This is a genomic window from Phyllobacterium sp. YR620, from assembly GCF_900104165.1.
Taxonomy (GTDB): domain Bacteria; phylum Pseudomonadota; class Alphaproteobacteria; order Rhizobiales; family Rhizobiaceae; genus Phyllobacterium; species Phyllobacterium pellucidum.
Genome location: NZ_FNJP01000001.1, coordinates 57,672 through 114,707, shown reverse-complemented (window position 1 = coordinate 114,707; position 57,036 = coordinate 57,672). Strand labels below are relative to the sequence as shown.

The following is a 57,036-nucleotide window of genomic DNA, read 5'->3' as shown; positions in this document are numbered from 1 at the left end:
CCGCCGACGTGATCGAGGACGTGAGACGGCGCGACGCGGAACGTCTCGACCTTCAGGTGGCTGGAGGCATTCGCGCCGGCATCGACCTCATGAAGGGCAATGCCCCGGTTCCCGGCCCGCTGATCAAGCCGCGGCGCGCCGGTCAGGTAATCAACCCCGAGGTCGCCGGGGTGCAACCGCCGCAAAACGCCGACGCAAATTGAAGGGATCATCATCATGCCTGACACGGACGATGCGAAGATCACAGCCATTGTCGATTTCTGGCGCGAGGCCGGAGAGGAAAAATGGTGGACCAAGGATGAGGCATTCGATGAACTGTGCCGCGCGCAGTTTCTCGACGACCACTATGTCGCGGCGCGCCGCGAGTATGAACACTGGGTCGATACTCCCCACGGAGCTCTGGCACTGATGGTTTTGCTCGATCAGTTTCCCCGCAATTTCTTTCGCAATACCGGCCATATGTATGCTACGGACTCGCTGGCCCGCATGTATGCCCACCGCGCCCTCGAACAGGGTCACGACATCTCCATCGAAAACCCCTTGCGCGCCTTCTTCTATCTCCCCTTCATGCATTCCGAAGACCTCGACGATCAGAGGCGGTGTGTCGAACTTTGCAGCGGCGGCTCGCCTGCGAACGTCGAATACGCCCATGACCACTACGATATCATCCAGCGCTTCGGCCGCTTTCCGCATCGCAACGCCATTCTCGGCCGCACAATGACCGAGGAAGAACAGACCTTTCTCGATGCCGGCGGGTTTGCAGGGTAGCCAAAACACCCGGCTACCCCTTGAACTCGAACCTTGCGGCTGCCATTATAGGCCTATCTGGCACACGCAATTTTCACTTTGACAGCCAGTCAAACAGGGACTGACCGCGCATCGATGCCGGACGATCAATCTGAAGAGCCTCCAAGTCCGGACTTGCGAAGCATGCTGACTCTGCATGCGCAGCGTCAGCGACTACACTCCTATTGCGCTATTTATTCCGTTTTCCCCCACGCCCGCGGCTCCCGCTGTGGCATCGCGTTGTCACGCGTCGGCGCATCCGCCCGCCGCGCTGTACGCTGATTATTTTCTTCGAAAGGACCTGACGTTCCAATGGAATGGACCCTTGACTGGATTGCCGATCCCAATGCCTGGATAGGACTCCTGACCCTGATCGTGCTCGAGATCGTTCTCGGCATCGACAATCTCGTCTTCATTGCGATTCTTGCCGACAAGCTGCCTGCGCACCAGCGCAATCGCGCGCGCATTCTTGGCCTTTCGCTGGCGCTGATCATGCGCCTGCTGCTGCTTGCCTCGATTTCCTGGGTGGTGAAGCTCACGACCCCGCTGTTCAGCGTGGCAGGCTTCGGGTTCTCCGGGCGTGACATCATCCTCATTATCGGCGGCGTGTTCCTCCTGTTCAAGGGCACGATGGAACTGCACGAGCGCCTTGAAGGGCATCTTTCCGCCAAGGAAACGAATGCCGCCAACGCGGTCTTCTGGCAGGTCATCGCCCAGATCGTCGTTCTTGATGCTGTGTTCTCCCTCGATAGCGTCATCACCGCTGTCGGCATGGTGAAGTATCTCGAAGTCATGATGATCGCGGTCGTCATCGCCGTCGGCGTGATGATGCTGGCGGCAAAGCCGCTCATGAACTTCGTCAACCGCCATCCGACGGTCGTCATCCTCTGTCTCGGCTTCCTGATGATGATCGGCTTCAGCCTTATCGTCGAAGGCTTCGGCTTTCACATTCCGAAGGGCTATCTCTACGCGGCGATCGGCTTCTCGGTCCTCGTCGAAGCGGCCAACCAGCTGGGACGCCACAACCGTGAAAAACACGTCACCACGATGGATCTGCGCGACCGCACCGCCGGCGCGGTGCTGCGTCTTCTCGGCGGCGGACGCGGCGCCGAGGCGCCGCATTCCGATACGCTCGACGTCATTGCCGAGCACAGCGCCGCTAGCGACGTCTTCCATCCGGAAGAGAAGGAAATGATACGCGGCGTGCTCGACCTCGTTGAACGACCGGTGCGCTCGATCATGTCGCCACGCAATGAAGTCGAATGGCTCGATCTCGACGAGACCAACGAGGAACTCCTTGCCGAGATCCGCACCCTGTCCCACAGCCGCGTCGTACTGGCGCGCGGGCGCGTCGATGAATTTGTCGGCGTTGCGCTGACCAAAGATCTGCTGTTTGCCATACTCGACGGCGGCAAGATCGATTGGGAGAAGGTGACGCGCCAGCCGCTGATCTTCCACGAAAACGCCAATGTGCTGCGCGTCATGGAACAGTTGCGCGGCTCTTACGTGCAGATGGGCGTGGTGCTCGACGAGCATGGTTCGTTCGAGGGCATCGTCACGCCTACCGACGTTCTTGAGGCGATCGCCGGCGATTTCCCCGAGGAGGGCGAGGATAGTCCGGTCATCGAGCGGGCCGAGGACGGCAGCATGGTCGTTGACGGCTATATCGACATTCGCCGCCTTGGCGGCCTGATCGATCGCGACCTGGTCGACGATGGCGACCGCTACACGACGCTTGCGGGCTATATACTGTGGAATCTGGGTCACATTCCCGCAGCGGGCGAGAAACTCACCGTCGACGACCTCGAATTCGAGATCGTCGAGATGGAGGGACGCAACATCGGGAAGGTCCGCATTTCGCCGGCCCAGACCGCAGCCTTCATCTGACGCCAGCCGCGGTCCGGACGTTTTTCGGACCGCCCTTGCCATCAACTGCCGAGGATGGCCTTTTTGAACGTCTCGATATTGTGGTGCATCATGTCGATGTAGGTGCTTGCACCCTCATCCGGCTTTGACAAGGCATCCGAATAGAGCGTTCCACCAACCTTGAGCTTTGTTTCGCTGGCGATCTGCTCGATGAGGCGCGGATTGGTGATGTTCTCAACGAAAATCGCCGAGGCCTTGTCTTCCTTGATCTGCTTGATCAGGGCGACAATATCGGCGGCAGAGGCCTCCGAATCCGTCGATATGCCCTCAGGCGCGAGGAAGGTCAGACCATATTCATGCTGGAAATAGCCGAAGGCATCATGTGACGTGATGACCAGCCGCTTCGACTCCGGGATGGAGGCGATTGCCGCCTTGACATCGGTTTCGGTTGCGTCGAGCTTTGCCGTATAGGCGGTCGCGTTGCTTTTATAGGTATCGCAATTTGCAGTGTCGGCCGTGCAGAAGGCATCGACGATATTCTTCACATAAATCTTGGCATTGCTGATCGATTGAAACGCATGTGGATCGAACGCCTCATGTTCTTCGTGCTGCGTGCCGCTGGCCGCTTCATGATGGTGTTCGTCCTCGGCACTCTTGATCGGCTCGACGCCCTTGCTCAGCTCAATGATCGGCGCCTTTGTGGCGCTCGCTTCAACGAGACGCGGCAGAAAGCCTTCGAAATGCAGGCCATTCACCAGCACCACATCGGCGCTGGCCACCGCCGCGGCATCAGCGGGCTTCGGTTCATAGACATGCGCATCGCCATCCGGACCGACGAGGGTCGTCAGCTTGATCTTGTCGCCGCCGACATTCTTGGCGAAGTCCGAAATCACCGTGAAGCTGGAGACCACCTTGAGGGGATCGGCAAATGCGGCCGAGTATGCCCCGCTCAGTAATAGTATAACATTCACAGTTGCGGCAAGTTTGAAGGCTGTTTTCATGTGTTCCATTCCAGTTTTGCTAGGCGGTTCTGTGGCGGTGAGGACGCAGGCGGCTATTGATGACGCCACGTGTGCCGATGACGATCGAACTCAGATAGATCGCACCGGCCGATAGAATGATGGCGGGCCCCGAAGGCACGGCAAAATGATAGGAAATCAAAAGCCCGCCGGCGCATGAAATGCAGCCGATGACGATGGCAAGACCGCACATCGGTCCGACGCGCGAGGTCCAGAAGCGGGCAGCAGCGGCCGGCAGCATCATGAGGCCTACGGCGAGCAGAGTGCCGAGCGCCTGGAAGCCGCCGACGAGGTTGATGACAACCAGGGCGAGGAAAATGAAATGCACCGGAGTGCCAATACGGCTTACCGAGCGCAGGAAGAGCGGATCGAGACATTCGGCGACAAGGCCGCGCCAGAAAATGGCGAGCGTGACGACGCTGATGGCGGAGATTATCCCGATCAGGCTCAGCGCCTCATTGTTGAGTGCGAGCACCGTTCCAAAAAGCACATTCATCAAATCGACATTCGAGCCGCGCAACGAGACGATCAGGACCCCGAGCGCCAGTGAAATCAGATAGAAGGCCGCCATCGACGCGTCCTCCTTCTGGATGGTGAAGCGCGAGACGGCGCCGGCGCCGAGCGCGACGATGACGCCGGCCACAAGACCTCCAATCGTCATCGGCACGATTTGCAGCCCGTAAAGGAGAAAGCCGACCGCGGCGCCAGGCAGGATGGCATGCGCCATCGCATCGCCGGTGAGGCTCATGCGCCGCAACATCAGGAACACACCGACCGGGCAGGAACCGAGGGCCAGCGCGATCGAGCCAAGCAAGGCGCGCTGCATGAAGCTGTAGTCGGCGAACGGCGCGATAAAGAAATCATACATGATCGCGCTGCCCGTGATGATGGTGCTCGTGATCATGATGCGCGTGATGGTGATGACCGTCGTCGTGGTGGTGCGCCGCCAAATGGGCGTCGTCGTCCTCCCACCAGGGCGCACCCTCTTCCCAGGCCTCGTGAAATTGGCGCGCATGCAGGAGATTTTCCGGCCGCAGCGTCTCACGCGATGCGCCCCAGGCGATGGATTTTCGCGCAAGGAGTAGCGTCTCTGGAAAATGCTCTCGCACAAGGTCGAGATCATGGACGACGACCATAATTGTGCGATTCTCGCCGTGCCAACGCTTGATAAGATCGATCAGGTCGCTGACGGTTTTCGTGTCGATCGCATTGAACGGCTCATCGAGCAAGATGAGATCGGCATCCTGCAGCAGGACCCTGGCAAATAGCGCACGCTGCAACTGTCCGCCGGAGAGCGTATCGATCGGGCGCAGTTCGAAGCCTTCGAGGCCGACGCTCATCAGGGCCTTGGATACTCTTTCCTTGTCTTCAGCGGTGATGCGTCCAAGCAGTCCGCGCTTTGGCCAAAGGCCAAGCGAGACGAGATCGACGACACGCGCAGGGAATGTGCGGTCGAGTTCGGACTGCTGCGGCAGGTAGGCAATGCGCGTCCCCTTCTCGACCGTACAGGACCCCGACATCGGCTTTAAAACACCGACAATCCCCTTCATCAGTGTGGATTTGCCCGACCCGTTCAGGCCAACGACGGCCGTAAGCGAGCCGCGGCGAACGCTTCCATTCAAATGATGCACGGCCGGGTGCCGGTGATAGCCGAGCGTAAGGTCGCGAAAGGTCAGGCAGGGTACGGGCATTGTTTCTACTGCGTTCGCTGAAGGTGCCGCCAATGCGCGGGCTTTTCCAAATCGATATGTGATGTTATTACATTAGTCAACAATGGCGAATTTGAGAACCGCTGAAAATCGTGTATCCACTGGCACCAAGGCCCAAGACTGACTATCTGCTACTGATGATCAAGGAGCATTTTCGGCAATGACATCGACGCAAGAGCTGACCAAGAACCAGGCGCTGGTTTTCAATGCCCTGGCTCGCGCCGAGGGGCCTCTCAGCGCTTACACGATACTCGACCAGCTGCGCGGCGAGGGTTTCCGCGCCCCGCTCCAGGTCTATCGCGCCCTCGACAAATTGCTCGACTACGGCATGATCCACCGGCTCGAAAGCATCAATGCCTTCGTCGCCTGTTCGCATCCGCACAACCACAGCCACAGCCATGGCATGACCGCCTTTGCCATCTGCGAGAAATGCGGTCAGGTATCTGAATTTTCCGATGAAGTGATCACGGGACGCGTGCGCGAGTGGACAAGCGAAAACGGCTTCAGGCAGTCGAAAACCACGATTGAAATACGCGGCGTTTGCGCCAACTGCGCGGCGGCCTAATCGCCTTCTACAATCAGCGTTTGTAGGCCTTCAGCCAAATATCCACGCCGGATGTCACGGTCTTGCGGATAAGCGCGGGCGACGGAGGCGTCGCCATGCAGCCGAATATGCGCTTCTTGAAAAGGCCTGACATGAAAAGGTCAGCCAGCTGATAGGTTGCAAGCTCGGTGTCCTCGATGTCGAGGGTTCCGGCGGCGACATGCTTGTCGATCAGCGCCCGCATAAGCGCCTGGCCACGCCGCGGACCCCTTTCGTAGAAATCGCGGCTCATTGACGGCATGCGCTCGGCAACGCCGATGACGACACGCTGCGCGCGGATGACGACATCGGAGGTTACGACCGTCGCCAGAGCAGTGCCGAACTCGATCAGAGCGTCGCGCAAATCGCCTTCGCTTTCGAGCGCATGATAGATGTCGGCAAACAGCACTTCGCGATAGTGATTGCAGAGCTCCATGAAGAGCTCTTCCTTGCTGTCGAAGTAAACGTAGATCGTGCCCTTTGAAACGCCGGCCTCACGCGTGATGTCATTCATGCTGGCCGCATCAAATCCCATTTGCGAGAAAATGCGGTTTGCCCCCTCGAGGATCTGCTGACGCTTGGCCGGATCCTGGCCCGCTGCAAGGCGGCCCGGACGGTCCCCATCGGTCATGAACTCGGCATCCGAAAGGGGGTGCGCCTTCACGACGTATGGCTTGGTAGACGACATATGAAAGTATTTTCCTTATTTCCGATTCTTTTTCGAACCAGTCGGTTCGATCCACTTGATATGCGCCTCCATTTGCGCTATGTCAATGATCGAACCGATTGGTTCAATCACTTTTCAGAGTGAATTCCATAAGAAAGAGCCTTTCAATGCCAGCGTCCAAAGCAAAGAATGAAGCTGATATCCGTCAGTTTCCGGCCCCGGCTCCTGCCGCCAAGGTAGAGGCTCCGGCGAAGGTCGAAGCGCCGCAAGCCGACATTGCCGCGGCAGCGCCGGCAGTGCCGAAGAAGCGTTCGAAGAAGCGCTTGATCCTGCCGGTCGTGGTTGTCGCTGCCCTGTGCGCAGGCGCCTGGTACGGCCACGAGTGGTGGACGACGGGCCGATTCATGGTTTCAACTGACGACGCCTACGTTCAGGGCGATATCACTGCCATTGCCCCGAAGGTCATGGGCTATATCGACACGATCAATGTCGTTGCCAACCAGCGCGTTAAGGCGGGCGACCCGTTGATCACGCTTGACAATGGCGACTATACGATTGCCGAGAAGCAGGCCGAGGCGCAGATCGAAACGCAAAGACTTTCTCTCGACCGTATCAAGGCGCAGACGGAAGCCGCCAGGGCTTCGTTGCAGCAGGCCCAGGCTGGCAAGCTTGCTGCCCAGGCCGTGCTGACCAATGCGGAGAACTCTTCGGTTCGTGCCAAGCAGCTTCATGCAACGAGCTTTGCATCGCAGTCGCAGCTCGATGACGCGACGGCAGCTCTCGACCAGGCAAAGGCGAACATCGCTTCGTCCGATGCGCAGATTGCCACGGCAAACGCCAATATCGGCGTGCTCGACGCCCAGTATAAGGAAGCTGAAAGCGCGATCGCCTCGCTGCAACTCGCCAAGGACAAGGCCGCTCGCGACCTGGGCTTCACCATCATCCGCGCGCCAGTGGATGGCGTCGTCGGCAATCTTGCCGCCAAGAAGGGCGATCTCGTCAGCTCGGGTCAGCGCCTCGCGGCCCTCGTTCCGGTGAATGCGCTCTATATCGATGCGAACTACAAGGAAACGCAGCTCAAGGATATCGAAGTCGGGCAGAAGGTGCATGTACGTGTCGACGCGCTGTCGGGCGAGACCTTCGAAGGCACCGTTGCCTCCGTGGCGCCCGCATCGGGCGCCGTGTTCTCGCTGCTTCCGCCTGAAAACGCGACCGGCAACTTCACCAAGGTCGTCCAGCGCGTACCCGTCCGTATCGCCTTGCCCGCCGACGTGCTTGCCAGCGGCAAGCTCCAGGCTGGTTTGAGCGTTGTCGTCGACGTCGATACCCGCACGACGCCGAGCTCATAGCCGGATAGGCCGAGAATCATGTCAAAAGCCGCAGCCATCGGAGGGCCCGCAGCACCTGCGGTTCCTGACGAACATATCGATCCGAAGAAGGCGATCGCCTTCCTCGCCATGGTCTTTGGCATGTTCATGGCGATTCTCGACATTCAGATCGTCTCGGCCTCGCTGGCCGAAATCCAGGCCGGCCTCAGCGCCAGTTCCGATGAAATCTCCTGGGTGCAGACGTCCTACCTCATCGCCGAAGTCATCATGATTCCGCTGTCCGGGTTCCTCGGACGGCTGCTTTCGACACGTGTCCTCTTTTCGGCATCGGCCGCAGGCTTCACGCTCGCCAGCATTCTTTGTGCGACGGCGACGAACATCGACCAGATGATCATCTACCGCGCGATCCAGGGCTTTATCGGCGGCGGAATGATCCCCAGCGTTTTTGCTGCGGCCTTTACCATTTTCCCGCCTTCCAAGCGCTCGATCGTTTCGCCGATGATCGGTCTCGTCGCCACGCTCGCGCCGACAATCGGTCCGACAGTCGGCGGCTATTTGAGCAACGCTTTCTCCTGGCACTGGCTCTTCCTCGTCAACGTCATACCGGGCATTCTGGTCGCCGTCGCCACCTGGAACCTCATCGACTTCGACAAGGGCGATCGCTCGCTGCTCAGCAAGTTCGACTGGTGGGGGCTTGCCGGCATGGCAGCGTTCCTTGGTTCGCTCGAATACGTTCTGGAGGAAGGCCCGCGCAATGACTGGCTGCAGGACACGACAATCTTTTATTGCAGCATCGTGCTCGTGATCGGCGCCGTCACCTTCTTCTATCGCGCCTTTACCGCCGAACAGCCGATCGTCGACCTTTTCGCCTTCAAGAACCTGAACTTCGCGTTCGGGTCGGCATTCTCATTCGTCCTCGGTATCGGCCTCTATGGCTTGACCTATATTTATCCGGTCTATCTTGGCCGCATTCGCGGCTACGATGCGCTGATGATCGGCGAGGCGCTGTTTGTCAGCGGCCTTTCCATGTTCCTGACGGCACCGATTGCCGGCTTCCTTTCCGGCCGCATGGATCCGCGCATCATGATCATGATCGGCTTCCTTGGCTTTGCCGCCGGCACCTGGACCATGACGCATCTCACCGCCGACTGGGATTTCTACGAGCTTCTCATTCCACAGATCCTGCGTGGCTGCTCGCTGATGCTGTGCATGGTGCCGATCAACAATCTGGCGCTCGGCACATTGCCACCGTCGCGATTGAAGAATGCTTCGGGACTTTTCAACCTGACGCGTAATCTCGGCGGTGCGGTAGGGCTTGCGGTTATCAACACAATTCTCACGGACCGTGGAGCATTACACTATGCGCAGCTTTCGGAGAACGTTCGCTGGGGTAATCCTGAAGCGCAGGAACTCATCGACAGCATGACCAGGAAGTTTGCGGCCAACGGCCTCGACGGCCCGACAACGGCGCTGAGCAAGGTCTCGGGGATGGTGCATCAACAGGCCTCGCTCCTGTCGTTCATGGATGTTTTCTACATCCTGACGCTGCTCTTTGCCTCGCTTGCGGTTTTTGCCATTCTCATGCGCAAACCCGGCGCACCAGCGCCCGGGGGCGGCGGCGGCCACTGAACGGAATAACTATTTAGTCGGCGCATATTGCCTGCGGGTTCCCCTCGCCATTTCCGGGTCAGCTAAGCTACTCGAACTAATGCGTAAGATGTACCTTTCGTATTAATTGCTAAGCCACGAAAAAAGTGGTTCACTCCAGCGTACCCGCTCAGGGAGAAGACGTTCACCAGCTTGTCATCGGTCTGTCATCCAACTGACATGAGAGACCTTTATCGGGGAGCAGAACGTCCAAAAGAGCCAATGACGTATCGCAAAAGGGGTTTACCAAATGATCGATTATTCCAAACGATTGCTCGCGCTGTCGACGGCTGTGCTGTTCGCGGGTACGACGATTTCGTTCGCCGAAGCACCGGCCGAACTGGTCGCCGCGGCCAAGAAGGAAGGCACGTTGACGACGATCGCCTTGCCGCACGACTGGTGCGGATATGGTGACATCATCGCCGGCTTCAAAGCCAAGTACGGCCTCGAAGTCAACGAACTCAACCCGGATGCCGGTTCGAAGGACGAAGTCGAAGCCATCAAGGCGAACAAGGACAACAAGGGTCCGCAGGCTCCTGACGTCATCGACGTCGGTCTTTCGTTCGGCCCCGACGCCAAGAAAGACGGCCTGACGATGCCTTACAAGGTATCGACCTGGGATTCGATCCCGGCCGAACTGAAGGACGCCGACGGCCATTGGTTCGGCGACTATTATGGCGTCATGTCGCTGCAGGTAAACACCGATATCGTCAAGAACGTCCCGAAGGATTGGGCCGACCTGCTCAAGCCGGAATATGCCAACAGCGTTGCGCTGGCCGGTGATCCGCGCGCCTCGAACCAGGCGATCCTCGCCGTTTCGGCTGCCGGCGCGTCGACAGGCGCCAAGCCCGGCGCCGCAGGCGGCGAAGCCGGCCTGAAGTACTTTGCCGAACTCAACAAAGCTGGCAACTTCGTTCCGGTCATCGGCAAGTCCGGCACGCTCGCACAGGGTGCAACCCCGATCATCATCAGCTGGGACTACAATGCTCTCGCCGGCCGTGACACCCTCAAGGGCAACCCGCCGGTTGAAGTCGTCGTTCCGCCGTCCGGCGTTCTGGCCGGCGTTTACGTGCAGGCCATAAGCGCCTACGCACCGCACCCGAATGCTGCCAAGCTCTGGATGGAATACCTCTATTCCGACGAAGGCCAGATCGGCTACCTCAAGGGCTATTGCCACCCGGCCCGTTTCCAGGACCTGGTAAAGAACAACAAGGTCCCGAAGGAACTTCTCGACAAGCTTCCGCCAGCAGCAGCATACGAGAAGGCATTCTTCCCAACGCTCGATGAACAGGCTGCCGCCAAGGAAGTCATCACCAAGGGTTGGGACAAGGTCGTCGGCGCCAACGTCCAGTAAGCCGCATTCAGCGATCCCCGCGGAGCAATCCGCGGGGATTCCTGCATTGAGCAACGCGTTGTGCTAGGTTGCACACGCGGGCTTATCTGAAAGCGATTGTCGGCTCATCCTGTGCTGGTATCCTGCACCAGGAATTTGAACCCAAGAAGCGGTCTCGAACACTCCATGAGTGCAATCTCAGAACCAGGTCCTACACTTCCCGTCGCGGCGGCCGAGAAAAAGCGGCTTTCGCTCGATTGGCTCGGCGTCATGCCGTTCATGATCTTTGCCCTCCTGTTCCTGGTCTTGCCGACCGTCTTTCTCGTTGCAGGCGCATTCCAGGATCCGCAAGGCAAACTGACTTTTGCCAATATCGCCAACCTCTTCCAGCCGTCGATCCTCAACGCCTACTGGATCTCGATCAAGATTTCGCTGGCCTCTGCCCTACTTGGCGCGGGAATTGGCTTCGCCATCGCCGCCGCCGTCGTCCTGGGCGGTCTGCCTGCATGGATACGAGCACCGTTGATGACATTCTCCGGCGTCGCCTCGAATTTTGCCGGCGTTCCCCTCGCCTACGCCTTCCTGTTTACATTGGGGCGCACCGGGCTCGTTACCTATCTTTTGTTGAACGTCTTCGGCTTCAACCTCTACGCCCACGGCTTCAACCTGCTGAGCTTCTGGGGCCTGACGATAACGTATCTCTACTTCCAGATTCCGCTGATGGTCCTCATCATCACGCCGGCGCTTGACGGATTAAAGCGGGAATGGCGGGAAGCTGCGCTCATTCTCGGCGCGACGAAGAACCAGTATTGGCGAATGGTTGCCTTTCCGATTCTCTGGCCGGCATTGCTGGGCACGATCCTGCTGCTGTTTGCCAATTCGTTTGGAGCAATCGCCACCGCCTATGCGCTGACCGGGTCTTCGCTCAGTATCGTGCCTATCGTCCTTTATGCGCAGATCCGCGGCGACGTCCTGCAGGACCCGCAACTCGGCTACGCGCTCGCCTTCGGCATGATCGTCATCACCGGCATTTCCAACGGCGTCTATATCTGGATGCGTGCCCGCAGCGAACGGTGGCTCAAATGAAGACGAATCGCTTCTGGTCTTGGCTCGCGCTCGCCTTCGGCATCCTCTATTTCACATTGCCGCTGATCGGCCTTCTCGAGTTTTCGCTGCGGATGCGGCGCGGTACCTATTCGCTTGACGCCTACTGGGTCGTCTTGAGCGATCCGGGCTTTCAGGCAACCTTCGGTTATTCCGTGGTCATGGCCATCGCGACGATCATCGTCGGCGTAGTCCTGGTCGTTCCGACCGCCTATTGGGTACGGCTGCGACTACCGGGGTTGCGTCCGTTCATCGAGTTCATCACCCTGTTGCCGCTGGTCATTCCCGCAATCGTTATCGTCTTCGGCTATATTCGCCTTTATAATACCTCGTCGATCTTGCCTCTGACCGGATCTGCGATGGGAACCAACATCCTGCTTTGCCTCGGCTATACCACATTGGCGCTGCCCTATATGTACCGTGCTGTCGACACCGGCCTTGGCGCCATCGATATACGGACCATGACGGAAGCCGCCGAAAGTCTCGGCGCAAGCCGGATCACCATCATGTCGAGCATTATTCTGCCGAATGTGCTTGTCGCCGTGCTTTCGGGTGCATTCCTGACCTTCGCCATCGTCATCGGCGAGTTCACCATGGCGGCGCTGCTCAACCGGCCCGCATTCGGCCCGTTCCTGCAATTGCTCGGCGCCAACCGTGCCTATGAGCCGGCCGCTCTATCCGTGATTGCCTTCGCCATTACCTGGGTCTGTATGGGCCTCATCCAGGTCGTTACCCGCCTTAACAAATCTCTCGCTGCGACCCGGCGATAATCGGAAGAAACAACACCATGTCGTTCCTTACCATCAGCCATTTGAAAAAGAGCTTCGGAGCCACAACCGTCGTTCATGATTTCAATCTTAACGTCGAGAAAGGCGAATTCATTTCGTTCCTCGGGCCGAGTGGGTGCGGCAAGACGACGGTGCTGCGCATGGTTGCGGGCTTCGAAACGCCGTCTTTGGGCAGCATCAGCATCGGCGGCAAAGATGTCGTCAACTTGAAGCCGAACCAGCGCAATATCGGCATGGTCTTTCAGGCCTATGCTCTCTTTCCCAATATGACGGTTGCGCAGAATGTTGCCTTCGGTCTGAAGGTGGCAAAGAAGCCGCAGGCTGAAATCACTGCGACGGTGCAAGAGATGCTGTCCTTGATCAAACTCGATCACCTGGCCGAGCGCTTCCCCTATCAGCTTTCCGGCGGACAGCAGCAGCGCGTCGCGCTGGCGCGGGCGCTCGCGACGAAGCCGCAGGTGCTGTTGCTCGATGAACCGCTCTCGGCCCTCGATGCCAAGATCCGCGTCTCGCTGCGCGAGGAAATTCGCGCCATCCAGCGCAAGCTCGGCATCACCACCATCTTCGTGACGCACGACCAGGAAGAAGCGCTGTCTATATCCGATCGCATTGTCGTCATGTATGAGGGCCGTGCCGAGCAGGTCGGCGCTCCCTTCGAGATCTACAACCAGCCGGCATCACGCTTTGTCGCCTCGTTCGTCGGGACGCTGAATACGATCGACGCCGTGGTTCGCGACGCCAAGACCGGCATCATCACAGTTGACGGCAAGGATGTCGCCATCGGTCCGCGCCTCAACGGTCACCAGTCCGGCGACCGGATTTCGCTCGCGGTGCGCCCCGAGGCGGTCAGCCTTGGCGAAGCCACGGACAAACGCGAGACAACGCTCTACGGCAAGATCAACAGCGTGCACTTCCTCGGCTCGGTGATCCGTATCCGCGCATCGCTTGGCGAAAACGTCGTCTCGTTCGATACGTTCAACAATCCGAGCGCTCCGCCGCCGGAACCCGGCGAGAACGTCAAGGTCAGCCTCGCTGCAAAGGACCTCCTGGTCCTCGGGCACTAAGTCTTGAACTCAAGTGCCATGCAATCTCACGACTGGACGGGAGCGCCGTTTCCCGCGCCCCCTTGTTTAATCGCAGTATCTGCGGCTATCCCGCAATCGCTTCATCAAGCAGTTTCAGCGCCGCTTTCTTGGTGAGTTTCACTGGATTGCCACCGGCCGTCGGATCGACAATCGCCATATCCGCGATGTGTTCCTTCTGCTTCTTGCTCATGTCCAGATCCTTGATTAGGCCGGGCAGCGTGTGCGGGACTTTCAGTTCCTTACGCAGTTTCAACACCGCCTTGGCAAAGCCGTCGAAGCCCCCCTTGATGCCGATATAGTTCGCAAGGCGGCCAATTCGCTCCTCGACGGCGTCGCGGTTGAAGGCGAGCACATAGGGCATGAACACCGCATTGGTCATGCCGTGATGCGTATCGTAGATCGCGCCGATCGGATGCGACAACGAATGGATTGCGCCAAGCCCTTTCTGAAACGCCGTTGCACCCATGGCTGCTGCGCTCATCATGTGCGCACGCGCAGTCAAGTCCTTGCCGTCGGCAAAGGCCTTGGGGAGGTTTTCGAATACCAGCCGGATGCCTTCGACCGCGATGCCGTCGGCCATCGGGTGATAGCCCGGCGCGCAATAGGCTTCGAGGCAGTGGGCGAGCGCATCCATGCCCGTGCCTGCGGTGATGAATGCCGGCATGCCGACCGAAAGTTCGGGATCGGCAATCACAATCGCCGGCAGCATCTTCGGGTGGAAGATTACCTTTTTGGTGTGGCTTTCTTCATGGGTGATCACGCCGGCGCGGCCGACCTCAGACCCGGTTCCGGCCGTTGTCGGGACGGCAATGACCGGCGCGATCGCATCGCTATTTGCCCGCGTCCACCAGTCTCCGATGTCCTCGAAATCCCAGAGCGATCGTGTCTGCCCGGCCTGAAAGGCGATCAGCTTGCCGAGGTCGAGCGCCGAACCGCCACCAAAAGCGATGACGCCATCATGCTTGCCCTTTTTGAAGGCGGCGATACCCGCCGTCAGGTTCGATTCCACCGGATTGGGTTTCACATCCGAGAATACCCCATAGGGCACTTTGGCGTCGTCGAGGATTTTCAGCGTGCTCGCTACGACCGGCAGTCTGGCGAGCCCTGGATCGGTGACGAACAGCGGATTTTTGATCCCCGTCGCTTCCAGCACTTCCGGCAGTTCCTTGATGCGCCCCGCGCCGAAACGAACCGTCGTCGGATAATTCCACTTGGAAATGAGTTTGCTCATGTGATTTTTCTTTCGGATGGATGGGATCAGTATGTGAGATTACCCCCTCTGCCTGCCGGACATCTCCCCTGTCGGAAGATGGGCGGTAGCCCAGAGGAGGGTAGATCATGATCAAATGGCTTCGCGCAAATGATACGACTTCGGCCGGGTGAGATTGCCATAGCCGATCGCGGACATGGCACCGCCCTTGCCCGTCTCTTTGACCCCGGTCCAGACCAGCGCCGGATCGATATAGTCGCAGCGATTCATGAACACGGTGCCGGTTTCAATCCGATCGCCGATCTTGGCGGCGTGGTCGGTGTCGGTCGTCCACAGCGATGCCGTAAGGCCGTACTGGCTGTCGTTCATCAGCGCGAGCGCCTCCTCGTCATTGCGCACCTTCATGATGCCGACGATCGGGCCAAAACTCTCTTCTCGCATCACGCTCATCTGATGATCGACGCCCGTCAATACCTCTGGGGCGAGGTAGGGCGAACCTGCAATGTCCTTGGCGACACGCATGTTGACATGGGCCTTGGCGCCCTTACGCAGCGCCTCCGCCTTTTGCTCGCGCACAAGATCGGCAAAGCGCGTCTGCGCCATCGGTCCCATTGTCGTCTCTGCATCCAGCGGATTGCCGACCACATACTGCTTGGTCAGGTCGATGAAGCCGTCGATGAAGCGGTCATAGACGTTCTCATGCACATATATGCGCTCGATGCCGCAGCAGCATTGACCCGAATTGAAGAACGCGCCATCGACGAGGTTAGCGACGGCATGGTCGAGATTGACATCCGGCAACACGTAGGCCGGATCCTTGCCTCCAAGTTCAAGGCCAAGTGTCATGAACGTCCCCGCTGCCGCCTTCTCGATGGCACGACCACCCGCCACCGACCCGGTGAAATTCACATGGTCGATACGGCCGGAACCCAGCAGCTTTTCGGTCTGGGCGTGGCTGAGAACGATGTTCTGGAAGACACCCTTGGGTAGCCCCGCCCTCTCGAAAGCCTGCGCGAAGCGTTCTCCAACGAGCAGCGTCTGCGCCGCGTGCTTAAGGATCACGGCATTGCCGGCCATCAGCGCGGGAATGATCGTGTTGACTGCAGTGAGGTACGGATAGTTCCACGGCGCAATGACCATGACGACGCCGAGCGGCACATGCTTGATGTAGCGGCGAAAGCCCGGCCTGTCGTTTTCGACGACGGGCGCAAGCGCCTGCTCGGCGATGCGGACCATATAGCGGGTACGCTCCTCGACGCCGCCCTTTTCACCGCCATAGCGCACGGGACGGCCCATTTGCCAGGCGATCTCCGGCACGATCTCGTCATTCATGGCGAGCAGCGCGTCAAGCGCCGCAAGACAGAGCCGTCCGCGCTCTTCGATGCTCGTCTGCGCCCAATCCGTCTGCGCAAGTTTCGCTGCTTCCACCGCTGCATCCACGGCTTTGTCGGTAGCGATGGGGCGTTCCGCATAGACGGATCCGTCAATGGGGGTAATCAGTTTGACCGTGTCGGCCATGGGTTCAACCTCTAGTCTGGTTCTGGTGTTCCGTCTTCAATACCGTTCGAAGCCGCGATGCAACTCCCAGTCGGTCACGCGCCGATCATATTCGAACTGTTCCCAGCGCGCGGTGTGGACATAGTGCTCCACAACATCGTCGCCCAGCGCGGTTTTGAGCATCTTGGAACGGGCAAGCGTTTCGGTGGCGTCACGCAGCGTCTTCGGAATTTCCTTGAGACGAGCGCCGCCATAGGCGTCACCCTTGAAGGGCGCGGCAAGCTCCAGTTTCTCGTCGATTCCCGCCAGCCCCGAGGCAATCAGTCCGGCGAAAGCGAGGTATGGATTGAGATCCGCACCGCCGATGCGGCATTCGATGCGGATGCCCTTGGTGCCTTCGCCGCAAAGACGGAAACCCGCCGTGCGGTTGTCGAGGCTCCATACATTCTTCGTGGGCGCGAAGGTACCGGCCTGAAAGCGCTTATAAGAGTTGATGTAAGGCGCGAGAAAATAGGTGAAATCATCGGCATATTTCAATTGGCCGGCCACCCACTGACGCATCAGCGCTGACATCGTGTGTTCGGCGTTCTTGTCGTAGAAGAGCGGGGTCTTGCCGTCGGCGCTCCATAATGAATTGTGGACATGGCTCGAACTGCCGGCGAGAGAATAATCGTACTTTGCCATGAAAGTGATCGCCTTGCCCATCTGGGTGGCGATCTCCTTGCAGCCATTTTTCATGACGACGTGGCGGTCGGCCATTTCCAGCGCCTCGGCATAGCGCACATTTATCTCTTCCTGGCCCGGGCCCCACTCTCCCTTGGAATTCTCGACCGGTATGCCGGCGTCGAACAGGCCATTGCGGATGGCCCGCATGACCACATCTTCCTTGGTCGTCATCTGGATAATATAATCCTGGATATAGGGCGAAGCCGTTGCCATGCCCTTCCAGTTCTTGGCCCGCGCCGTCTCATAGGTCTCGTCGAAGAGATAGAATTCGAGTTCCGATGCAAAATAGGCGAGATAGCCACGATCCTTCAATCGCGCGAGTTGGCGCTTCAGGATGCTGCGCGGCGAATGCGGCAGGTCCTCGTGATGATGATGGTCGAGAATGTCGCAGAGAACGAGGGCGCATTTTTCGAGCCACGGGATATGGCGGATGGTCGAAAGATCGGGCTTGATGACGAAATCGCCATAGCCCTGCTGCCAGCTCGCGGCCTTGTAGCCTGGCACCGGCTCCATATCGATGTCGTTGGCCAGGAGATAGTTGCAGCCATGCGTTTCGTCATGCGCCGACTCGACGAAATAGGAAGCGTGGAACCGCTTGCCGACGAGGCGGCCCTGCATGTCGACGAAACAGGCCAGTACCGTATCGATCTCGCCATTGGTCACGTGGCGCTTTAGTTCGTCGAAACTCCAATGTCCGGGCATAGTCTTTCCTTGTACGAGATATATTCATCACGGGCAAAATAAGGGCGGCGACCAGTAAGCCAAGTCGCCGCCCTTGCGTGGGTCAGCTTCGTTCGCCGACGGCCTGCTCGGCTGCCTTGATCGCAGCCTGACGTGCGGCAATGATTTCGCCGAGTGGAGGACCCTGGAAACGACGCTTTTCGAAGGCGAACCAGACGATTGCCGTCAGGATGAAGAAGCCTACCGTGATGTAGAGCGCCCAGTCATTCGGCGGCTGAATGCCGATGATGAAGATCAGGATCATCGAAATAACCGACAGGATCGCGAACAGCGTGAAGATGCCGCGTCCCATGTTCCATGGTCCCATCTTGTCCCACTTCGGCGTTCCCCAGGCGAGGAGGCCGAGAACGATCGGAACGGTGAACGACAGGAACAGGAAGATGACCGTGCACGAAACGACGATCGTATAGGCCGAGGTACCGGCAACGGAGACGATCGACGAGCCCCAGACGAACAGAACCGAAAGCACTGCGGCCGTCCAGATAGCGGCAACCGGCGTGCGGTAGGTCGGGCTGACCTTGGCGAGTGCAGCGGAGCCCGGCAGGCCCCCGTCACGCGAGAATGCGAAGATCATGCGCGACGCCGATGTCACCGTGGCGAGACCGCAAAGCAGCTGCGCCAGGAAGACGACGATATAGACGAATTCCTTAAGGCCGGTGCCGACGCGCTGGTCGAAAGCCCAGAAGAAAACGTTCCAGCCCTGTGCTGCGGCCTCGTCCATGTTCGGGATCATCAACACGAAAGCGGCAAGGAACAGGTAGCCGAAGATCGCCGACCACACGACCGACATGACCATGGCGCGCGGCACGGAACTTGCGGCCTTCAGTGTTTCTTCGGATGTATGCGCGGAGGCATCGTAGCCGGTGATCGTATAGATCGGCAGCAAGAGGCCGAGTGCGAACACCCATGCGTTCGATACCGACGGCCAGACGTTGCCACCCGCTTCGCCGGAATAATTGTGGAACGAGAAGAGACGGCTGAAGTCCCAGGTCTCGGCGGAGAGAAGGCACACGACCGCAATAAGGATCGACCCGAAGAAGATCAGGTAGCCGGAGAAGTCGGTGAGTTTCGCCGTGAGCTTAATGCCGAGGTGGTTGATGAGCGCTTGGGCGCCGGTGATGATCACGAGAAAGATCATCTGCGTCGTCAGCGTGTTCTCAATGCCGAGCGCCGGGCCGAAGGCGCCGACGAAGAACGTCCAGGTGCCGACATTGATGGCGCCAAGAACGGTGATGAGACCAAGCAGATTGAGCCAGGCCGTTACCCAGCCGGTACCGCGATTGCCGAGGATCGAACCCCAATGGTAGAGCCCGCCCGCTGTCGGATAGGCGGAGCTGATCTGCGACATGGCGACGGCAAAGGTCAGCGAGACGAAGCAGCCCACCAGCCAGCCGATACCGATGCCGATGCCGCCCGCGCCCGACGTGGCCTGGGCCAGCGAGTTGATACCGCCGGAAAGAATGCAGATGATCGAAAAGGAGACGGCAAAGTTGGAAAAGCGGCTGAGCCGCCGCTCCAGTTCCTGGGCGTAGCCCATGCTGTGAAGGACCTTTATGTCCTCCGATTTATCTGTGTCAGTATAGTCCTGCTGTGTCATCACGTTCCCCTATTATTCTGGTAAGTTGCAACGTCAGATACTCGCGAGCGCTACTCCGTAGGTCTTGTCTATGCCGTCCCCGTTTTTGGTGAGCTCGCCGCTTGCGCAAGCGGCCGCTCCACAATCTCCCTAAGCAGCCTTGAGAGCGTTTCGCCCCAGGCCATTTCTTTTTGAGCGGTGGTGATGAGATCGTTGCGGATCTCGATCATCACTGCCGGAAACCCGAGAGCGGACGCGTGCCGCTCCAAAGTGTAATAGACGCGATCCGCCGGCGAATAGGGCTCGTTGACCCCGACGCAAAATTGCGTCAGCGCCTCAAGGCCGGCAATGAGCGGTGCGGCGATCCGGTCGTCGGCATCGTGGATGATGCCGATGTCCCAGGGCCGCGGAATGCCCCGGTAGACCGGCGTAAAGGAATGCACGGCGACATAGATCGGGTCGGGCAGACCCTTGGCGGCACGTGCACGCGCCAGATCCTCGATCGCTGAGTGATAGGGTCGATGCGAAATGCCAATTCGCCTTTGTTTCTCTTCCTCGCTCAATTCGGCATTGGCCGGAATTGCCGTTGATTCGCTCAGCGAAGGAATAAGATCGGGAGCATCCAGCGGGCGATTGCAATCGATGATCAGCCTAGACACGCAGGATTCGACCAGCGGCGCATCGAGAAGGCTGCTCATCACCATGCTTACGCCGATGGCGCCGGGATCCCAGGCAATATGCCGCTTCAGGTCGATCGGCTTGAGTCCAAGCGTGCCATAGCCTTCGGGAATGTGATTGGACGCGTGATCGCATAAAATGATGAACGGGCCGGCGCCATCCGCGTTAGACACGCGAACCACATCCTCGCTTTTTACCGTTGCCTGCGACATTCCCATTGCGGCTCTCTGGCAAGCTGTAATTTACGTTACATTTTGTATTTTTGTTTCCACTCGCGTATGATTTGATACACAACGATAAAATTTGTCAAATCCGAATTTACGTTCCAGCGGATATTGGCGGCGAAGATGGGGAAGCACCGATGCAGACCAGCATTTCCGAGCTGATCGCCGAAAGAATCGACAACATGTCGACCTCGGAGCGCAAGGCAGCACAGACCCTTGTCGCCAACTATCCGTTGATCGGACTGCGAACGGTCGCTGAATTTTCGACTCAGGCGGGCGTGAGTTCACCCACAATACTTCGATTTGTCTCGCGCCTTGGCTTCCAGAGCTACCCGGAATTCCAGGGCGCGCTCCAGGAGGAGCTTGCTGCGCAGTTGCAGTCGCCCTGGAACCGCGCGGCAACCATCCAGGCGAGCAATAACAGCGCCGAATTTCCGTTGATGGAAGCCGCGATCGACAATATCCGCGAAACGTTCCAGCATCTTTCCGTGCAGCAGCTCGGCGATGTCGTCGAGGCGATCAGCCGCGCACGCGCCCGCATCTACCTGCTTGGCGGGCGCTTTACCGATCCAATTGCCCGCTATATGGCCGCACACCTCAAAATAACGCGTCCGGGCGTAACGCATCTTACCGGCCAGGAAAGCCATTGGCGCGATCAGCTGATCGATATGGGCAAGAAGGACGTCCTCGTCATTTTCGACATTCGGCGCTATCAGGACAGCCTCATCCGCTTTGCCGAAAAGGCACAGGCTCGGGGCGTGGAAATCGTGCTGATCACCGACCAGTGGCTCTCGCCGATTGCGCGCTTTGCACGGCACGTGATCGCCGGCCGCACCGCGGTCCCATCGCCATGGGATTCGTCCGCGACGCTGTTTCTCGTCGCCGAGACCCTGATCGCCGAAGTGACGCGCAAGCTCGAAAAAAGCAGCGCCAACCGTATACGCGACATGGAGCAACTGCGCGACAAATGACAGGCGGGGCATTGCCCCCTCGCCCGATTGATATACAAATGCGGTTCCCGGCCAAGCAGGCCCGCCAGGCGCGTGCCTGCGCTGAAAAACATTATCGGATTGATCAAGGACAAATATCATGCAGCAAGCTGACATCGGATTGATCGGCCTTGGCGTCATGGGCGCCAACCTGGCGCTCAATATTGCCGAGAACGGTTATCGCGTCGCGGTCTTCAACCGGACGGTTGCAAAGACCCACCAGTTCTACGAGGACGCCGGCGACCTGAAGGACAAGATAGTTCCTTGCGAAACGCTCGAAGACCTTGCGAAGAACATCAGGGCGCCGCGTCCTATCATCCTGATGGTCAAGGCTGGCGAGGCCGTCGACGAGCAGACCGCTGCCCTTAAGCCGTTCCTCGCCAAGGACGACATCATCATCGACGCCGGCAATGCCAATTTCCATGACACGGTGCGCCGCCTGGCCGCGCTCGGCCCCAATGATCCGACCTTCGTCGGTATGGGTGTTTCTGGCGGCGAGGAAGGCGCGCGCCATGGTCCCTCGATCATGGTGGGCGGCACACCCGAATCCTATGCTCGCATCGAGCCGGTGCTCACGGCCATATCGGCGAAGTACAAGGGCGAGTCCTGCTCGGCGCTGCTCGGGCCCGATGGCGCCGGTCATTTCGTCAAGACCATCCATAACGGTATCGAATATGCCGATATGCAGATGATCGCCGAGGTCTACGGCATATTGCGCGACGGCCTTGGCCTTGCGCCGGATGCCATCGGCAGGATTTTCGAGAAATGGAACGAAGGCCCGCTCAACTCGTACCTCATCGAGATCACTGCCAAGGTTCTTGCGGCCACTGACAAAGATACCGGCAAGCCCGCAGTCGATGTCATCCTCGATAGCGCCGGCCAGAAGGGCACGGGCCGCTGGGCCGCCATCGAGGCGCAGATGCTGGGCATCCCGGCAACGGCGATCGAAGCGGCGGTCGCGGCGCGTTCGATCTCTTCGCTGGTCGGTGAGCGCAAGCTGGCCGCGGACGCCTATGGCGATCTGCTTGGCGGTAGAAAGCTCGTCCATGATGCCGAGTTTATCGACGCGCTTGAAGACGGACTGCTTGCCGGAAAGATTGCGGCCTATGCGCAGGGCTTCGAAGTCATGGCAGGCGCTTCGAAAGAGAATGGCTGGAACGTCCCGCTGGCGACAACTGCCCGTATCTGGCGCGCAGGATGCATCATCCGCTCGCAATTTCTTGACGAGATCGCTGCCGCCTTCGAAGGCAGCGAGGGCAAGAACCTGCTCCTGGCGCCTGCATTCGTCGAGCGCATGAAAACCGGGTCGGCATCCCTGCGCAAGGTGGTCGCGGAAGCGGCGCTCGCCGGTCTGCCGACACCTGCTTTGTCCGCCGCGCTCAATTATTTCGACGGTTACCGGCAGCAACGCGGCACGGCCAATGTCATTCAGGCGCAACGCGATTTCTTCGGGGCGCATGGCTTCAAGCGGCTCGATCAGGAAGGTGACTTCCACGGCCCCTGGTCGGACGTCGATTAATTTTTGGCGTCGTCGCGCCGCCATTGTCTACGGGACGGCGACAATCCATCAAGCGGAAGCCGGGTTTAAGCACGCCCGGTTCGGCGACATATAGCAGGCATGTAACGCAACAAGAGGGCCGGTAAATACCGCGCCGGAGTGACGGATCATGTCAGTCAGCAGCTATCATCAACGCATTCATAAAGCAGGGGAATCGGGCAAGCCGCTGTTTTTCGTTTTCCACGGCACCGGCGGCGACGAGAACCAGTTCTTCGATTTCGGCCGCGGGCTGCTTCCTGAAGCCGGCATCGTCTCGCCGCGCGGCGATGTCTCCGAACATGGCGCAGCCCGGTTCTTCCGCCGCACGGGCGAAGGCGTCTACGATATGGACGATCTCGCCCGGCGCACCACGGCTATTGCCGATTTCATCCGTGCTCACAAATCTGAAGCCCGGCCTTCGAAGCTCATTGGCCTTGGCTATTCCAATGGCGCCAATATTCTTGCCTCAGCCCTATTGTCGCAGCCCGATCTCTTCGATGCAGCGGTGCTGCTGCATCCGCTCATCCCGTGGCAACCGGCGCCGCAGCCGGCGCTCAAGGGCAAGCATGTGCTCATCACGGCCGGACAGCGCGACCCGATCTGTCCGCCCGCGCTGACGCAGGCGTTTGCGGATTACCTGACGGCGCAGGGCGTTGATGCCGAGCTCGTCTGGCATCCGGGCGGCCACGAGATTCAGCAGAGCGAAGTCACCGCCATCGAGCGTTTCGTTAGGGAATTTGCCTGACAATGCCTGGCCCCCTCTGATGGAGGGGGCTCTCGCGGCTACATCGAAAAGCGCAGGGAAACCGGCGCCGCCTGTGTTGCACGTGACGGCTTGCGACCGCGCGGCGACAAAAGGCCGTGTGCACCCGCAAGGTGGCCGGGCTTGAGTTCAAGCGCCAGGAACCGGCGGCGCTCGACTGGGCCGGGCATGGCAAGCAGCGCCGTCTTCTCGCCCTCAAAGCCGAAGCGCTCATAATATTCCGGATCGCCGACGAGGATGATCGCGCCGTGACCAAGGCGAGCGGCCTCGCTGATGCCATGGCGCATCAGGGCAACGCCGATGCCGTGACCCTTGAGTGCGGGTTCGACGGCGAGCGGTCCGAGCAGGAGCGCGCGCACCGGCTTGCCAGCTGCGTCATGACCCGCCTGAATATCCCACAGCCGTACCGAACCGAGCAGCATGCCGTCGTCGCCGCGTGCGACAAAGGCGAGGCCTTCGGAAGGCAGGCGCCCACGCCGCAACTTTTCGGAAGACTTGCGGCGACGTCCCTCGCCCATGGCGCGGTCGAGCAGCGCCTCGCGCGCCGCCTCGTCCTGCGCCGTCTCGTTGCGTATCGTATAGGCCTGTGCGCCTTGGACGTGCAGGTTCTGGTTGAAATCTACTGCGTTCATCTTCTTGACCAATCTTCAATCATGGGCGTCATCAAGGCCGGCAAATTGCCGGCCAAATCCCACGATCGGGCGATGCCCGATCAGATGACGTATGATCGGAGTGGTTCGAAGCCGTTGAAGGCAACCGCCGAGTAAGTCGTTGTGTAAGCGCCCGTTCCCTCGATCAGCACCTCGTCGCCAATGGTCAGCGAGATCGGCAGCGGATAGGGGTTCTTCTCGTACAGCACGTCGGCGCTATCGCAGGTCGGGCCGGCGAGAACGCAAGGCGCATTGTGATCGCCATCACGCGGCGTAGTGATCTGATAACGGATCGCTTCGTCCATAGTCTCGGCAAGACCGCCGAACTTGCCGATGTCGAGATAGACCCAGCGCACATTGTCGTTGTCCGCCTTCTTCGAGACGAGAACGACCTCGGCCTTGATGACGCCGGCATTGCCGACCATGCCGCGGCCGGGCTCGATGATCGTCTCGGGCAGGCGATTGCCAAAGTGACGGCTCAGCGCCTGGAAGATCGCCTGGCCGTAGGCCTGTGCGGTCGGCACGTCCTTGAGGTAACGGGTCGGGAAACCGCCGCCCATGTTGACCATCTTCAGCGTGATGCCTTCCTTGGCAAGCGCATCGAAAACCTGCTTTGCATCGCCAAGCGCACGATCCCAGGCGGAGAGATCCGTCTGCTGCGAGCCGACATGGAAAGAAACGCCATAGGAGTCGAGGCCGAGCTTCTGCGCAGCGCGCAGGACGTCGACAGCCATCGCCGGAACGCAGCCGAACTTGCGCGACAGCGGCCATTCGGCGCCGGCACCATCGGTCAGAACGCGGCAGAACACACGCGAACCTGGAGCAGCGCGGGCAACCTTTTCAACTTCCTCGACGCAATCGACGGCGAAGAGACGGATGCCGAGTTCGAAGGCACGTGCGATGTCGCGCTCCTTCTTGATCGTGTTGCCGAACGAAATGCGGTCCGCCGTTGCGCCGGCGTCCAGAGCCATTTCGACTTCGGCCACGGAAGCCGTATCGAAGCTCGAGCCAAGCGAGGCGAGCAGGCGCAGGATCTCAGGCGCGGGATTTGCCTTCACCGCATAGAAAATCTTCGACTCCGGCAGAGCCATTTCGAAATTGTGGAAATTTTCCCGAATGACTTCAAGATCGACGACGAGGCAGGGGCCGTTCGGGCGTCGGGTGTTGATGAAGTCGAGGATGCGCTGCGTAGCCATCTTGGGTCTCCAATCCGTAGCGGCACTTGCGGCCGCCTTGAGCAAGTCGCGGTTTCATGGGACGCGCCCGATGTACCGCAGGGACAAAGTGCATGAGTCGGTCGTGCGTGAGGCCAGCCTTTGGAGATGCTGAAACCACGAGACTTTTCATGCGGCGATGGACCGACGCTGAAACCAGCGTAAATCCGCTTTGTCTGCCTTGGCTTGGATGTACCCATCCGCACTACAGGCAATGAAGGTGTGCCTCTTCAGTAATCCCGGCTTATGGACAGCCGGAAGACACCAGAAAGGCCCGCACCGTCGTTGCTTCAAGATGTCCTCAGTTCAGCAGTAGGCCGCTAAACTGACTGGAGGGGTTAGTTCCAGGTACCATACCGTTTCTTCACCATTATGAAGATCGGCGGACACCCACAGGCACGTGCGACTTTGGGCAAGCGCCATATAAGGTGAAAGATGTGTCCAATCAATGAAAATTCTGCGGCAAGGCCAATTTTTTTATTCGTTGAACAACGTGACGGAAATGGCCTAGAATCACTGAACGATGCACACTATTCCGCCCCTGAATGCCCTGCTCGACGTTCCGTTACCCGCGCTTGCTTCGGGTCGCGGGCCTCTGACCGGCGAGACGCTCGCCGTAAAGGACATTTTTGATGTGGCCGGGATGGTAACGGGCGGTGGCAACCCGCAAAAAGCGGCCGAATCACCCCCTGCCATGCACACGGCGCCAGCCATCCAGATGTTGCTCGACAACGGGGCGAAACTCGCGGGAAAATCCCAGACGGACGAATTCGCCTTCTCGCTGCTTGGCCAGAACGCCCATTTCCCGCATCCGGTCAATCCGGCAGCACCCGACCGCGTGACCGGAGGATCGTCGTCAGGTTCAGTCTCCGCCGTTGCCGGCGGTCTGGTCACCATCGCAGCGGGCTCCGATACTGGCGGTTCGATCCGCGCACCGGCAAGTTTTTGCGGGCTCCCGGGCTTGCGGACGACGCATGGGCGTATCACCCTCGAAGGTGCATTGCCGCTCGCGCCTTCGCTCGACGTCTTCGGCTGGTTCGCCAAGGATATTGCGCTTTACGAAAAAGTCGGAGCTGTCCTTCTTGGCGCCGACGCGCAGGACTTCAAGCTGACGCGCCCGCTTTTCATCCCGCTGCTCGAACATTTTCTGATCGGCGAGGCAGAGGATGCCGCCTACAGAAAAATGTACGCCACCGTTTGCGCCCATCTGGGCCAAGCCCGTTCCGCACGCCAGCCGACCGCATCAATGGACGATCTATATCTGTGTTTTCGCCAGATACAGGGTTTCGAGGTCTGGCAGGCGCATGGCGCATGGATCGCCGCCAAGGATCGCGGCCTTGGACCGGGCGTGCGTGAGCGTTTCGAATATAGCTCAAAGATCGACCGGGCCACCTACGATACGCAGACGCGCCGCCGCGATCTTTTCCGTTCCGAACTCGGCGACCTTTTGCGCGACGATGGCGTCCTCATCCTGCCAACTGTGCCCGGCGCGGCGCCGCTGGCCGCCGCAGCCTTCGACGATCTACAGACCCATCGCGAGCGAATGCTGCATCTCCTTTGCCTGTCGCCCCTCTCCGGCTTCCCGCAGATCACCTTGCCGCTAGGCAAGGTGCACGGCGCACCTTTCGGCATATCGCTGCTTGGACCGAAGAACAGCGACCGCGCGCTTATCCGGCTCGGCCGGGCCATTCTCGACACATCGGCAACGGCGATCTGAGATGGACACGCTCACCCGCATGCGGGCTTTCATCGACGTGGTCGAGGCCGAGGGCTTTTCGGCGGCGGCGCGCAAGATCGGACGTTCCAAGGCCCTGCTTTCGAAATATGTGCGGGAACTTGAAGATGAACTCGGAGCGCTGCTCCTCAATCGCACCACGCGGCAGTTCTCGCTGACCGAAGCCGGGCACACATACTACCAGCGCGCCAGCGAAATTCTGCGCGAAGTCGAAAGCCTGCAGGAGGCGGTGCGCGAATCGAGCAGCGATATCAAGGGCCGCATCAAGATATCCGCGCCGCGTACCTTTGCCGATGCCGAGATCGGCCAGTGCCTCATCGACTTTTGTGCCGAGCAGCCGGATATCGTCCTCGACGTGCGGCTGGACGACCGCTTCGTCGACCTTGTGGAAGAAGGGTTCGACCTTGCCATCCGCATCACCCGCATGCAGGACTCCTCGCTTATAGCCAAGCGCCTTGCACCCTTCCATGTCATTGCCTGTGGTTCGCCGGACCTGATCGAGCGGCTGGGACGCCCTGAGCGCCCCGAGCTTCTCGCCTCCCTGCCCTGCCTTGTCGATACGAACAATCGCTCGCGCAATACCTGGCAATTCCTGAATGAAGACGGCGCACCGCTATCCGTCCAGGTATCGGGGCCGATCGAAATCAACAGTCCGCTTTCAACGCGCCGGGCCGCCCTTGCCGGCCTCGGCTTTGCCCTGCTGCCGGATTTTGTGGCCCAGGCGGATATTGATAGCGGCAGGCTGGTCAGCGTTCTTGAGCAATTCATTCCACGCGATGCCGGCATTCATGCGGTCTATCCGCACCGCCGCTACCTGCCTGCAAAGGTGCGCGTTCTCGTCGATTATCTCGCCAAGTGGTTCAAGGACAATCGCCGCTCTTAGTTTTGTTAAATGTTATATTATATCGTCCCAATTTCGCCAATTTCGGCATATCCCTTAGCGCAACTCACGAAAGGCTTTTCATGCAGCAGAGATTCGCGGTTTTTATCGGCGCAATGGCGGCGGGAATGACCTTTGCCACCCCTGCCTATGTGCACCCGCATGTCTTTGCCGAAGCGCGCCTGGATGTGTCGATCAAGCCCGATGGGACCGTTGAAAAGCTCGGCCACGTCTGGCGTTTCGACGACATATTTTCAAGTACGGTGCTGGTCGAGTTCGACAAGAACGCGGACATGAAACTCGACGAAAAGGAACTGACGGAACTCGCCTCGACGATCAACGCGTCGATATCGGAATACGACTATTTCCAGTCCGTCACGCTCGATGGCAAGCAGATTGCCATGGGAGCGCCACAGCACCTCATCGCGGACTTTCAGAACAACCAGTTGCTAATCATCTTCGAGAGTGCGCCAAAGCAGCCGCTGAAGCTCGGCAAGAAGACCAGTTTCGGCGTCTATGACCCGACATTCTATACCGCAATCGACTATGTGAACGACACGGACATCCATGTCACAGGCGTGCCCTCCGGCTGCACGCATAAGGTGGTCCGTCCGGACCCCGACGAAGCGATCGCCGCCAACCAGGCAACGCTGACCGATGCCTTTTTCAACGATCCAACAGGGACCAACATGTCGAAGATCTTTGCGACCCGGCTGGAAATCGAATGCCCCAAGGGCTGAGTGAAGGATAGACCATGCGCAAACGCACCCTGGTGGGTACCCTGGCAGTCCTTGTTCTTGTCGGCGGGCACGCCCTCGCCCAGACCTCCTCGCTCGGAATCGGCTCAAACGAGGTTGCCATGCAGCCGACAGGGCCGTTCGCCGAGCTCATCCTCTGGATAAACATCCAGCAGCGCAATTTCTATCTCGCCATGACCCACGCCCTGAAAGGCATGCGCGAGGATCCTTGGCAAGTGTCGATCCTCGTCGGCCTGTCATTCCTCTACGGTATCCTCCATGCCGTCGGCCCGGGACATGGCAAGGCTGTCATCTCCTCCTACATGTTGGCCAATGAGACGACCTTGCGGCGTGGCGTGCTCCTCTCTTTTGCGTCATCCATGCTGCAGGCGTTCACCGCGCTCTTCATCATCGGCCTGACATTTCTGGTGCTACGCGGCACCACGGTTTCGATGAACGACGCGGCGCGCTACATGGAGATCGGGAGCTTCGTACTGATTATCGCCTTCGGCCTTTTATTGCTCTGGCGCAAGGTTCCGCAGCTGTTTCGCCCGCGCGTAGCTCAGCTCGTGGCACACGGCGACGGCACTGCCGTACTCGCCCCCGATCATCATCACCACCATCACGACCATGGTCATCACGCCCATCACCAGCATGATCACGTGCACCATGCCCATGCCGGACACGATCATGAACATCATCATGCTCATGGTCACCATCATCATGCCGAAGGCGACGTGTGCGAGACCTGTGGGCATTCGCACGCGCCGGACCCTGCCATGCTTGCGGGGGAGTTCAACTGGAAGACAGCCTGGGCGGCGATCGTTGCCGTCGGTTTGCGTCCCTGTTCGGGCGCGCTGATCGTCCTTACCTTTTCCCTGCTCAACGGGCTTGTTCTCGGCGGTGTGCTTTCGGTGTTCGCAATGGCGCTCGGAACGTTCATCACCGTCGCGGTCCTCGCCACACTGGCAGTGACGGCAAAGAATGTCGCGCTGAGGGTTTCGGGCGCCTCCGCGCTTTCCGGTCGGGTCCAGAACATTATCGAAGTTGCCGGGGCACTCTTCATCGTGCTCTTTGGCATCCTGCTCCTGACCGCATCGCTGCGGTTCTAGAGCTTGCTCGAGATCAGTCGTCCTTGTGCTGTCGCCTGGCACGCAGCCAGAACACGACGAAGAAACCGGCAACGAAGACGACGGCAAGGATTCCGGCGGCCGGTGCCGATCGCTCGCCAAGCGCCAGCATCAGTGTCGGCATGAAATAGGCGACAATGCCAAAACCAAACATGATGCAGGCAGCCGCGATGGCGGCACTACGGGTTTTCGGATCCATCACGCTTCAAACGCCTCGATTGCTGTTGGCAGGTTTGTAGCGGCAGCACGTATTTATGCAAGGGGCGCTTTCACGCAGCGCGGAACTCTTCGAGCCGCTTGATCTGCTTGCCCGCGGCATCGAAATTCTCCGGTGAAAGCCATTTCTGGTAGGCGGCCTTCAGCGCCGGCCATTCGCTGTCGATGATCGAGAACCACGCCGTATCGCGGTTCTTGCCCTTTTGCACCATATGCTGGCGGAAAATGCCTTCGAACTTGAAGCCAAAGCGTTCTGCCGATCGTTTGGAGGGCTCATTGGCATTGTTGCACTTCCACTCATAGCGCCGGTAGCCGAGTTCGTCGAAAATATAGGCCATGAACAGATATTGCGCTTCGGTGGCCGCGGGCTTGCGCGAGATCAGCGGGCCCCAATAGATATTGCCGATTTCGATCACGCCGAAGACCGGATCGATGCGCATCAGCGTCTGGCGCCCGGCAACCTTGCCGCTCGCCTTGTCGATGACGGCAAAGAACAGGGGGTCCTTGCTCGCGGCAACCTTTTCCAGCCATTCATCGAAAGCCGCGCGGCTCTCGGGCGGAGCCTCAAACAGATAGCGGAAACGGTCGGTGGCGTCAGTGACGCTCGATGCCTCGAAGAGGCCGTCGCCGTGTTTTGCCGGATCCAGCGGTTCGAGGCGGGCTAAACGCCCTTCGAGGGGTTCGCGCGCAGGCACGGGCCGGGGTGTCCAGGTCGTCAGGTTGGTCATGGTGAAATTTGCTCGCTCAGCGTCATCCAGAATGTTTGACTTGTTACTGTACTCAAAGCACAAAGCAGAAGTTGAAAATTGTATGTGGGACAAGAATATGCTGCGCACTATTCCGGGGTTTGACCGCATCGGTGAAGAGAATGCATTTGCCGTGCTGGCACGCGCGACTGCTCTGGGCGCCCAGGGCAAGGACATCATCAATCTCGGCATTGGCCAGCCGGACTTCAAAACGCCCGCCCACATTGTGGACGCCGCAATAAAGGCGCTGCGCGATGGTCACCATGGCTATACGCCCGCCACGGGCCTCGTCGCAGCGCGCGAGGCCGTGGCACGACGCACGCTGACAACGACCGGCATCGAAGTCTCTCCGGACAACATCATCATCGTCCCTGGCGGCAAGGTGACGATGTTTGCTGCGATCATGATCTTTGGCGAACCTGCCGCCGAGATCCTCTATCCCGATCCGGGTTTTCCGATCTATCGCTCCATGATCGAGTTCACCGGCGCCAAGCCTGTTCCCGTCCCGATACGGGAAGAGAACGGATTTGCCTTTTCGGCGGATGAAACGCTGGCGCTGATCACGCCGAAGACGCGTCTCCTGATCCTCAACTCGCCGGCCAATCCGACCGGCGGCGTTACGCCCCGCGCGGAAATCGAAAAGCTGGTGAAGGGTCTCGAAGCCCACCCTCATGTTGCGATCATGTCGGACGAAATCTATGACGTCATGACCTATGATGGCGAGGAGCATCTCTCGCTCTTGACCTTCCCATCCATCCGCGACCGCCTGATCGTGCTCAACGGCTGGTCCAAGACATGGGCGATGACCGGCTGGCGCATGGGCTGGTCGATCTGGCCGGAGCAGCTTTACGACAAGGTGCGCAAGCTCGCGGTCAATTGCTGGTCCTGTGTGAACGCGCCGAGCCAATATGCCGGCATCGCCGCCATCGACGGACCGCAGGACGATGTCGAAAAGATGTGCCGGGCCTTCGACAATCGCCGGCGCATTGTCGTCGACGGGCTGAACAGCCTGCCCGGCATCAGTTGCGCGACGCCGAAGGGCGCTTTCTATGCCTTTCCAAATGTCAAGGAAACGGGCTGGCCGGCCAAACAGCTGGCGTCAGCCCTGCTCGAGGAGGCAGGCGTCGCACTGATCGGAGGGCCGGATTTCGGCATTCTCGGCGAAGGATATGTGCGCCTTTCCTATGCCAACTCGGAAGAGAACATCCTGCGCGCTATTGAGCGGATCGAGAAGTTCCTGGCGAAGTAGGGCAGAGATTTGTCAGCGTCCTTGAACGGGCGCGGGAGGGTGGGATTCTTTTGATATCCCGCCGTGATCTTTGCTTCGACCTGCACTGCCGTCATCGGCCCTCACCTACCGCCACTGCCGTCATTCTCGGCTATTGTCCCAGCACTGCCGTCATCCGCCGTCAGCGTCCGTCCATCGTCCTCGGGCTCTTGTCCCGAGGATCCACTTCATGTGCGGTCATGTACAATTAGGCTATAGGCCGGGCACCTTCATTTGCGCGCCGATCGGCAGCTTCATCGGTTTCATCCCGGGATTGGCTCCGGCAAGCTTTTTCCATTCGATGCCCTTGCCGTAAATCTCCTCGGCAATCTCCCAGAAATTGTCGCCGCGCTTGATCGTATAGCTGTCCGGATGATGGTTGGCGGTGGTTTGCGCCGCCGGCTTTGCCGGTTCGGGCGCCTTCGGCGTTTCGGGCGGCGCTGGGGCCGCTGGCACCGGATCGACGCCCGGCGCGGCCGCCGCCATCGTTATGCGCCCATCCGTATAGGGTTTGTAGGGGACGTGCTGACCGAGATAATCGGCAAGAACGAGTTCCAGTCCCGGACCGTAATCATAAGCGTTGATGGCATTCGTCGAGAAGATTTTGTAGCCGTCGCCGCCGGCGCGCATGTAATTGTTCGAAACCACGCCATAGGTTGCGCCAGGATCGAGCGGCCGAAAGCTGTCGCCCTGCATCACCGCTATATCGGAGATGCGGCTGCCGACCGGCTTTGATATGTCGAATGTGTATTTCAGACCGGCTACCTGCGGGAAGCGCCCCGCGCCCTGGTCGATCTGGCTGACACCATTTTCGAGTGCGGCAACGACATCCGATCCGCGCAACTGGAATGTCGCCAACGTATTCTGGAACGGCAGCACGGTCAGCACTTCGCCCATGGTCACGTCGCCCGCATCGATCGAGGCACGCAGGCCGCCGCCATTGATGATGGCGATCGTCACGCCCTGGCTCTTGACTCGGTCCAGCATGGCATCGGCAACGAGATTACCCATGCTGCATTCGCGGGCGCGGCACACCTCGCGGGCGGCTTCGATCACGCCGGTCGATTCGCCGACCTTGCGCGATTTCAATTCCTCGATTGGCTGGGCAAGTTCCTTGATGCGAGCGGCGAAGGCCGGGTCAGGCGTCACGCTCGAGTCGAGAAGGATAGGCGCGCCCTCGCTCTTGATGACATTGCCCTCGTCGTCGAAGGTCACCTTGAGTTCGCCGAGATATTTCGAATAGGATTTGGCCTGGACGATCGGCACGTCGCGGCCGGAAGGGCTCTTGACCAGCGTCGGATAAGGGCCGATTGCTTCGGGATCGGTGTTGGAGAGCAGCGTGTGGCTGTGGCCGCCGACGATGACGTCGATACCGTCGACCTGCGCCGCCAATTCCTTGTCCCTGAGATAGCCATCGTGATTGAGTGCGATGATCTTGTTGACGCCTTCGCCCTTGAGGGTGTCGACAACCTTCTGCAGCGTCTCGGCTTCATTCGCGAATTTCACGCTCGGGCCAGGGCTGGATATTTCCGTCGTATCGGTTGTCAAGGCAGAGATGATGCCGATCTTCTGGCCGCCAATTTCCTTGATGAGATAGGGTTTGAATTTGCCGGCGATCGGCGAATCCGGCGCGGCTTCCGTATTGCTGGAAATGACCGGAAACTTCACCTTTTCGAGGAATTTCGCAAGGCTCTCCGGCTTGTCGTCGAATTCGTGGTTGCCGAGGGCCATCGCGTCGAAGCCCATCTGGTTCATGAATTCGGCGGTGTCGTCGCCCTTGTAGGTCGTGTAGAACAGTGAACCCTGGAATTCGTCGCCGGCATCGAGGACGATGACGTTGCCGCCATCCTTCGACAGCGCGGCGCGGCGCTCGTCGATCTTGGCCTTGACCCGGGCTATACCGCCGAAGCACTCGTTCTTGGCCGTTTCTTCAGCCGAGCAGGTCGAATCGTACTTGTTGATCGGCTCAATGCGCGAATGCTGGTCGTTGATATGCAGGATGTTGAGCGTATAGTCGGCCATCGCCGCACCGGCCGACAGGCCAAGCACTGAAGTTGCAACGAGAAGTCGGGCAAAAATTCCGGACATGATCTGCTCCCGGTTGACTGGCTCCAGATCGGCGCGGAGCATCGGTTGATGAGCAATGGTTTCATTCCTTTGACCGCCATGCAATCGAGCAATTGGTCGAATGTTTCGGCCTCAGCCCGTTTGCGGGCCGCGCCGCGTCAGCGAGAATTGCTGGCCGCTGGACGAGGTGCAGTTGAGCTGGCCGGTGCTGACGAGGGCGCAATTCACCTTGGACTGCGTGCCGCGCGCGAGCGAGCGCATGTTGATCTCTATCAGATTGGCCGAGGCGAAGCGATAATTGCCTTCAGCGAGTTTTTCCTTGGTGTCGTTGGCGCGGGTCTCGAAGACGCCGCCGTTGAAATTCGAGAAGGCGACGCCCGAGGTGTCGAACCATTGGCCCTGGACGGCGTCCGTCGGCTTGGCGACCTGCACGCCTGCGCCATCCTGCATGGACCCGCTCATGCAGCCGGCAAGGGAAAGGCTAAACGTAACGGCGACGGGCAGCGAAAAACGTCTCATCCAATATTCTCCCATGGTTCTGGATATCTAGATGCCGTGAAAATCAAGCAGAAACAAGACCTAAGTTTAATTGCAGATTGGAAGTGTTTGAGGCTACCATTTTGTTCCATCCAGACATTCAACTCCAAGATGCATCCGGCTAAACACGCTTCCAGGCTCAGGACCAGATGATCGTTCGACCCGCGACAGACAAGGATGCGATCAATGCCTGCCGCGTCCTTCGCCGATCCATAATAGAGTTGTGTGATGACGATCACGCGAACGACTCGCAACGGCTTTCGGCATGGCTGGCCAACAAGACCGACGCGAATGTCCGCAAATGGATCGATGCCGCCGAGCAACTTGTCGTTGTCGCCGAAGAAGGGGGACGTATCATGGGCGTAGGCGCAGTCATGCGGTCAGGCGAAATCACTTTGAACTATGTGAGCCCTGAGGCGCGGTTTCGAGGTGCCAGCAAGGCGATGCTGTCGCATCTAGAAACCTATTTGCAGTCGTTTAGGATAACACGTGCGCTACTTTCAAGTACGAGGACGGCGCACCAATTCTATCTATCGCGTGGGTATGAAGATTTTGGGGAGCCCGAATTCTGGGCAGGAATGAGCGCGCAACCGATGGTGAAGAACTTGTCGTAACGGCCAGGGTCGGGGAGCGAAGACGGATAACTTGGGCTGCGTACGCGCGGCCGATTCTACTTGTCCTCTTCCGGTGGCTTCGCCGGGTGGTTCTTTTGCAAGATGGATCCTCGGGTCAAGGGCCCGGGGATGACGGCGGTGGGAGGGAATGAAGCTCGGAGGCGGATGAAAACGGCAGCCCGGAGGCTGCCATTTGCGTCACGAGCGGACGAGGATGTTGCGGAACTGCCAGGGATCATCCATGTCGAGATTTTCCTTGAACAGACCCGGTCGGTTGTGGAGCGGCGTCCAGTCCGTATAGTGACCCTTGAGCGGTCCGAGATAGGGTGTCTGCACCTCGAGGCAGCGGCGGAAATCCATCTCGTCGGCTTCGACAATGCCGGCGTCCGGATTTTCCAGCGCCCATACCATTCCCGCCATGACCGCCGACGAGACCTGAAGTCCGGTCGCGTTTTGGTAAGGGGCAAGCTTGCGCGCTTCCTCGATCGTCAGTTGCGAGCCGTACCAGTAGGCGTTCTTCTCATGGCCGTAGAGCAAAACGCCGAGTTCATCGGCGCCATCGACGATTTCAGATTCATCGAGCACGTGCTGGATCGCTTGCGGCTGGCCGGCGGCACCGAACATCTCGTCGAGCGACAACGTCGCGACGTTCGCGGGATGATAGGCATAATGACAGGTCGGACGGTAGGAAACCTTGCCCTTCTTGTCATGCACGGTGAAGAAATCCGCGATCGAGATCGATTCGTTATGGGTCACCAGCAGTCCGAACTGCGCGCCTTCGGTGGGGCACCAGGTGCGAATGCGCGTGTCGGCGCCAGGCTGCTCAAGGAAAATCGCCGCCTTGTTGCCCTTCTTTTGCTTGCGCGCATTTTTCGGCATCCACTTTTCGTGGGTGCCCCAGCCGAGTTCGGCCGGCTGCAGGCCTTCGGAAATGAACCCTTCGACCGACCACGTATTCCAGAATGCGCCGAAGGGCTTCGGGTCGCCAGCGCGCTGCGTATCGCGCTCGGCAATATGGATGCCCTTGACGCCGACCTTGCTCATCAGCTTGGCCCAGCCCTTTCGGTCGTCGCGTGCCGGTTCGCTATGTTCGATGCCGAGATCGCGGGCGAGTTCGAGCAGGCCCTGCTTGACGAACCACGACACCATGCCGGGATTCGCGCCGCAGCACGAAACAGCGGTCGGTCCGCCCGGATGCTTCTTGCGCTCGGCCAGCAATGTCTGGCGCAGCGCATAATTGGTGCGGTCAGCATTATCCATGTCGTTGTCGTAGTAGAAGCCGATCCACGGCTCGATCACGGTGTCGATATAGAGTGCGTTGTTCTTGCGGCACAAATGCATGATATCGACTGAAGAGGTGTCGACGGAAAGATTGATACAGAAGCCCTGCCCGCCGCCTTCGGTAAGAAGGGGCTTCAAGATGGTCTTGTAATTGTCCTTGGTGATCGCCTGCTGGATAAACCGGATGCCGCGCTCGTCGAGCAGCTTCTTGTTGGCATCGCTGGGGTCGATAACGACCAGGCGGGATTTGTCATATTTGAAGTGGCGTTCGATGAGGGGCAGGGTACCCCGACCGATGGATCCAAAACCAATCATCACGATCGGACCAGTAATTTCTCCATGTATAGGCCATTCAGCCTTCGCCATTTTTTTCGTGCTCCTAATTTTGATCTCCATCATTGAGGCAGCCGCTATAGATCGGCATCAAAGAAACCATAGAGCATAGATGTGACAAAGAGCAAACAACCCTTTGCGCTGCATGTTGAAAATTTCAATCTACTGTTAATCGAGGCGCGATTATAGGGTTCTCAGCGCGGTTAAAAGCCGATCGCGGATCGTCATAATACCTTTGTAGTGCAATTGCGCCGGGTTCAATGCCTCGAGTTGCCGGCAAAAAGCTTCAGCGACGGCCCGGCACTCCGGGTGTTTCTTGAGCGCCTTTATGGGGTCAAGATGGATGCGGATGGTGAAGAGAATGTCGCCGGAGGCGGGAAGCTTGCGCAATGTCTGACGCTCGACCCGAACGAAACTCTGCGCCGCAATATCGTCGTCCGTATAGAGCGCGCCTTTCTCATGGCTTGCCAAGGGGTGGTAGAGCTCGCCATCCGGCTGAAGCGACCAGTTCATGCGGAAAACCGAGCGGTCCGGGCGCAGATTGTCGAACATGCGCGCGATGAGGCCCGCATTGCGGGTGCCTGCGCCGAAATCCGGGACGGGCGCATGAATCTCTTCCATGGAACGGCCGAATTTTTCGAGAAGGGTCCATGATGATGGGAAGGATAACGAGGCGGCACCGAGGTGCCAGCCGCGCCTTTCGTCCTTGCGCATGAGCACAAGGTCCTCCTGCACGAGGTTTGCCGCCCGGTGCAGGTAGGGCGTTGCGGCTTCGCCGATCGCAATGGCATCGTCCCTGCCAGAGACAATGACAGCATTGCCCTTGCGCACATATCGTTCCGGATAATGTTCGATGAGGTGGGCGGTCAGCAGGTCGAAGACTTCCTTCTGGCCCGGTTCGCTGCCTGGCTCCTCTACGAAAATCTTCTCGCCGTGGCGTGCAAAAAGCCGCTGCTTTTCGGCAAGATAGCTAAGCAGATGATCGTCAATTTCGATCCAGTCCCTGTGGTCGAGCTGTTGCAAGCCGATGGTGAAAGGCTGCGCCGAACCGTCATACGGCGTGTGCCTCGGAGCTTGCCAGGGTGACTCTGCATCCATCAGTCGGCGTCCATGGCTTCCAGTTCGTCGATGATGCCTTCGATGACCGAAAGGCCCTTCTGCCAGAAAGCGGGATCGGTGGCATCGAGGCCGAATGGGGCCAGCAACTCGGAGTGGTGCTTGGTGCCGCCGGCCTTGAGCATGTCGAAATACTTCTGCTGAAAGCCCGCTTCGGCATTCTGGTAAACCGCATAGAGCGAGTTCACCAGGCAGTCGCCAAAGGCATAGGCATAGACGTAGAACGGAGAATGGATGAAATGCGGGATGTAGGTCCAGAAGGTCTCGTAGCCCGGGGCGAAATGCACGGCCGGCCCAAGGCTCTCCTTCTGCACGTCGAGCCAGATTTCGCCGATACGGTCGGAGGTAAGTTCCCCCTCCATGCGTTCGGTGTGAACACGGCGCTCGAACTGGTAGAAGGCGATCTGGCGCGCGACGGTGTTGATCATGTCCTCGGCCTTTTGTGCCAGCATCGCCTTGCGCTCGCGCTTGTCGCGGGTCTGTTCGAGGAGCGATCGGAACGTCAGCATTTCGCCGAAGACGGATGCCGTCTCGGCAAGCGTCAGCGGTGTCGAGGCCATCAAGGCGCCCTGACCGCCCGCAAGCACCTGGTGCACGCCGTGGCCGAGTTCATGGGCAAGCGTCATCACATCGCGCGGCTTGCCCATATAGTTGAGAAGCACATAGGGATGGGCGGAGGGAACGGTGGGGTGTGCGAAGGCTCCGGGTGACTTGCCAGGCCGAGTGGGTGCGTCAATCCAGTTCCTGTCGAAGAACCGGCGCGCAATATCGGCCATTTCGGGGGCAAAGCCGCTATAGGCCGAAAGCACGGTTTCACGCGCATCGTTCCAGGAGATGACCGCCTGCGGCGTTTCCGGCAGCGGGGCGTTGCGATCCCAGTTGTTGAGAAATTCAAGGCCGAGCCACTTCGCCTTCATCGCATAGTAGCGGTGCGACAGTTTCGGATAGGCGGCCTGCACCGCCGCCGCCAGCGCATCGACCACCTCCCGTTCAACCCGGTTCGCGAGGTGCCGGCTATCGGCGATATCCTCAAAGCCGCGCCAGCGATCGGAGATTTCCTTGTCCTTGGCGAGCGTGTTGGTGATGAGGGTGAAAGTGCGCAAATTATCCTTGAATGTTGCAGCGAGTGCTTCGAATCCAGCCTTGCGGAGAGCCGGATCTGCATCCTGCAGCAGGTTCAGAGTGGGCTCCAGCGCCATTTCTTCGCCGTTTACCGTAAACCGCAACGCCGTCATCGTCTCGTCGAACAGACGGTTCCAGGCACCGCGCCCGGTTATCGATTTTTCGTGAAACAGCTGCTCCAGTCGGTCTTCAAGCTGGTAGGGCTTGTCCTTGCGCAGATCCGTCAGCCAGGGGCGATAGTGGCCGATGGCGGGATTGTCATTCATCGCCTTGTCGAGAATGGCGTCATCGATGCGGTTCAATTCGAGGCTGTAGAAGATGAGGTGGGTGCTGGCATCCGTCATCTTCTGCTGGATGTCGCCATAAAGCTTGGCATGCTTGGGGTCCGACGTGTCACCGGCATAAACGAGGCCGGCAAACGAGACGATCTTGCCGATCAGCTCTTCAAGCGCCTCGAACTCGGTGATGGACTGAACGAAGTCGCCCCCATTCGGCTTTCCGGCTTCAGCGGCAAGTTTGCCCTTCCAGCGGTCTTCGAATGCCACCGCAAGCGCGTTGGCGCGGACGAGATCGGCCTTGAGTTCACTGCTGTCCGCGGAAGGATAAAGGTCGCCGAGGTTCCATACTGGAAGCGTGCCGAGTGCGGCCTGATCGGCCTTTGCCGGATTGCCAGCGTCCTTCGCAGGAGCAGCCCGCACAGCATCTTCGCCTGTGTATCTATCTGTTTCCAAAGTCATTTCAGCACCATGTTAAAGCAGTGAAACAATCCGTGAAGGATCGAATCGGAGTAATCAGTCGGAAATTGCTAAACCTTAAAAACGAGTTTGCAATGGTCCTAGTAGCATCTAGCTTATTTTACATTGAAGCACTTTTTAGACTTTTGCAGGATGGATTCATTCGTTAAAACGCCTTAATTGTGCTGTTAACAACCCGTTGACCATGTCACAAAACGATGGATTCTTCGTGCGTTTTTGCCATGCTCTCAACGTATTTGTTCTTCAGTAAAGCGACCATTAACCATTAAATCCGATAATTCAGCCATCCGGGGGTTGTGTATCGCGGTCAGGGTTGGGACGAAATTGGCATATATGAAGCATGCAAAGAACGGCGGTTTGACGGTTGCCTCGCTCGCGCGTACTGCGTGGTTTGCCGTCACAATGATCTTCGCGTCGATGCTCTTTGCCTCCACCCAGGCAAATGCAGAAACCCGCACCCTCAAGCTCTACGCCGTCCACACGAATGAACGCATCGAAGTCACGTTCAAGAAAGATGGCCGCTTCCAGCAGGATGGTTTGAACAAGCTCAACCAGTTCCTGCGCGACTGGCGCCGCAACGAACCCACCAAGATGGATCCGCGCCTGTTCGATCTGGTCTGGCAGATTTACCAGACGGTCGGCGGTCGCGACTATATTTATGTCGTCTGCGGCTATCGTTCGCCATCGACCAATTCCATGTTGCGCTCGCGCTCGCGTGGCGTTGCTGAAAAAAGCCAGCATATTCTGGGCAAGGCCATGGACTGGTACCTGCCGGGCGTGAAGCTGCAAACGCTTCGCTACACTGCCCTGAAGTTCCAGGCCGGCGGCGTCGGTTACTACCCGACATCCGGCTCGCCCTTCGTTCATACCGATGTCGGTAATGTGCGCTATTGGCCGCGCATGAGCCGCAAGGAACTCCTCACCGTATTCCCGGATGGGAAGACTTTGCACATTCCGTCGGATGGCAAGCCGCTGCCTGGCTATGAACAGGCCGTTGCCGCCTATGAAGCGCGCCGCCGCAATGGCAGCTCCATCCAGATCGCCAGCGCTTCGCGCTCTGGCCGCAGCAAGACGTTGTTCGGCATGCTCTTTGGCGGCGGTGCCGACGAAGATGAAGACAACAGCGAAGGTTCAGTTGCTGTAGCGTCGGCGGCAAAGCCGGCGAAAAGCGCCGTGACCAAGCCCGCATCCGTGGCGGACGAGGCCGAGGGTACGGCCGCTCCGGTCGCAACGACGGCCAAGGCGCCGCAGCCGGCCGAACAGGACCAGGCCGGTACGCCGGACGACAGCCAGACATTGGCCTTGAATGTGCCGGTGCCGCTGCGCCGCCCCGATTATACGCCGACACCCGCGCCGGAGGCTCCGGCAACGCTCAACGCGCTAGCGTCCGACAAGTCGACGGTTATCGCTGCTTTGCCCGAGCCGCGTCCGCAGGATAGCGCGAGCGCCATCCGCGAGCTGATCGCGGCCAACCCTGACGATTCCGACAGCGATGCCGGCAAGGCGCAGGCCGAGATGGTCAATGCGCTCGTGCCCGTGCCGTTCGAAAAGCCGAAGCACAATGACATGCTGATGGCGTCGATCGTTCCCGATCAGCGGCCCGCGCCGGCGAGTGCTGCAGCCGTGGCAAGCACTCCAACTGCTGAGAACGCTTCGGCCGAACAGGATGTTATCACCATACCGGACGAGGACCCGACACCGGAGGCGCTGCTGCGCCAGTCGGTAGCGGCGTCGCAGCCCAAGGTTCTGCCAACCGTTCAAGGCTCGACAGGTGACCGCGTGGCCCACCCGCAGCCGGCAGCCCAGCAAAACCTGCAACTGGCTTCAGCTGAGCCGATGGCGACGCTGCGCGAGACGATGTTGCATGCCAAGGGCGATCCTGCCGCAATGCTCAACAGCGGCGTCGTGACGACGACGAAGGGCGCCAAACCGCACCGGAAGGCGGCGGAGGAACAGGCGCCGCGGGCAATCCAGGTTGGCAATGAGGTGCCCGATCGCGCACTCTCGACCCGGCAGGTGGCAGCGGTGGCGCCGCACGTCGAACCGGCAGTGATCCGCAACGCCTTGCTGCGCACCGCGCCGACGACGGTCTATGTCACGGGCTTCCAGCATGATGCGCCGGTCGACGCCAACAAGTTCACTGGCAAGGCCGTGACGTTCCTTCAGATCGCAAAGTTCAGCCCGACCAGCGGTTCGTAAGTTCCCCTCCTGCGACAGAGAGAGGGTAGTGTTTTATAAGCCACTACAGGCGTTATACGTCACTACCTTCGTCCCACCACCACCACCGCCGTCGTCCTCGGGCCTGACCCGAGGACCCATAACCACGTAGCCGAGTCGCATGCGCCTCCGAATCGAAGGTGGATCCTCGGGACAACGCCCGAGGATGACGGCGGAGGGTAGGGACTAGAGAAGACACCCCTCCGAACCCGTTATTGCCCGTTCAAATCCAGTGTGGAATTAGCGCGTCGCGGCCGTCGCCGCGAGATAGTACGGGGATGCTATTGAACCGTGGATGACATCGCGGTTACGTGACCCCTCCTAGTGAGTGTGGATGTATCACCTTATCCGGTAAGACTGGCGTCATGCATACATCGATCCATCCATCCCGGCCTTCATCCAGCACCACCGTTATCCACCACCACCGCCGTCATCCTCGGGCCTGACCCGAGGACCCAAACTACGTTGCGGAGCCACACACGCATCCGAATTGAAGGTGGATCCACGGGACAACGCCCGTGACGGTGGAAATAGGGTATGGCGGGGCAGCGGCGGAGGATGCCGGGAGACGGTCGATCCAAAGATGACGGCGGCCGGTGCCAGAACTACGCGACGTCAGCCCGCCAGCTTTGCGGCGTCTGCCGCAAGCCTGGTGATTTCGTCCCAGTTGCCGGCTTTGACATGCTCTTCCGGCGCAACCCACGATCCGCCGACACAGACGACGTTCGGTAGGCTCAGATACGTTCTGGCGTTGGCGGCGCTGACCCCACCCGTGGGGCAGAACATGGTGCCAGAAAGCGGGGAAGCCAGCGATTTCAGGAAAGTCGCACCGCCTGCCTGCTCAGCCGGAAAAAACTTCAGCATCGTATAACCTTCCTCGCGCAGCGCCATGATCTCGCCGGGCGTAATCGCGCCGGGCAAAAGCGGTACGTTGCTGTCCCTCGCGGCCTCGATCAGCTGCGGCGTTGCCCCGGGGCTGACGATGAAGCGAGAGCCCGCAGCGCTGGCCTCCTCATACTGGCGCGCATTGAGTATCGTGCCCGCGCCGACAATCGCTTCCGGCACTTCCGCGGCGACTACGCGGATGGCGTCAAGGGCGGCGGGCGTGCGCAGGGTGATCTCGATCGCCGGCAGGCCGCCCTTGGCAAGCGCCCGCGCGAGCGGCACGGCGTGCGCAACATCGTGCACGAGGATGACCGGAATGACCGGTTGGCCCTTGAGGACGGGTAACAGCAAATCGGTCTTCTGGGGCATGTCATTCTCTCCACTAGCCTTGGGTTTAATCGATTTAGTAGCGCGGGGCGGTTTTGTCCATCGAAACCCGGAAATACTGGCAAACAAGTGCGACGAGAGTGTGAGGCGACCGCGTCGATTTGCCAAAATGCTTGAAATCCGCCTGCCGGCACAGTAGTTGGAGGCGATCATGACAGACCATTCTTCAAACCTGCCCTTCAAAGTGGCCGCGCTCTATCGCTTTGCGCGACTGGATCACTACCAGTCGCTGCAGCAGCCGCTGGCGAAGCTTTGCTGCGGTCTCGGCATAAAGGGAACCCTGTTGCTTGCCGCCGAAGGTGTCAACGGCACTGTTGCAGGATCGGCCTCAGCCATCCAACAGCTTGTCGATTTCCTCAATGCCGAACCTGCTATCGCCGGCATGGAGTTGAAATACTCCTATGCCAGCGAAATGCCCTTCAAGCGCATGAAGGTGCGGCTGAAGAAAGAGATCGTCACGATGGGGGTTGCTGATATCGATCCCTTGCAAAGCGTCGGCACCTATGTGGAGCCTGAGAACTGGAACGCGCTCATCGCCGCCCCGGATACGATCCTCATCGACACGCGCAACGATTACGAGACGGCCATCGGCACCTTTACCGGGGCAGTCGATCCGCAGACAAAGACCTTCCGCGAATTTCCGCAATGGGTCGAAGACCACCGCGACCAACTGGAAGGCAAGAAGATTGCCATGTTCTGCACGGGGGGCATTCGCTGCGAAAAGGCGACGGCTTTCGTCAAGGGCCTCGGTTTCGAGGACGTCTTTCACCTCAAAGGCGGCATCCTGAAATATCTCGAGGACGTGCCGGCCGAGGAAAGCCGCTGGGAAGGCGAATGCTTCGTCTTTGACGAGCGGGTGTCGGTCGGTCACGGCCTTGTCGAGGGCGAGGCGGAGCTTTGCCACGCCTGCCGCAATCCGGTCGCACCCGAGGACAAGCTTTCGCCGCTGTTCGAAGAAGGCGTTTCCTGCCCCCATTGCTATCATGAGCGAACCGAGGCTGACCGTGCCCGATTTGCCGAGCGGCAGAAGCAGGTGCGTCTTGCCCGTGAGCGTGGCGCCAAAGAGCACATAGGCTCGTAATACCGCGCCGCCGAAGCCCGGACGACAAATCTCCTTCCTGTCATTGCAATGCCATGAACCCGGTCCTAACTAAGCCAGGCCAGTTCATGCAGCCAAAGAGGAGATTAGCATGCTTGATCCGAAGAAGATTCTCGATGATTTCCTTGGAAGCAATATCCCCGGCGTCGGCACGTCCGTGCGGGACACTGCGGGCAAGGCGACTCAGATGGCAAAGGACAATCCGCTGGCGGCCGGCGCGATAGCGGCTATCCTGCTTGGCACCGGAACTGGCCGGGACGTGGCGGGCGGCGCCCTGAAGCTCGGCGGTCTCGCTGCCGTGGCGGGCCTCGCCTACAAAGCCTATCAGAACTACCAGTCGGGCAAGACGCCTGCCGAGGCCGAGCAGCCGACGACGCTCGATGGCGAGCTCTTGCCTCCGCCGAATGACTCGAGCTTCCATCCCGAAACCGCGCCGCAGGGCGAGCACGAATTTGCGCTTGTGCTGGTGCGCGCGATGATTGCGGCCGCCCGTGCCGATGGACATGTCGATGACGAGGAGCGCAAGCGCATTGCCGACAAGCTCGCCCTTTCCGGCCTCAACAGCGATACGCAGGCGTTTCTCACGAACGAACTCAATGCGCCCGTCGACCTCGATGCAATCATTGCCGCGGCCGTCACCGACGCGCAGAAAGTTGAGCTCTATACGGCTTCCCGCCTTGCGATCGATCCGAAGACCCGAGCCGAACGCGGCTATCTCGACCTGCTTGCAGGCCGGCTGAAACTGCCGGACAGCCTGATCGACCATATCGAGGCGACGGTCGCGAACGCCAAGGCGAATACGGCCGCTTGAGGCGCGTTTCTGCGTAGAGGGATTCGGTGCCCTGTTTTTGGATCGTCGGGCTCTTGTCCTGGGGACCATGACCATGCGGCTCAAGCCGTCCACGCATCGGTTGTCATAGAAGTGGATCCTCGGGACAAGAGCCCGAGGACCCATGAATAAAGACAGAACCACGCGCATCCGCCATCAAGGTTGATCATCGCAAAGTCCAAGGACGAGCATGCGGCCTTTCGCACTCTTGCAATAAAGCCTGCCCGCTCTACGTTCCACCGCGCAAGCGTGGAGTATGTATATGGCAATTTCAGACGAGGCCCGGGTGGCGGTGCGCAAGCCCGACGATCATCCGGCAATCGAAACGTCGAAGGTCGGCGTTCTTCTCGTCAACCTTGGAACGCCCGATGGCACCGACAAGGTTTCCATGCGGCGATACCTTGCCGAATTTCTTTCGGACAAGCGCGTCATCGAGTGGCCGCGGGCCATCTGGCTGCCCGTGCTCTACGGGATCGTGCTCAACACGCGCCCGAAGAAATCCGGCGCGCTCTACGACAAGATCTGGAACCGGGAGCGCAATGAGTCGCCCCTGCGCACCTATACGCGTTCGCAAAGCGAAAAACTCGCCGCAGCGCTTTCCGCCCATCCCAATGTCGTCGTCGACTGGGGCATGCGCTATGGCCGGCCCTCCATCGAGGAAGCGTTGCAGCGGCTCGACCGGCAGGGCTGCAAGCGTATCGTCATGTTCCCGCTCTACCCGCAATATTCGGCAACGACCACGGCGACGGTGAACGACAAGTTCTTCGAGGCGCTGGTCAAAATGCGGTTCATGCCGGCGACCCGCACCGTTCCCTCCTATCAGGACGAGCCGGCCTATATCGATGCCCTGGCGACGTCGATCGAAAAGCACTACGCGTCGCTGGGCTATGAGCCCGAATTGCTCATCGCTTCCTATCACGGCATCCCGCAGAGCTACTTCAAGCGCGGCGATCCCTATCCATGCCACTGCTGGAAGACGACGCGTCTGCTGCGCGAACGGCTCGGCTGGGGCGAAGACAGGCTTATCACCACATTCCAGTCGCGCTTCGGCCCGGAAGAATGGATGCAACCCTATACCGACAAGACGTTGGAGCAGCTGGCCAAGGACGGCGTGAAGTCCGTCGCCGTCTTCAATCCGGGCTTCGTTGCCGATTGCCTCGAAACGCTCGAGGAAATTGCCGGCGAAGGCGCGGAAATCTTCCATCACAATGGCGGGGTGAATTTCACGCATGTCCCCTGCCTGAATGATTCTGAGGAAGGCATGAAGGTCATCGAGACCCTTGTGCGCCGCGAATTGCAGGGCTGGATTTAGAGGGACCCCGCGGGCTCGCTCGAATCGCTGCTTTGGTCTATCTTGCGCTTGCCGGCTCACGGGCGGTAACGTTTCGTAACGCCGCTTGAGCGGCTGTCGGCCAGGGAGAGCAGCATGCCGTTGAGCGGATTCGACTTCACCATACCGGTTCTGGTCATCCTCGTGCTCGTGGTCCTGTTTGCCGGCGTCAAGACGGTGCCGCAGGGCTATAATTACACCGTCGAGCGCTTCGGCCGCTATACGCGCACGCTCGCGCCGGGTCTCAACCTGATCGTGCCCTTCTTTGACCGCATCGGCGCCAAACTCAACATGATGGAACAGGTGCTTGACGTTCCGACCCAGGAAGTCATTACCAAGGACAATGCCAACATTGCCGTCGACGGCATCGCCTTCTACCAGATCCTCAACGCGCCGCAGGCTGCCTATCAGGTGAGCGGCCTGCAGAACGCCATTCTCAACCTGACGATGACGAATATCCGCACCGTCATGGGCTCGATGGTTCTCGACGAACTTCTCTCCAACCGCGATGCGATCAATGACCGGCTGCTACGCGTCGTCGACGAGGCGGCGCATTCGTGGGGGATCAAGATGACCCGCGTCGAGATCAAGGATATCAACCCGCCAAAGGATCTGCTCGATTCTATGGCAAGGCAGATGAAGGCCGAGCGCGACAAGCGTGCGGTCGTTCTTGAAGCCGAAGGCACGAGGGCGGCGCAGATCCTGCGTGCCGAGGGTCTGAAACAGTCGCAGATTCTCGAGGCCGAAGGGCGGCGCGAAGCCGCCTTCCGCGAGGCAGAAGCGCGCGAGCGCCTGGCTGAAGCCGAGGCCAAGGCGACGGAAATCGTCTCTGCCGCCATTGCCGGCGGAAACGTCCAGGCGCTCAACTATTTCGTCGCCCAGAAATACACCGAAGCCTTCGGCAAGTTTGCCGGAAGCCCCAACCAGAAGATCATCTTCATGCCGATGGAAGCGTCTTCACTCGTCAGCACGCTGGGGGGTATTGGCGCGCTTGCACGCGATGTCTTCGGCGACGGCGCGCAACCGGCGTCGCCGTCACCCTCGACGCCACCGGTGCGCGGCCGAACGGTACCCGGCACCGGCGGAACGAATAGCTGACGCCCGGCGAAGGAGCACAGCCATGCTTGAGCGCCTTTTTACCGAACTTGGGCCATGGAACTGGGTGGTGCTCGGTCTCGTGCTGATGATCTTCGAAGTGGCGGCGCCCGGCATCTTTTTCTTGTGGTTCGGCATCGCAGCCATCATCGTCGGCGGGCTCGCGATCCTCTTTGCCGAGGCATTTGGGCTTACCTGGCAAATACAGGTCATCATCTTCCTTGTGCTTTCCGTAATTGCCGTCTTCATCGGCCGCAAGCTTATCGGCGCGACAGATGCCGTCTCCGACGAGCCATTGCTGAACCGCCGCGCCGAACAGATGGTCGGTCTTGTCGTCACGCTGGAGGAAGCAACCGTCAACGGACGCGGCAGAGCCCGCGTAGGCGATAGTCTGTGGCGGGTTAACGGGCCGGATCTCGCCGCCGGCACGCGCGTGCGCATAACCGCCGTCGATCATGGGATCCTCGTCGTCGAAGCAGCCTAGGCCGCTCCAATACGCAACAGGTCGTGGAAGTGCACGATCCCGACCGGATAGTTCTTCTCGGTCACGATCAGGGCGCCAATATTGTGCTGGTTGAGAAGCGCAAGGGCGGCGCTCGCCAGCATGGTCGGCGGCACGGTCTTCGGATCGCGCGTCATAATGTCTTCGACATTCATGGCGATGAGGTTGCGATGCAGGTTACGCGACAGATCGCCGTCGGTGATGATGCCAGCGAGTGTGCCTTCCTCGTTCTGCACCGCAATGCAGCCGAAGCGCTTGGCTGCGAACACCTTCATCGCGTCGGGAATGGGCGTTCCGAGCGGAACAAGCGGTATCTGGTCGCCGCTATGCATGATCTCGCGTACATGGGTCAGGCTGGCGCCAAGCGACCCGCCCGGATGAAACGTCTTGAAATCCCCGGCCGTGAAGCCGCGTGCTTCCAGCAATGCGATGGCAATCGCATCGCCCATGGCAAGCTGCATCAGCGTCGATGTCGTCGGCGCAAGACCATGCGGACAGGCTTCCGTCACGCGGGGCAACAGCAACACAACATCGGCGGCGTTCGCCAAGGCCGACGTCTCACCGGCCGTCACCGCAATGAGCGGAATACGGAAGCGCATCGCATAACTGACGATGCCCTTGAGTTCGGCCGTCTCCCCCGACCATGACAAGGCAATGATCGCATCGTCGACGGCAATCATGCCGAGATCGCCGTGGTTTGCCTCCGAGGGATGCACGAAGAACGCCGGGGTTCCGGTCGAAGCAAATGTCGCCGCAAGTTTCGAACCGATATGGCCGCTCTTGCCGACCCCGGTCACGATGATCCGCCCGCGGATCGAGGCGATCTTTTCGATGGCGCGGCAGAACGGTTCGGCCAACGGGCCGCCGAGCGCTTCGCTCAGCGCAACGAGACCGTCGGTTTCGGTTGAGATGGTCCGTTTGGCGGATTCGACCGCTGCGGATTTGTCGAGATCGGTGTGATTGATAGCCTGCATGGCGAGAACCGTTAGCGCTTTGCATCCCGGCTGTCCAATTTTTGTTCAAGGCAATGCCCGGGAATGGCATCCCAACCACCGCGAATTAGCAGGTCATTAACCATGCCTCTTTACCATCCCTCAACGTTCGAACTCATTGGCAAACCTGCATATGCATCCTCGGCACCCACGTTTGGAAGCCCCGCCCGGCGGCAGCTTCAGACCTGCCAGCATCTTCTGTCTCCTGACAGCGCTGCTCGGCACGACCGTGCTTGCCCCCCACGCACTTGCCCAGCAACAGGCCCCCCTGCGCGGTCCGGTCGGCGAAAATGTGCTGCAGGCACAGAGCAATGGCAGGCGCATTCTCGCCCAGAATACCGTTCCGCCGCCGGGAACCCCACCTCCCGACAGCGGTATCCCCTCGCGACCCTACGAACCCTTGAGCCCCGGCGCGCTTCCGCCTGTGACGGGCGATGAAGGTCTTGGCCTGCGCGGCGTCCCGCCGGACAGCGATCTCCTGCCTTCCGGCCCCGCCGATGACAGCAACAATCTTGGCGCGCAGTCACCGCCAGTCGACCAGTTCGGACCGATTCCCGAGGACAGGGCGGCACGCACTGTGGCGTCGCGTCGCGTCCGCGCGGCTGTTGACGAGGAGACGACCAATTCGATCCCAAACCCGCCGATCGAGCAGAACCGGGAGGCGAACCCGCCGGCGGGCCCGGCCGAGCGCGACAATCTGCCGGAACCCGCCATCGAACGGCGCGCCATTCGCCCCGATCCAGAACCTTTTGCGCCTTTTGGCATTAGAGCCGGCACGGTAACCCTGCGCCCGTCAATCAGCACGGGCCTCCGCGCCACGACCAATGCCGACGGCAGTTCCGATGGGTCCGGCGCGCTTTTGTCGGAAACGCGCCTGCGCGCCCGCGCCACGACCGATTGGTCGCGTCATTCCGCCTGGCTGGATTTTGATGGCCTCTACGACAAATCCCTCGTCGGTGAGGACTATTCGGCGCCCAATATCGCCCTGCGCAGCGGATTTCAACTCGACCTCGGCGCGCGCACCACGGTAAAGGGTGAGGCCGGCTATCGCTACCGGCAGGAAGACCCAAGCGCGCCCACGACGATCGTCGGCACGTCGAATCGCCCGGCCGTGCAGGATGTCGACGCCAATCTTGGGGTGCGCCGGGAATTCGGCCAATTCTTCGCCGACGTCAAAGGCAATGTCGACCACACCACCTACGGCAATGCCGAATTCTCCGACGGCACCACAACGAGCCAGAAGGACCGGGACAATACGTTTGCGAGTGTCGCGCTGCGCGGCGGCTTTGAAATGTCGCCGGCGATCAAGCCGTTCGCCGAGGTAGAAATCGGCAAACTGATGTATGACGAGGCGGTGGATTCCAATGGTTTCCGCCGCTCCGGCATGCGCACGGGGCTACGCGGCGGCTTCGAGCTCGATATCCGTGAAAAGCTGACGGGAGAACTCGCGCTCGGCTACCTGCGCCAGGACATCGAGGACGATCGCCTTAATGCTGTTGAAGGTCTTAGCGTTGATGGGGCGATCAAATGGTCGCCGCGGCGAGGGACCGACGTCGATATCGGCCTTCTCACCCGCATCGAAGGAGCGACGGCACCCGGCGATAGCGGCTCTGTTTTCTATGAAGGCACGGTCGGCATCAAGCGGCAGGCGCGCGCCAATCTCGATCTCAAGGCTAATCTCTTCGTTTCGCTGCGCGACAACAAGGACGATACCGGCTGGGACAAGGGTTTCGGTGCCGAGATCGGCGCTACCTATTGGTTCAACCGCTTCTTCGGTCTTGATATCAGCGCCCGTCACGAACTGACGCGCAGCGAGGTGGACACCCGCAATACGAACGAGACCAGCATATTCGTAGGGGTCACGCTGCAACGATAGCGCCCATGGCGAGGCCGGCCCTGTGCGTCCGGAAGTCAGCGGCACTCCGCGACTGACACCGCGTTCGTACACCCCACTGCTATCTACCCACCACGACCGTCATCCTCGGGCTGTTGTCCCGAGGATCAATCACCACGTGGTCGAGCCATCAACGCAGCAGCCGTCATAACAGTGGATCCTCGGGACAAGGGCCCGAGGATGACGGCGAAGAGGGTAAGGGTCCGTAGGATGATGGAGAGATCGGGAATAAACCATTTGGTGCGGCCGTTATGCCAATAGAGAAGAGCGCGACGACGCGTTTGACAGGAACGGCGGCGACGGCATCGTCTCGTACGTGAGAGCCACAAAGAGCCCCCCACACTACCAGTCATCCATCCACCACTGCCGTCATCCTCGGGCCCTTGTCCCGAGGACCCACGATGACGGCAGATAGGGTAAATTTCCTCGACTGCGTAGCAGACCTCGGACACGGATGACTGTGGAGGGGTAAACCAAGCGGCAAGCCGCCCGACGAGGCTCCCCGCCACACGCCCCCTCAGTCCTTAGGCTGGATCGTCTTCAGCATATTGCCGATATTGTCGATGACGCCCCCGCGGATGTCGTTGCGCCACAGGGCGAAGGCAACATTGGCTTCGACGAAGCCTTCCTTCGAACCGGTGTCATAGGTACGTCCCCGGAAGTGGTAGCCGAAGAAGTCCTGTTCCTTCGTCAACTTCAGCATGGCGTCGGTCAACTGAATTTCATTGCCTGCGCCCCGCTCCTGATGCTCGAGAATGTCGAAGATTTCCGGCTGGAGGATGTAACGGCCATTGATGTAAAGATTGGACGGCGCCGTGCCCTTGGCCGGCTTCTCGACCATCTCGGTCAATTCGAAACCCTTGCCGACCGGCCTGCCCTGACCGACAATGCCGTATTTATGCGTTTCGGCCGGATCGCATTCCTGCACGGCGATGACATTGCCGCCTGACTGGTTATAGAGCTCCACCATATCGGCCATGCAACCGGTCGATTCGGGCTGCATGATCATGTCAGGGAGCAATAGCGCGAATGGCTCATCGCCGACGATGTCGCGTGCGCACCAGACCGCATGGCCAAGCCCCATGGGCACCTGCTGGCGGGTGAAGCTCGTTGTTCCCGGTCCCGGCTGGATGCCTTGGAGTTCCTCGAGAAGTCCGGTCTTGCCGCGTTCTGCGAGCGTGGCATAGAGCTCGTACTGCGCGTCGAAATAATCCTCGATGACAGCCTTGTTGCGTCCGGTCACGAAAATGAAATGCTCGATGCCGGCCTCGCGCGCCTCATCCACCACATATTGGATGACCGGCTTGTCGACAACGGTCAGCATTTCCTTGGGAATGGATTTTGTCGCTGGGAGCACGCGGGTACCAAAACCCGCAACTGGAAAGACGGCCTTACGGATTTGCTTTCTCGTCGTCATCGTTACCTCGTCAGTGTTGCACGCTTCGATTACTGACGATGCATTCTGCACAAGATGCAAGCGAACAGTATCATTTCAAATTTACGCATAAACTTGTACAAAACCGCCGCCGGCTCTGGGTTTATGCGCTAGACAATTCGGTCTCAAAGACCCAAAATACATAACGCTGTAAAATAAATATTCGTTGCCGTTGTTAATGTAGCCTGGCAGCGCGCGTTTGCCGATGCATGGTAAACCAATTCCTAACTTTGCCATGTCTATTTTATCGTTTGACCCAAAAATGTGGAAACACAGTTCGAGGAGAAAACATAATGGTGAGTTCAACGGGGTTCGCACGGCGCGTCATGATCGCTGCAGCGGTTGCATGCCTTGGATTGGCAGGATCGACGGGGATCGCCGCAGCCGATGCGAAGTTCCAAAGCTGGATACAGGATTTTCGCGCAACCGCGTTGAGCAGCGGCATTTCCGCTGCCACCTACCAGCGTGCCTTTGCCGGCGTGACGGAGATCGACCCGGAAGTCCTGCAGAAGGCTCAATTTCAGCCGGAGTTTACCGAACCGGTCTGGGGCTATCTCGACAACCGTGTGAATGAGCATTCGGTGCAGACGGGCCGCGAAATGGCGCGCAAGTATAGCCGCTGGCTTGGGGCGATCGAAAAATCCTTCGGAGTCGATCGCAATATCCTGCTTGCCATCTGGTCGATGGAAACCAATTTCGGCGAGATCATGAAACGCGACGATGTGATGCGCGACGCGGTGCGTTCGCTTGCGACGCTTGCCTATGCCGATCCGCGACGGGCAAAATATGCGCGCACGCAACTTATCGCAGCGATGAAAATTCTGCAGACCGGTGACATCGACCGCAGCCATCTGACGGGTTCGTGGGCGGGCGCGCTCGGTCACACCCAGTTCATTCCGACCAGCTATCTTGCATACGCGGTGGACATGGACGGCAATGGCAAACGCGACATCTGGAATTCCGTACCCGATGCGCTCGCTACGGCCGCAAACCTCTTGCGCAAGAATGGCTGGGAGAGTGGCCGCACCTGGGGCTATGAAGTCGTCCTGCCGGCCGGCCGCAAACTCCCCGGCGGCTCGCACACCATCGCCGAATGGCAGCAGCTTGGCGTCGTGCGCGCCAATGGCAAGCCCTTCCCCCGCGGCAGCGAGAAGGCGACGCTGAAGGTGCCGGACGGCCGTGCCGGCCCTTCGTTCCTGATGACACGCAACTTCTTCGTGTTGAAGAACTATAATAATGCCGACAAATATGCGCTTGCCGTGGGTTTGCTCGCCGACCAGATCGCCGGGGCCCCGGGCCTGCGCCAGGACTGGAACCGCCCCTTCACGCCGATCACCATGAAGGAACGCGAAGAATTGCAGAGCCATTTGCGCGAACTCGGCTATTATGACGGCAAGGTCGATGGCAAGATCGGTACGAGCTCGCGGGATGCCATCCAGGCGTTCCAGAAGCAGATGGGACTTGATCCGGACGGTCATCCCAGCAAGGAAGTGCTGACCGTCATCCGGAAAAAATAGTTAAGTGACGCAGATGATTGGGTTTGGCAGGTACAGATTACGTTCGCGCGTTGGTTCACGTCCCGCTCTCCTGCCGGCCTGCCTTGTTGCCGCGCCAACCGTCCTTCGGTCGCCGTCGCTGCTTGCAATCGCCATTGCCCTCGCCGGCACCTTCCTCTTCATCGAACATGCAACTGCGCGCACGCTGCTCGACATGTTGTTCGGTCCGCGCATCTACCGCGAAAATACAGACCGCCTGATCGATGACGGCAGGCGCGCCCGCTCGCCAAGCAAGAGCAGGCCGCCGCTAAAGCGCGCCCGCCCGCGGCCGGACACGGTAAGGACATCGCCGGTTCCAAACAGCGAGGCTCCGATCCAGGCGAAATTGCCCGACGCAAAGCCGGTGCTGGTCGTGGGCGACTTCATGGCCGGCAGCCTCGCGGAAGGGCTCGATGCCGCGTTCATTGATGCACCGGGCGTGCGTGTCATCGACAAGGCCGATGGATCTTCGGGTTTCGTGCGCAGTGATCATCGCGATTGGCCGGCTTCCATCGGTGAAATGATCGCCAAGGAAAAACCGGCCGTGGTGGTCATCATGATTGGGGCCAATGATCGCCAACAATTCTCCGACGGCAAGGTACTTCTGACCGACGACTGGACCAAGGAATACCAGGCGCGGATGAACGGCTTTCTCGATGCGGTGAAGAAGGCGGGCCAACCTGTCGTATGGGTGGGCCAGCCTGCCTTCAAATCGAAAAGCATCACCAACGACGTCCTCGCATTCAACGACTTCTATCGCAATGCCACCGAAAAGGCGGGGGGCACCTTTGTCGATGTCTGGGATGGTTTTGTCGATCAGAGCGGCAACTTCACCCTGTCCGGCTTCGATGTTTCCGGCCAGACGGCGCGTCTGCGCAACAATGACGGTATTGGCATGACTGCCGCCGGTAAACGCAAACTGGCATTCTATGTGGAAAAGCCGCTGCGGCAGATGCTCGGCAATGCAACATCGCCGGACATTGCCGCGATCAAACCGGGGGCTCCGGTACAGGCGCTGACCGGCGCGCCGGGGGCGCCCTCCAAGATCGACCGGCTTGCGCCGGTCAGCCTCAACGATCCGGAACTGGACGGTGGCACCGATCTGCTCGGCGCTGCTCCCCGTCCGGCAGTTGGCGGCGACAAATCTGCGCGCGACCGGCTGGTCATCGACGGCGTAGCGCCCGAGGGGCAGCCCGGCCGGGTCAACGATTTTTCATGGCCGAAACAATGAGGCCTCTATCGCCATTTCTTCTTAAGACGGAGTCTTCGCTTCGGCCTCGGATGGTGCCTTGACCGGGATATAGATGACCGGCATCGGTTGAGGCTGATCGCTGGCGCTGGTGGCGACGGAAGCCTTTGCGGGCGCATCACCCTGAACGGCAGCTTCCGTGACATCGTTGCATGCGGCTAGGCCAAGCAAGGCGGCAGCAAGCAGAATTCTCAAATACATTGGTTAAATACTCCACGACAAACTGGTCTATGAACGGTCTGGCGACCTAAATCAATTAGTCAAAAGTTTAATACTGATGGGTCTCGGGCTCGGGCTCGGTAAAGCCGCAATCGACAGGGTTTGCGACCGGCACGCGATTTAAGACGTGCCGGCCCTTTGCGTCAGCGGGGGAGGACCGAGGAACCCATGATCGCGGCGTCGATGGCATGGGCAGCCTGGCGGCCTTCGCGAATAGCCCATACGACCAGCGACTGACCGCGGCGCACGTCACCGGCGACGAATAGCTTGTCGACACTGGTCCGATAGTTCTTGTCGTCGGCGGAGACGGATCGATTGCCGCGCCGGTCGGCGCGCATGTCGAGCGAGCCCGAGAGCTCCTTGACGATATTGTTCTCGAATGGGCCGGAGAAGCCGATGGCGATGAACGCAAGATCGGCCCTGATGAAGAAGTCCGTTCCGGGGATCGGCTTGCGCACCTCATCGACTTCGCAGCACTTCACATGGGTCAAGCTGCCGTTTTCGCCGATGAATTCGAGCGTCGCCACCTGGAATTCGCGATCCGCGCCTTCAGCCTGTGAGGATGATGTGCGCATCTTGGTCGCCCAGTAGGGCCAGACGCTGAGCTTGTCTTCCCTTTCCGGCGGCTGCGGGCGAATATCGAGCTGCGTAACCTTTACAGCGCCTTGGCGGAATGCTGTTCCGACGCAGTCGGACGCCGTGTCGCCGCCACCGACCACGACTACATGCTTGCCCGACGCGACGATTGGATCGCTCGGCCAGGCGACCGACTCGATGTTCTCGCGGCCTATGCGCCGGTTCTGCTGGACGAGATAATGCATGGCGTCGTGGACGCCCTCGAACTCCGCGCCGGGAATGCCGGCGGGACGGGGGGTTTCGGCGCCACCGCAGTAGAGCACCGCATCGTAGGTATCGATAAGCTCCTGGACCGGCTTGTCCACGCCAACGTTCACGCCGCAGAAGAAGGTTACGCCCTCGCCTTCCATCTGCGCGATGCGCCGGTCGATGAAATGCTTCTCCATCTTGAAATCGGGGATACCATAGCGCAGCAGACCGCCCGGCCGGCTTTCCCGCTCGTAGACGTGAACCTCGTGCCCGGCGCGGCCAAGCTG

At 59.6% G+C, this 57,036-nt stretch carries 51 protein-coding genes (2 of these 51 running past the window's edge); 28 read left to right on the top strand and 23 right to left on the bottom strand.

The annotated features are described in order from the left end of the window. From BLR72_RS00515 to BLR72_RS00505, 3 genes are all read left to right on the top strand, one after another. Positions 1 to 203 carry the end of a monovalent cation:proton antiporter-2 (CPA2) family protein gene (locus tag BLR72_RS00515; protein WP_027229547.1) on the top strand. Its footprint begins 1,630 nt before the window's first position, so 203 of the gene's 1,833 nt are visible here — the last part of the coding sequence; the start codon falls outside the window, past its left edge; the stop codon is at positions 201 to 203. A 13-nt stretch (positions 204 to 216) separates the two neighbouring features. After that, positions 217 to 768, top strand: coding sequence for a DUF924 family protein (locus BLR72_RS00510; protein WP_027229546.1), 552 nt, complete (start codon positions 217 to 219; stop codon positions 766 to 768). A gap of 330 nt (positions 769 to 1,098) precedes the next feature. Next, entirely contained in the window at positions 1,099 to 2,673 is a 1,575-nt protein-coding gene (locus BLR72_RS00505; protein WP_027229545.1) for a TerC family protein, read from the top strand. Between the two features lie 41 nt (positions 2,674 to 2,714). On the opposite strand, the gene aztC is transcribed toward BLR72_RS00505, so the two are convergent. The 3 genes from aztC to aztA are packed head-to-tail and all read right to left on the bottom strand — an operon-like array spanning position 2,715 to position 5,362. Beyond that, entirely contained in the window at positions 2,715 to 3,653 is a 939-nt protein-coding gene (gene aztC / locus BLR72_RS00500; protein WP_091946372.1) for a zinc ABC transporter substrate-binding protein AztC, read from the bottom strand. 19 nt (positions 3,654 to 3,672) lie between these two features. Further along, positions 3,673 to 4,539: a zinc ABC transporter permease AztB gene (gene aztB / locus BLR72_RS00495; RefSeq protein ID WP_091944054.1), complete on the bottom strand. Its 867-nt coding sequence runs from the start codon at positions 4,537 to 4,539 to the stop codon at positions 3,673 to 3,675. After that, the gene (gene aztA, locus BLR72_RS00490) at positions 4,532 to 5,362 is read right to left on the bottom strand and encodes a zinc ABC transporter ATP-binding protein AztA (RefSeq protein WP_091944051.1); all 831 of its coding nucleotides are present in this window, start codon (positions 5,360 to 5,362) and stop codon (positions 4,532 to 4,534) included. Before aztA ends, aztB begins: the two co-directional genes overlap by 8 nt. Positions 5,363 to 5,540: 178 nt before the next feature. Between aztA and BLR72_RS00485 the strand changes: the two genes are divergently transcribed. After that, on the top strand, positions 5,541 to 5,945 hold the full coding sequence (locus BLR72_RS00485; RefSeq protein ID WP_091944048.1) for a Fur family transcriptional regulator: 405 nt from the start codon (positions 5,541 to 5,543) through the stop codon (positions 5,943 to 5,945). Between the two features lie 13 nt (positions 5,946 to 5,958). Here the strand turns inward: BLR72_RS00485 and BLR72_RS00480 are convergent, their stop codons facing one another. After that, a complete protein-coding gene (locus BLR72_RS00480; protein ID WP_091944045.1) occupies positions 5,959 to 6,651 on the bottom strand; it encodes a TetR/AcrR family transcriptional regulator in 693 nt (230 codons plus the stop codon). 146 nt (positions 6,652 to 6,797) lie between these two features. On the opposite strand from BLR72_RS00480, the gene BLR72_RS00475 reads away from it, so the two are divergent. From BLR72_RS00475 to BLR72_RS00450, 6 genes are all read left to right on the top strand, one after another. Then, the gene (locus BLR72_RS00475) at positions 6,798 to 7,979 is read left to right on the top strand and encodes an HlyD family secretion protein (protein ID WP_091944043.1); all 1,182 of its coding nucleotides are present in this window, start codon (positions 6,798 to 6,800) and stop codon (positions 7,977 to 7,979) included. 18 nt (positions 7,980 to 7,997) lie between these two features. Beyond that, positions 7,998 to 9,587: a DHA2 family efflux MFS transporter permease subunit gene (locus tag BLR72_RS00470; protein WP_091944040.1), complete on the top strand. Its 1,590-nt coding sequence runs from the start codon at positions 7,998 to 8,000 to the stop codon at positions 9,585 to 9,587. Between the two features lie 268 nt (positions 9,588 to 9,855). Beyond that, positions 9,856 to 10,959 (top strand): ABC transporter substrate-binding protein, encoded by a 1,104-nt coding sequence (locus tag BLR72_RS00465; protein WP_027229537.1) that lies wholly within the window; start codon positions 9,856 to 9,858, stop codon positions 10,957 to 10,959. 165 nt (positions 10,960 to 11,124) lie between these two features. Next, positions 11,125 to 12,024, top strand: a complete 900-nt coding sequence (locus tag BLR72_RS00460; RefSeq protein ID WP_091944038.1) for an ABC transporter permease — start codon at positions 11,125 to 11,127, stop codon at positions 12,022 to 12,024. Beyond that, complete coding sequence (locus tag BLR72_RS00455) at positions 12,021 to 12,812, top strand: ABC transporter permease (protein ID WP_027229535.1); 792 nt, start codon at positions 12,021 to 12,023, stop codon at positions 12,810 to 12,812. Before BLR72_RS00460 ends, BLR72_RS00455 begins: the two co-directional genes overlap by 4 nt. A 17-nt stretch (positions 12,813 to 12,829) precedes the next feature. Beyond that, positions 12,830 to 13,894 (top strand): ABC transporter ATP-binding protein, encoded by a 1,065-nt coding sequence (locus BLR72_RS00450; RefSeq protein ID WP_091944035.1) that lies wholly within the window; start codon positions 12,830 to 12,832, stop codon positions 13,892 to 13,894. A gap of 85 nt (positions 13,895 to 13,979) precedes the next feature. Here the strand turns inward: BLR72_RS00450 and BLR72_RS00445 are convergent, their stop codons facing one another. From BLR72_RS00445 to BLR72_RS00425, 5 genes are all read right to left on the bottom strand, one after another. Next, positions 13,980 to 15,146: an iron-containing alcohol dehydrogenase gene (locus tag BLR72_RS00445; protein ID WP_091944032.1), complete on the bottom strand. Its 1,167-nt coding sequence runs from the start codon at positions 15,144 to 15,146 to the stop codon at positions 13,980 to 13,982. A gap of 111 nt (positions 15,147 to 15,257) precedes the next feature. Continuing rightward, entirely contained in the window at positions 15,258 to 16,643 is a 1,386-nt protein-coding gene (locus BLR72_RS00440; RefSeq protein WP_091944030.1) for an aldehyde dehydrogenase family protein, read from the bottom strand. 36 nt (positions 16,644 to 16,679) lie between these two features. After that, entirely contained in the window at positions 16,680 to 18,050 is a 1,371-nt protein-coding gene (locus BLR72_RS00435; protein WP_027229529.1) for a glutamine synthetase family protein, read from the bottom strand. Positions 18,051 to 18,132: 82 nt separating this feature from the next. After that, positions 18,133 to 19,686: an amino acid permease gene (locus BLR72_RS00430; RefSeq protein WP_027229528.1), complete on the bottom strand. Its 1,554-nt coding sequence runs from the start codon at positions 19,684 to 19,686 to the stop codon at positions 18,133 to 18,135. A gap of 68 nt (positions 19,687 to 19,754) precedes the next feature. Next, on the bottom strand, positions 19,755 to 20,561 hold the full coding sequence (locus BLR72_RS00425; RefSeq protein ID WP_027229527.1) for an N-formylglutamate amidohydrolase: 807 nt from the start codon (positions 20,559 to 20,561) through the stop codon (positions 19,755 to 19,757). 143 nt (positions 20,562 to 20,704) lie between these two features. On the opposite strand from BLR72_RS00425, the gene BLR72_RS00420 reads away from it, so the two are divergent. The 3 genes from BLR72_RS00420 to BLR72_RS00410 all read left to right on the top strand — a co-directional run bounded on the left by BLR72_RS00420 (position 20,705) and on the right by BLR72_RS00410 (position 23,838). Beyond that, positions 20,705 to 21,538 (top strand): MurR/RpiR family transcriptional regulator, encoded by an 834-nt coding sequence (locus BLR72_RS00420; protein WP_091944026.1) that lies wholly within the window; start codon positions 20,705 to 20,707, stop codon positions 21,536 to 21,538. A 118-nt stretch (positions 21,539 to 21,656) separates the two neighbouring features. Then, positions 21,657 to 23,075, top strand: a complete 1,419-nt coding sequence (gene gndA / locus BLR72_RS00415; protein ID WP_091944020.1) for an NADP-dependent phosphogluconate dehydrogenase — start codon at positions 21,657 to 21,659, stop codon at positions 23,073 to 23,075. Positions 23,076 to 23,223: 148 nt separating this feature from the next. Beyond that, complete coding sequence (locus BLR72_RS00410; RefSeq protein WP_091944017.1) at positions 23,224 to 23,838, top strand: alpha/beta hydrolase; 615 nt, start codon at positions 23,224 to 23,226, stop codon at positions 23,836 to 23,838. A 38-nt stretch (positions 23,839 to 23,876) separates the two neighbouring features. Here the strand turns inward: BLR72_RS00410 and BLR72_RS00405 are convergent, their stop codons facing one another. Both BLR72_RS00405 and odc2 read right to left on the bottom strand, forming a co-directional pair. Continuing rightward, positions 23,877 to 24,488, bottom strand: coding sequence for a GNAT family N-acetyltransferase (locus tag BLR72_RS00405; RefSeq protein ID WP_091946368.1), 612 nt, complete (start codon positions 24,486 to 24,488; stop codon positions 23,877 to 23,879). Positions 24,489 to 24,568: 80 nt separating this feature from the next. Next, positions 24,569 to 25,702 (bottom strand): ornithine/lysine decarboxylase, encoded by a 1,134-nt coding sequence (odc2, locus tag BLR72_RS00400; protein ID WP_091944014.1) that lies wholly within the window; start codon positions 25,700 to 25,702, stop codon positions 24,569 to 24,571. Between the two features lie 541 nt (positions 25,703 to 26,243). Here odc2 and BLR72_RS00395 point away from each other — a divergent pair. The 4 genes from BLR72_RS00395 to BLR72_RS00380 all read left to right on the top strand — a co-directional run bounded on the left by BLR72_RS00395 (position 26,244) and on the right by BLR72_RS00380 (position 30,184). Continuing rightward, positions 26,244 to 27,437, top strand: coding sequence for an amidase (locus BLR72_RS00395; protein WP_091944011.1), 1,194 nt, complete (start codon positions 26,244 to 26,246; stop codon positions 27,435 to 27,437). Between the two features lies 1 nt (position 27,438). After that, positions 27,439 to 28,338 (top strand): LysR family transcriptional regulator, encoded by a 900-nt coding sequence (locus tag BLR72_RS00390; protein ID WP_091944008.1) that lies wholly within the window; start codon positions 27,439 to 27,441, stop codon positions 28,336 to 28,338. 113 nt (positions 28,339 to 28,451) lie between these two features. Beyond that, entirely contained in the window at positions 28,452 to 29,075 is a 624-nt protein-coding gene (locus BLR72_RS00385; protein WP_244506629.1) for a DUF1007 family protein, read from the top strand. Positions 29,076 to 29,089: 14 nt separating this feature from the next. Further along, on the top strand, positions 29,090 to 30,184 hold the full coding sequence (locus tag BLR72_RS00380; protein WP_091944002.1) for a nickel/cobalt transporter: 1,095 nt from the start codon (positions 29,090 to 29,092) through the stop codon (positions 30,182 to 30,184). A 13-nt stretch (positions 30,185 to 30,197) separates the two neighbouring features. Here the strand turns inward: BLR72_RS00380 and BLR72_RS00375 are convergent, their stop codons facing one another. After that, the gene (locus BLR72_RS00375) at positions 30,198 to 30,401 is read right to left on the bottom strand and encodes a hypothetical protein (RefSeq protein ID WP_036812866.1); all 204 of its coding nucleotides are present in this window, start codon (positions 30,399 to 30,401) and stop codon (positions 30,198 to 30,200) included. A gap of 70 nt (positions 30,402 to 30,471) precedes the next feature. After that, positions 30,472 to 31,146 carry a GNAT family N-acetyltransferase gene (locus BLR72_RS00370; RefSeq protein WP_091943999.1) on the bottom strand — a complete coding sequence of 225 codons (675 nt, stop codon included), beginning with the start codon at positions 31,144 to 31,146 and terminating at the stop codon, positions 30,472 to 30,474. Positions 31,147 to 31,243: 97 nt separating this feature from the next. Here BLR72_RS00370 and BLR72_RS00365 point away from each other — a divergent pair, with 97 nt between their 5' ends. Continuing rightward, positions 31,244 to 32,413 (top strand): pyridoxal phosphate-dependent aminotransferase, encoded by a 1,170-nt coding sequence (locus BLR72_RS00365; RefSeq protein ID WP_091946365.1) that lies wholly within the window; start codon positions 31,244 to 31,246, stop codon positions 32,411 to 32,413. A 231-nt stretch (positions 32,414 to 32,644) separates the two neighbouring features. Here the strand turns inward: BLR72_RS00365 and BLR72_RS00360 are convergent, their stop codons facing one another. After that, entirely contained in the window at positions 32,645 to 34,519 is a 1,875-nt protein-coding gene (locus BLR72_RS00360; RefSeq protein WP_091946360.1) for a 5'-nucleotidase C-terminal domain-containing protein, read from the bottom strand. A gap of 111 nt (positions 34,520 to 34,630) precedes the next feature. After that, positions 34,631 to 35,017 carry an outer membrane lipoprotein Omp10 gene (locus BLR72_RS00355; protein WP_091943996.1) on the bottom strand — a complete coding sequence of 129 codons (387 nt, stop codon included), beginning with the start codon at positions 35,015 to 35,017 and terminating at the stop codon, positions 34,631 to 34,633. Positions 35,018 to 35,184: 167 nt separating this feature from the next. Between BLR72_RS00355 and BLR72_RS00350 the strand changes: the two genes are divergently transcribed. Further along, on the top strand, positions 35,185 to 35,649 hold the full coding sequence (locus BLR72_RS00350) for a GNAT family N-acetyltransferase (protein WP_091943993.1): 465 nt from the start codon (positions 35,185 to 35,187) through the stop codon (positions 35,647 to 35,649). A 198-nt stretch (positions 35,650 to 35,847) separates the two neighbouring features. Here BLR72_RS00350 and BLR72_RS00345 read toward each other — a convergent pair whose 3' ends face one another. The 3 genes from BLR72_RS00345 to BLR72_RS00335 all read right to left on the bottom strand — a co-directional run bounded on the left by BLR72_RS00345 (position 35,848) and on the right by BLR72_RS00335 (position 40,238). Beyond that, a complete protein-coding gene (locus BLR72_RS00345) occupies positions 35,848 to 37,296 on the bottom strand; it encodes a homospermidine synthase (RefSeq protein WP_091943990.1) in 1,449 nt (482 codons plus the stop codon). A 150-nt stretch (positions 37,297 to 37,446) separates the two neighbouring features. Beyond that, positions 37,447 to 38,361 carry a heme-dependent oxidative N-demethylase family protein gene (locus BLR72_RS00340; protein WP_091943987.1) on the bottom strand — a complete coding sequence of 305 codons (915 nt, stop codon included), beginning with the start codon at positions 38,359 to 38,361 and terminating at the stop codon, positions 37,447 to 37,449. Next, a complete protein-coding gene (locus BLR72_RS00335) occupies positions 38,361 to 40,238 on the bottom strand; it encodes a M3 family oligoendopeptidase (protein WP_091943984.1) in 1,878 nt (625 codons plus the stop codon). Before BLR72_RS00335 ends, BLR72_RS00340 begins: the two co-directional genes overlap by 1 nt. A 351-nt stretch (positions 40,239 to 40,589) precedes the next feature. Here BLR72_RS00335 and BLR72_RS22605 point away from each other — a divergent pair, with 351 nt between their 5' ends. Continuing rightward, positions 40,590 to 42,455 carry a peptidoglycan L,D-endopeptidase MepK gene (locus BLR72_RS22605; RefSeq protein ID WP_091943982.1) on the top strand — a complete coding sequence of 622 codons (1,866 nt, stop codon included), beginning with the start codon at positions 40,590 to 40,592 and terminating at the stop codon, positions 42,453 to 42,455. 633 nt (positions 42,456 to 43,088) lie between these two features. Here the strand turns inward: BLR72_RS22605 and BLR72_RS00325 are convergent. Beyond that, complete coding sequence (locus BLR72_RS00325) at positions 43,089 to 43,727, bottom strand: 2-dehydro-3-deoxy-phosphogluconate aldolase (protein ID WP_091943979.1); 639 nt, start codon at positions 43,725 to 43,727, stop codon at positions 43,089 to 43,091. Positions 43,728 to 43,896: 169 nt separating this feature from the next. On the opposite strand from BLR72_RS00325, the gene BLR72_RS00320 reads away from it, so the two are divergent. From BLR72_RS00320 to BLR72_RS00300, 5 genes are all read left to right on the top strand, one after another. Next, the gene (locus tag BLR72_RS00320) at positions 43,897 to 44,826 is read left to right on the top strand and encodes an oxygen-dependent tRNA uridine(34) hydroxylase TrhO (protein WP_091943978.1); all 930 of its coding nucleotides are present in this window, start codon (positions 43,897 to 43,899) and stop codon (positions 44,824 to 44,826) included. 109 nt (positions 44,827 to 44,935) lie between these two features. Then, on the top strand, positions 44,936 to 45,655 hold the full coding sequence (locus tag BLR72_RS00315; protein ID WP_091943975.1) for a tellurite resistance TerB family protein: 720 nt from the start codon (positions 44,936 to 44,938) through the stop codon (positions 45,653 to 45,655). 280 nt (positions 45,656 to 45,935) lie between these two features. Continuing rightward, positions 45,936 to 46,985: a ferrochelatase gene (gene hemH / locus BLR72_RS00310; RefSeq protein ID WP_091943972.1), complete on the top strand. Its 1,050-nt coding sequence runs from the start codon at positions 45,936 to 45,938 to the stop codon at positions 46,983 to 46,985. Between the two features lie 120 nt (positions 46,986 to 47,105). Beyond that, positions 47,106 to 48,101 (top strand): SPFH domain-containing protein, encoded by a 996-nt coding sequence (locus tag BLR72_RS00305; protein WP_172982664.1) that lies wholly within the window; start codon positions 47,106 to 47,108, stop codon positions 48,099 to 48,101. Between the two features lie 22 nt (positions 48,102 to 48,123). Beyond that, the gene (locus BLR72_RS00300; RefSeq protein ID WP_091943969.1) at positions 48,124 to 48,582 is read left to right on the top strand and encodes an NfeD family protein; all 459 of its coding nucleotides are present in this window, start codon (positions 48,124 to 48,126) and stop codon (positions 48,580 to 48,582) included. On the opposite strand, the gene BLR72_RS00295 is transcribed toward BLR72_RS00300, so the two are convergent. Beyond that, positions 48,579 to 49,574 (bottom strand): KpsF/GutQ family sugar-phosphate isomerase, encoded by a 996-nt coding sequence (locus BLR72_RS00295; RefSeq protein WP_027229502.1) that lies wholly within the window; start codon positions 49,572 to 49,574, stop codon positions 48,579 to 48,581. The two genes, BLR72_RS00300 and BLR72_RS00295, sit on opposite strands and share 4 nt — an antisense overlap. A 172-nt stretch (positions 49,575 to 49,746) precedes the next feature. Between BLR72_RS00295 and BLR72_RS00290 the strand changes: the two genes are divergently transcribed. Further along, positions 49,747 to 51,468 (top strand): outer membrane beta-barrel protein, encoded by a 1,722-nt coding sequence (locus tag BLR72_RS00290; RefSeq protein ID WP_175492245.1) that lies wholly within the window; start codon positions 49,747 to 49,749, stop codon positions 51,466 to 51,468. Between the two features lie 535 nt (positions 51,469 to 52,003). Here the strand turns inward: BLR72_RS00290 and galU are convergent. Continuing rightward, on the bottom strand, positions 52,004 to 52,903 hold the full coding sequence (gene galU, locus BLR72_RS00285) for a UTP--glucose-1-phosphate uridylyltransferase GalU (RefSeq protein ID WP_091925786.1): 900 nt from the start codon (positions 52,901 to 52,903) through the stop codon (positions 52,004 to 52,006). Between the two features lie 311 nt (positions 52,904 to 53,214). On the opposite strand from galU, the gene BLR72_RS00280 reads away from it, so the two are divergent. Beyond that, positions 53,215 to 54,438 (top strand): lytic murein transglycosylase, encoded by a 1,224-nt coding sequence (locus BLR72_RS00280; RefSeq protein WP_091943963.1) that lies wholly within the window; start codon positions 53,215 to 53,217, stop codon positions 54,436 to 54,438. A 13-nt stretch (positions 54,439 to 54,451) separates the two neighbouring features. Further along, on the top strand, positions 54,452 to 55,687 hold the full coding sequence (locus BLR72_RS00275) for an SGNH/GDSL hydrolase family protein (protein ID WP_091943959.1): 1,236 nt from the start codon (positions 54,452 to 54,454) through the stop codon (positions 55,685 to 55,687). Between the two features lie 21 nt (positions 55,688 to 55,708). Here BLR72_RS00275 and BLR72_RS00270 read toward each other — a convergent pair whose 3' ends face one another. Both BLR72_RS00270 and BLR72_RS00265 read right to left on the bottom strand, forming a co-directional pair. Continuing rightward, on the bottom strand, positions 55,709 to 55,906 hold the full coding sequence (locus BLR72_RS00270) for a hypothetical protein (RefSeq protein ID WP_091943956.1): 198 nt from the start codon (positions 55,904 to 55,906) through the stop codon (positions 55,709 to 55,711). A 161-nt stretch (positions 55,907 to 56,067) separates the two neighbouring features. After that, positions 56,068 to 57,036, bottom strand: partial view of a glutamate synthase subunit beta gene (locus BLR72_RS00265; RefSeq protein WP_091943953.1) — the 3' portion only. Its footprint extends 486 nt past the window's final position; the window shows 969 of its 1,455 coding nt (coding positions 487–1,455); the start codon falls outside the window, past its right edge — the gene reads right to left on this strand; the stop codon is at positions 56,068 to 56,070.

Bases quoted from the DNA above. Each gene is read 5' to 3' on its own strand.
- odc2 (WP_091944014.1), bottom strand. From the start codon at position 25,702: ATGGCTACGCAGCGCATCCTCGACTTCATCAACACCCGACGCCCGAAC.
- BLR72_RS00485 (WP_091944048.1), top strand. From the start codon at position 5,541: ATGACATCGACGCAAGAGCTGACCAAGAACCAGGCGCTGGTTTTCAAT.
- BLR72_RS00445 (WP_091944032.1), bottom strand. From the start codon at position 15,146: ATGAGCAAACTCATTTCCAAGTGGAATTATCCGACGACGGTTCGTTTC.
- BLR72_RS00460 (WP_091944038.1), top strand. From the start codon at position 11,125: ATGAGTGCAATCTCAGAACCAGGTCCTACACTTCCCGTCGCGGCGGCC.
- BLR72_RS00270 (WP_091943956.1), bottom strand. From the start codon at position 55,906: ATGTATTTGAGAATTCTGCTTGCTGCCGCCTTGCTTGGCCTAGCCGCA.
- aztB (WP_091944054.1), bottom strand. From the start codon at position 4,539: ATGTATGATTTCTTTATCGCGCCGTTCGCCGACTACAGCTTCATGCAG.
- BLR72_RS00315 (WP_091943975.1), top strand. From the start codon at position 44,936: ATGCTTGATCCGAAGAAGATTCTCGATGATTTCCTTGGAAGCAATATC.
- BLR72_RS00450 (WP_091944035.1), top strand. From the start codon at position 12,830: ATGTCGTTCCTTACCATCAGCCATTTGAAAAAGAGCTTCGGAGCCACA.
- BLR72_RS00455 (WP_027229535.1), top strand. From the start codon at position 12,021: ATGAAGACGAATCGCTTCTGGTCTTGGCTCGCGCTCGCCTTCGGCATC.
- BLR72_RS00505 (WP_027229545.1), top strand. From the start codon at position 1,099: ATGGAATGGACCCTTGACTGGATTGCCGATCCCAATGCCTGGATAGGA.
- aztA (WP_091944051.1), bottom strand. From the start codon at position 5,362: ATGCCCGTACCCTGCCTGACCTTTCGCGACCTTACGCTCGGCTATCAC.
- BLR72_RS00325 (WP_091943979.1), bottom strand. From the start codon at position 43,727: ATGCCCCAGAAGACCGATTTGCTGTTACCCGTCCTCAAGGGCCAACCG.
- BLR72_RS22605 (WP_091943982.1), top strand. From the start codon at position 40,590: ATGAAGCATGCAAAGAACGGCGGTTTGACGGTTGCCTCGCTCGCGCGT.
- BLR72_RS00350 (WP_091943993.1), top strand. From the start codon at position 35,185: ATGATCGTTCGACCCGCGACAGACAAGGATGCGATCAATGCCTGCCGC.
- hemH (WP_091943972.1), top strand. From the start codon at position 45,936: ATGGCAATTTCAGACGAGGCCCGGGTGGCGGTGCGCAAGCCCGACGAT.
- BLR72_RS00475 (WP_091944043.1), top strand. From the start codon at position 6,798: ATGCCAGCGTCCAAAGCAAAGAATGAAGCTGATATCCGTCAGTTTCCG.
- BLR72_RS00275 (WP_091943959.1), top strand. From the start codon at position 54,452: ATGATTGGGTTTGGCAGGTACAGATTACGTTCGCGCGTTGGTTCACGT.
- BLR72_RS00480 (WP_091944045.1), bottom strand. From the start codon at position 6,651: ATGTCGTCTACCAAGCCATACGTCGTGAAGGCGCACCCCCTTTCGGAT.
- BLR72_RS00435 (WP_027229529.1), bottom strand. From the start codon at position 18,050: ATGCCCGGACATTGGAGTTTCGACGAACTAAAGCGCCACGTGACCAAT.
- galU (WP_091925786.1), bottom strand. From the start codon at position 52,903: ATGACGACGAGAAAGCAAATCCGTAAGGCCGTCTTTCCAGTTGCGGGT.
- BLR72_RS00410 (WP_091944017.1), top strand. From the start codon at position 23,224: ATGTCAGTCAGCAGCTATCATCAACGCATTCATAAAGCAGGGGAATCG.
- BLR72_RS00405 (WP_091946368.1), bottom strand. From the start codon at position 24,488: ATGAACGCAGTAGATTTCAACCAGAACCTGCACGTCCAAGGCGCACAG.
- BLR72_RS00300 (WP_091943969.1), top strand. From the start codon at position 48,124: ATGCTTGAGCGCCTTTTTACCGAACTTGGGCCATGGAACTGGGTGGTG.
- BLR72_RS00320 (WP_091943978.1), top strand. From the start codon at position 43,897: ATGACAGACCATTCTTCAAACCTGCCCTTCAAAGTGGCCGCGCTCTAT.
- BLR72_RS00340 (WP_091943987.1), bottom strand. From the start codon at position 38,361: ATGGATGCAGAGTCACCCTGGCAAGCTCCGAGGCACACGCCGTATGAC.
- aztC (WP_091946372.1), bottom strand. From the start codon at position 3,653: ATGAAAACAGCCTTCAAACTTGCCGCAACTGTGAATGTTATACTATTA.
- BLR72_RS00295 (WP_027229502.1), bottom strand. From the start codon at position 49,574: ATGCAGGCTATCAATCACACCGATCTCGACAAATCCGCAGCGGTCGAA.
- BLR72_RS00380 (WP_091944002.1), top strand. From the start codon at position 29,090: ATGCGCAAACGCACCCTGGTGGGTACCCTGGCAGTCCTTGTTCTTGTC.
- BLR72_RS00430 (WP_027229528.1), bottom strand. From the start codon at position 19,686: ATGACACAGCAGGACTATACTGACACAGATAAATCGGAGGACATAAAG.
- BLR72_RS00395 (WP_091944011.1), top strand. From the start codon at position 26,244: ATGCACACTATTCCGCCCCTGAATGCCCTGCTCGACGTTCCGTTACCC.
- BLR72_RS00280 (WP_091943963.1), top strand. From the start codon at position 53,215: ATGGTGAGTTCAACGGGGTTCGCACGGCGCGTCATGATCGCTGCAGCG.
- BLR72_RS00360 (WP_091946360.1), bottom strand. From the start codon at position 34,519: ATGTCCGGAATTTTTGCCCGACTTCTCGTTGCAACTTCAGTGCTTGGC.
- BLR72_RS00420 (WP_091944026.1), top strand. From the start codon at position 20,705: ATGCAGACCAGCATTTCCGAGCTGATCGCCGAAAGAATCGACAACATG.
- BLR72_RS00390 (WP_091944008.1), top strand. From the start codon at position 27,439: ATGGACACGCTCACCCGCATGCGGGCTTTCATCGACGTGGTCGAGGCC.
- BLR72_RS00470 (WP_091944040.1), top strand. From the start codon at position 7,998: ATGTCAAAAGCCGCAGCCATCGGAGGGCCCGCAGCACCTGCGGTTCCT.
- BLR72_RS00385 (WP_244506629.1), top strand. From the start codon at position 28,452: ATGGCGGCGGGAATGACCTTTGCCACCCCTGCCTATGTGCACCCGCAT.
- BLR72_RS00335 (WP_091943984.1), bottom strand. From the start codon at position 40,238: ATGACTTTGGAAACAGATAGATACACAGGCGAAGATGCTGTGCGGGCT.
- BLR72_RS00355 (WP_091943996.1), bottom strand. From the start codon at position 35,017: ATGAGACGTTTTTCGCTGCCCGTCGCCGTTACGTTTAGCCTTTCCCTT.
- BLR72_RS00345 (WP_091943990.1), bottom strand. From the start codon at position 37,296: ATGGCGAAGGCTGAATGGCCTATACATGGAGAAATTACTGGTCCGATC.
- BLR72_RS00440 (WP_091944030.1), bottom strand. From the start codon at position 16,643: ATGGCCGACACGGTCAAACTGATTACCCCCATTGACGGATCCGTCTAT.
- BLR72_RS00365 (WP_091946365.1), top strand. From the start codon at position 31,244: ATGCTGCGCACTATTCCGGGGTTTGACCGCATCGGTGAAGAGAATGCA.
- BLR72_RS00370 (WP_091943999.1), bottom strand. From the start codon at position 31,146: ATGACCAACCTGACGACCTGGACACCCCGGCCCGTGCCTGCGCGCGAA.
- BLR72_RS00425 (WP_027229527.1), bottom strand. From the start codon at position 20,561: ATGGGAATGTCGCAGGCAACGGTAAAAAGCGAGGATGTGGTTCGCGTG.
- gndA (WP_091944020.1), top strand. From the start codon at position 21,657: ATGCAGCAAGCTGACATCGGATTGATCGGCCTTGGCGTCATGGGCGCC.
- BLR72_RS00375 (WP_036812866.1), bottom strand. From the start codon at position 30,401: ATGGATCCGAAAACCCGTAGTGCCGCCATCGCGGCTGCCTGCATCATG.
- BLR72_RS00510 (WP_027229546.1), top strand. From the start codon at position 217: ATGCCTGACACGGACGATGCGAAGATCACAGCCATTGTCGATTTCTGG.
- BLR72_RS00465 (WP_027229537.1), top strand. From the start codon at position 9,856: ATGATCGATTATTCCAAACGATTGCTCGCGCTGTCGACGGCTGTGCTG.